This window comes from Halobacteriovorax sp. HFRX-2_2 (assembly GCF_043196705.1).
GTDB lineage: Bacteria > Bdellovibrionota > Bacteriovoracia > Bacteriovoracales > Bacteriovoracaceae > Halobacteriovorax_A.
On sequence record NZ_JBEBMT010000003.1, the window covers coordinates 271,735 to 319,604 of the forward strand.

At 38.6% G+C, this 47,870-nt stretch carries 32 protein-coding genes and 1 tRNA gene; 13 read left to right on the plus strand and 20 right to left on the minus strand.

Features of this window, described 5'->3' with window-relative positions; translation table 11 throughout:
* Positions 1 to 439: 439 nt before the first annotated feature.
* Positions 440 to 2,803: a Tex family protein gene (locus tag ABMA79_RS11800; RefSeq protein ID WP_393055582.1), complete on the minus strand. Its 2,364-nt coding sequence runs from the start codon at positions 2,801 to 2,803 to the stop codon at positions 440 to 442.
* A gap of 121 nt (positions 2,804 to 2,924) precedes the next feature.
* On the opposite strand from ABMA79_RS11800, the gene ABMA79_RS11805 reads away from it, so the two are divergent.
* Entirely contained in the window at positions 2,925 to 3,881 is a 957-nt protein-coding gene (locus ABMA79_RS11805) for an FAD-dependent oxidoreductase (RefSeq protein ID WP_393092779.1), read from the plus strand.
* Here ABMA79_RS11805 and ABMA79_RS11810 read toward each other — a convergent pair.
* Together ABMA79_RS11810 and ABMA79_RS11815 are read right to left on the minus strand one after the other, a co-directional pair.
* Positions 3,864 to 4,619: a DUF3050 domain-containing protein gene (locus ABMA79_RS11810; RefSeq protein WP_392860624.1), complete on the minus strand. Its 756-nt coding sequence runs from the start codon at positions 4,617 to 4,619 to the stop codon at positions 3,864 to 3,866. The two genes, ABMA79_RS11805 and ABMA79_RS11810, sit on opposite strands and share 18 nt — an antisense overlap.
* 47 nt (positions 4,620 to 4,666) lie before the next feature.
* Entirely contained in the window at positions 4,667 to 6,289 is a 1,623-nt protein-coding gene (locus ABMA79_RS11815) for a YiiX/YebB-like N1pC/P60 family cysteine hydrolase (RefSeq protein WP_392860625.1), read from the minus strand.
* A gap of 129 nt (positions 6,290 to 6,418) precedes the next feature.
* On the opposite strand from ABMA79_RS11815, the gene ABMA79_RS11820 reads away from it, so the two are divergent.
* Positions 6,419 to 6,934 (plus strand): TetR/AcrR family transcriptional regulator, encoded by a 516-nt coding sequence (locus ABMA79_RS11820; RefSeq protein ID WP_021266649.1) that lies wholly within the window; start codon positions 6,419 to 6,421, stop codon positions 6,932 to 6,934.
* Positions 6,935 to 6,976: 42 nt separating this feature from the next.
* On the opposite strand, the gene ABMA79_RS11825 is transcribed toward ABMA79_RS11820, so the two are convergent.
* The 3 genes from ABMA79_RS11825 to ABMA79_RS11835 all read right to left on the minus strand — a co-directional run bounded on the left by ABMA79_RS11825 (position 6,977) and on the right by ABMA79_RS11835 (position 11,325).
* On the minus strand, positions 6,977 to 9,841 hold the full coding sequence (locus tag ABMA79_RS11825) for a hypothetical protein (protein WP_392860626.1): 2,865 nt from the start codon (positions 9,839 to 9,841) through the stop codon (positions 6,977 to 6,979).
* A complete protein-coding gene (locus ABMA79_RS11830) occupies positions 9,828 to 11,018 on the minus strand; it encodes a hypothetical protein (RefSeq protein ID WP_393055593.1) in 1,191 nt (396 codons plus the stop codon). The genes ABMA79_RS11825 and ABMA79_RS11830 overlap by 14 nt, the downstream gene beginning before the upstream one ends.
* A gap of 230 nt (positions 11,019 to 11,248) precedes the next feature.
* A tRNA-Met gene (locus ABMA79_RS11835) sits at positions 11,249 to 11,325 on the minus strand.
* Between the two features lie 91 nt (positions 11,326 to 11,416).
* On the opposite strand from ABMA79_RS11835, the gene tilS reads away from it, so the two are divergent.
* The 6 genes from tilS to ABMA79_RS11865 all read left to right on the plus strand — a co-directional run bounded on the left by tilS (position 11,417) and on the right by ABMA79_RS11865 (position 18,505).
* Positions 11,417 to 12,574: a tRNA lysidine(34) synthetase TilS gene (gene tilS / locus ABMA79_RS11840; protein ID WP_393092781.1), complete on the plus strand. Its 1,158-nt coding sequence runs from the start codon at positions 11,417 to 11,419 to the stop codon at positions 12,572 to 12,574.
* A gap of 145 nt (positions 12,575 to 12,719) precedes the next feature.
* Positions 12,720 to 14,630, plus strand: a complete 1,911-nt coding sequence (gene ftsH / locus ABMA79_RS11845) for an ATP-dependent zinc metalloprotease FtsH (protein ID WP_392860634.1) — start codon at positions 12,720 to 12,722, stop codon at positions 14,628 to 14,630.
* A gap of 33 nt (positions 14,631 to 14,663) precedes the next feature.
* Positions 14,664 to 15,482: a dihydropteroate synthase gene (locus ABMA79_RS11850; RefSeq protein ID WP_392860635.1), complete on the plus strand. Its 819-nt coding sequence runs from the start codon at positions 14,664 to 14,666 to the stop codon at positions 15,480 to 15,482.
* 61 nt (positions 15,483 to 15,543) lie between these two features.
* The gene (locus tag ABMA79_RS11855; RefSeq protein WP_392860637.1) at positions 15,544 to 16,491 is read left to right on the plus strand and encodes a trypsin-like serine peptidase; all 948 of its coding nucleotides are present in this window, start codon (positions 15,544 to 15,546) and stop codon (positions 16,489 to 16,491) included.
* 3 nt (positions 16,492 to 16,494) lie between these two features.
* Positions 16,495 to 16,887, plus strand: coding sequence for a hypothetical protein (locus ABMA79_RS11860; protein ID WP_392860639.1), 393 nt, complete (start codon positions 16,495 to 16,497; stop codon positions 16,885 to 16,887).
* 220 nt (positions 16,888 to 17,107) lie between these two features.
* A complete protein-coding gene (locus ABMA79_RS11865) occupies positions 17,108 to 18,505 on the plus strand; it encodes a S8 family peptidase (protein WP_393092784.1) in 1,398 nt (465 codons plus the stop codon).
* Here the strand turns inward: ABMA79_RS11865 and ABMA79_RS11870 are convergent.
* The 3 genes from ABMA79_RS11870 to ABMA79_RS11880 form a co-directional block, all read right to left on the minus strand.
* The gene (locus ABMA79_RS11870) at positions 18,492 to 19,109 is read right to left on the minus strand and encodes a response regulator (protein WP_392860642.1); all 618 of its coding nucleotides are present in this window, start codon (positions 19,107 to 19,109) and stop codon (positions 18,492 to 18,494) included. The genes ABMA79_RS11865 and ABMA79_RS11870 overlap by 14 nt on opposite strands.
* Positions 19,110 to 19,217: 108 nt before the next feature.
* Positions 19,218 to 19,898, minus strand: a complete 681-nt coding sequence (locus ABMA79_RS11875; protein ID WP_392860644.1) for a response regulator transcription factor — start codon at positions 19,896 to 19,898, stop codon at positions 19,218 to 19,220.
* Between the two features lie 86 nt (positions 19,899 to 19,984).
* Positions 19,985 to 20,956 carry a 2-hydroxyacid dehydrogenase gene (locus ABMA79_RS11880; protein ID WP_393092787.1) on the minus strand — a complete coding sequence of 324 codons (972 nt, stop codon included), beginning with the start codon at positions 20,954 to 20,956 and terminating at the stop codon, positions 19,985 to 19,987.
* 145 nt (positions 20,957 to 21,101) lie between these two features.
* Here ABMA79_RS11880 and ABMA79_RS11885 point away from each other — a divergent pair, with 145 nt between their 5' ends.
* On the plus strand, positions 21,102 to 22,463 hold the full coding sequence (locus ABMA79_RS11885) for a S8 family serine peptidase (protein WP_392860647.1): 1,362 nt from the start codon (positions 21,102 to 21,104) through the stop codon (positions 22,461 to 22,463).
* A gap of 37 nt (positions 22,464 to 22,500) precedes the next feature.
* On the opposite strand, the gene ABMA79_RS11890 is transcribed toward ABMA79_RS11885, so the two are convergent.
* Positions 22,501 to 24,105: a hypothetical protein gene (locus tag ABMA79_RS11890; RefSeq protein ID WP_393092790.1), complete on the minus strand. Its 1,605-nt coding sequence runs from the start codon at positions 24,103 to 24,105 to the stop codon at positions 22,501 to 22,503.
* A 76-nt stretch (positions 24,106 to 24,181) separates the two neighbouring features.
* Entirely contained in the window at positions 24,182 to 26,383 is a 2,202-nt protein-coding gene (locus tag ABMA79_RS11895) for a penicillin acylase family protein (RefSeq protein WP_393092793.1), read from the minus strand.
* 83 nt (positions 26,384 to 26,466) lie between these two features.
* Between ABMA79_RS11895 and ABMA79_RS11900 the strand changes: the two genes are divergently transcribed.
* Both ABMA79_RS11900 and ABMA79_RS11905 read left to right on the plus strand, forming a co-directional pair.
* A complete protein-coding gene (locus ABMA79_RS11900; RefSeq protein WP_393092796.1) occupies positions 26,467 to 27,822 on the plus strand; it encodes a KamA family radical SAM protein in 1,356 nt (451 codons plus the stop codon).
* Between the two features lie 184 nt (positions 27,823 to 28,006).
* Positions 28,007 to 32,263, plus strand: a complete 4,257-nt coding sequence (locus ABMA79_RS11905; RefSeq protein ID WP_393092798.1) for a hypothetical protein — start codon at positions 28,007 to 28,009, stop codon at positions 32,261 to 32,263.
* Between the two features lie 144 nt (positions 32,264 to 32,407).
* On the opposite strand, the gene ABMA79_RS11910 is transcribed toward ABMA79_RS11905, so the two are convergent.
* The 3 genes from ABMA79_RS11910 to ABMA79_RS11920 form a co-directional block, all read right to left on the minus strand.
* Positions 32,408 to 33,760: a TldD/PmbA family protein gene (locus tag ABMA79_RS11910; protein WP_392860655.1), complete on the minus strand. Its 1,353-nt coding sequence runs from the start codon at positions 33,758 to 33,760 to the stop codon at positions 32,408 to 32,410.
* Positions 33,760 to 35,145: a TldD/PmbA family protein gene (locus tag ABMA79_RS11915; RefSeq protein ID WP_392861020.1), complete on the minus strand. Its 1,386-nt coding sequence runs from the start codon at positions 35,143 to 35,145 to the stop codon at positions 33,760 to 33,762. Before ABMA79_RS11915 ends, ABMA79_RS11910 begins: the two co-directional genes overlap by 1 nt.
* Positions 35,146 to 35,227: 82 nt before the next feature.
* The gene (locus ABMA79_RS11920; RefSeq protein ID WP_393092800.1) at positions 35,228 to 36,580 is read right to left on the minus strand and encodes a cyclic nucleotide-binding domain-containing protein; all 1,353 of its coding nucleotides are present in this window, start codon (positions 36,578 to 36,580) and stop codon (positions 35,228 to 35,230) included.
* 191 nt (positions 36,581 to 36,771) lie between these two features.
* On the opposite strand from ABMA79_RS11920, the gene htpX reads away from it, so the two are divergent.
* Entirely contained in the window at positions 36,772 to 37,656 is an 885-nt protein-coding gene (gene htpX / locus ABMA79_RS11925) for a protease HtpX (RefSeq protein ID WP_392860658.1), read from the plus strand.
* Positions 37,657 to 37,658: 2 nt separating this feature from the next.
* On the opposite strand, the gene ABMA79_RS11930 is transcribed toward htpX, so the two are convergent.
* Complete coding sequence (locus ABMA79_RS11930; protein WP_393092803.1) at positions 37,659 to 38,777, minus strand: succinylglutamate desuccinylase/aspartoacylase family protein; 1,119 nt, start codon at positions 38,775 to 38,777, stop codon at positions 37,659 to 37,661.
* A 154-nt stretch (positions 38,778 to 38,931) separates the two neighbouring features.
* On the opposite strand from ABMA79_RS11930, the gene ABMA79_RS11935 reads away from it, so the two are divergent.
* On the plus strand, positions 38,932 to 43,107 hold the full coding sequence (locus ABMA79_RS11935; RefSeq protein ID WP_393092806.1) for a hypothetical protein: 4,176 nt from the start codon (positions 38,932 to 38,934) through the stop codon (positions 43,105 to 43,107).
* Positions 43,108 to 43,123: 16 nt separating this feature from the next.
* Here ABMA79_RS11935 and ABMA79_RS11940 read toward each other — a convergent pair whose 3' ends face one another.
* From ABMA79_RS11940 to lysC, 5 genes are all read right to left on the minus strand, one after another.
* On the minus strand, positions 43,124 to 44,320 hold the full coding sequence (locus ABMA79_RS11940) for a PLP-dependent decarboxylase (RefSeq protein WP_393092809.1): 1,197 nt from the start codon (positions 44,318 to 44,320) through the stop codon (positions 43,124 to 43,126).
* Positions 44,321 to 44,332: 12 nt separating this feature from the next.
* Complete coding sequence (locus ABMA79_RS11945; RefSeq protein WP_392860664.1) at positions 44,333 to 45,088, minus strand: 2,3,4,5-tetrahydropyridine-2,6-dicarboxylate N-succinyltransferase; 756 nt, start codon at positions 45,086 to 45,088, stop codon at positions 44,333 to 44,335.
* Between the two features lie 2 nt (positions 45,089 to 45,090).
* The gene (gene dapA, locus ABMA79_RS11950) at positions 45,091 to 45,984 is read right to left on the minus strand and encodes a 4-hydroxy-tetrahydrodipicolinate synthase (RefSeq protein ID WP_393092811.1); all 894 of its coding nucleotides are present in this window, start codon (positions 45,982 to 45,984) and stop codon (positions 45,091 to 45,093) included.
* Between the two features lie 42 nt (positions 45,985 to 46,026).
* A complete protein-coding gene (locus ABMA79_RS11955; RefSeq protein WP_393092813.1) occupies positions 46,027 to 46,707 on the minus strand; it encodes a 4-hydroxy-tetrahydrodipicolinate reductase in 681 nt (226 codons plus the stop codon).
* Positions 46,707 to 47,870, minus strand: a 1,164-nt coding sequence (gene lysC / locus ABMA79_RS11960) for a lysine-sensitive aspartokinase 3 (protein WP_393092816.1), incomplete at its 5' end; no start/stop codon positions are given. The genes ABMA79_RS11955 and lysC, both read right to left, overlap by 1 nt.

A 47,870-nucleotide genomic window follows, 5' to 3' on the forward strand; every position in this document is an offset into this window, starting at 1 on the left:
TGTCATTAGGCCCTTTTTTTATTTCTTTATTTGAAGACCAACTCTTTAAAATCTCGATTGGTACCCGCGCTCCTTTATATATGAGTTAGTCAACTTGCTAATTTTAACTACGCTAAAATGTCGCTAATTTTGCGGTATCTTTCCCATTGCTCCTGAGGCACATCTTGCGTCAAAAGTGTCCCAAAGGACAGTTTTGAAGCATAGATGAATGTGAATTAAGAATCAAAGAGCGTAGCTCGCGTGATTCGGTTATATGAGTTAGTCAACTTGCTAATTTTAACTACGCTAAAATGTCGCTAATATTGCGGTATATTTCCCATTGCTCCTGAGGCAAGAAAACCGGGTATGAACCCGGCTTGTTGAATATGGTATATTAGCTAAAGTGTCTGGGAGCTATAGATGCGTCCAATAGTCTGCCTTTGGGCAGACAATGCCGCACCTATTTAACTTTAAACCCAGCAAGCGCCGCAAATGCATTATTCTTTAAAGGTGCATCGTTTTGCTTTGGCATCTTAGGTTTTCCACCACCGCGTGGTTTGCTCTGGCGTGGCCCACCTGAAGGACGCTCATAAGTTTTTGCTTCTTCAGCACCATCTGATTTTAGAGAGAGTGCAATACGTTTTCTGTCCATATCAACATCAAGAACAACAGCTGAAACCTCTTGTCCTACTTTGAGAACATCAAGAGCATTATCAACAAAGTGATCTGCCATTTGTGATACGTGGACTAGACCATTTTCTTTAATTCCAATATCGACGAAAGCACCAAATTGAGTGATGTTTTTTACGATACCTGGGTAGCGCTCACCAATTTTGATATCTTTAATTTCACGTGCATCTTTTCTAAATTCAGTTGTCTTAAATTCTGTACGTGGATCTTGAGAAGGTGCTGTTAGTGACTTATAAATGTCGTTTACAGTGAATTCTCCAAGTTCTGCGATTAGAGACTTATCTGACTTAAGTTGGTTTGCAACAGCGTTGTCAGTTGTTAGTTGCTCTAAAGTGAAGCCTTTTGATTGTGCCCAGTTCTCAAGCATGTCGTAGTTTTCTGGGTGAATAAATGTTGCATCTAGTGGGTTTGCACCATTGTAGACACGAAGGAAACCAGCAGCTTGTTGGAAGACCTTATCTGTGAAACGTGAAACTTTTAGGATATCGCTTCTATCCGAGAATAGTCCGTTCTTATCTCTATGCTTAACAATATTACCAGCTACCGTTGGCCCAATACCAGAGATAAATGAAAGGAGAGGAGCTGAGGCAGTGTTAATATCAACACCTACAAAGTTTACACAACTCTCAACAACACCATCTAGTGACTTCTTAAGTCTAACCTGGTTAACATCGTGTTGGTATTGACCAACACCAATTGATTTAGGATCAATTTTTACAAGCTCAGCAAGTGGGTCTTGGAAACGACGTCCAATTGAAATTGCACCTCTTACCGTTGCGTCTTTATCTGGGAATTCTTTCTTAGCAATTGGTGAAGCTGAATAGATTGAAGCACCATCTTCAGAGATCATTGTCGCTTTAACTTTTCCGTCTTTTACTGCTGTTACGTTATCTTCAACAAATTGAAGAGTCTCACGTCCAAAAGTTCCATTACCAATAGCGATATATTCAACATTGAATTGTTCAATCATTGCATTAAGGATTGTTGCCGACTCACGAACCTGATTTCTTGGTGGGTGAGGGTAAACAACAGTATCAACAACAAACTTACCTGTGTTATCAACAACAACAGTTTTACATCCTGTGACAACACCTGGGTCAAGAGCAAGTACTGTCTTAGAACCGAGGTATGGTTGAAGAAGGAGGTTTTTAAGGTTTACACCAAATACATCAATTGCTGATTCATCAGAAAGCTTCTTTAGCTCACCTTTGATTTCTAGATCAAGTGAAGAATGGATATAATTCTTATATGCTTTTGAAGCACAGTCGACGAGTGCCTTGTAGCTTGTCACACTTGTATCAGCAAAGTGCTTTGATAGGATCATATTATTTGCGTATTCTTCATCAAAGATGATTTCTACTTTAAGAATCTTTTCAGTTTGAGCACGACGGATTGCTAGGAATCTGTGGGCCGCTTTTGGATCACGAAGATCTGCTACTTTTTGCTCGTACTCAAAGTAGTCTTTATATTTTTGCCAATCTTTGATTTCTTCATAACCCTTTCTTGGAGATGATTTAATCATCGCCTGTGCCCAGTAGTCATTACGAAGAGTTTCTTTCAGTTCTGTATCGTGAGCGATTTCTTCAATAATGATATCGCATGCACCTTTTAAGACATCTTCAAAAGTTGCAATCTTCTTTTCTTTATTGATGAACTTAAGGGCCTCTTTTGCAAGCTCAGGCATTGGAAGCTTAGAAGTCTTCATAAGGATGGCAAACGGCTCAAGTCCTGCTTCTTTAGCGATCTGTGCTTTTGTTTTTCTCTTTGACTTAAATGGCGCGTAGATATCTTCAAGTTGGTTGATATTTGTTGCGGCCTTAATTTTCTTTTCAATCTCAGGAGTCATCATCTCTTGTTTAGTGATGGCCTCAAGGATGAAGGCACGGCGTTTTTCACGCTCAATATATTCGTCGTATTTTTCTTGGATTAGACGGATTTGTTCTTCATCTAAACCACCTGTTTTATCTTTACGGTAACGTGTGATGAATGGGACGGTACAGTCTTCTACAAGTAACATAGCCAGTACGGCCATGATTTGTTTAGCTGTGATATCTGTGTTGTCGACACAAAATAGGACGGCGTTTTGATCAATAACGTCCATTGGGTTCTTTGCTGCTGTTGTCGTCTCTGACATAATTCATACTCCATTAACTAAATTTGAATTAAAATTGTATAGTTATTGAATTTGGAATGACAATTAAAAACTTGAGTAAATTCGACTGGTTAACTTAAAAATATTGATGTAAGAAGTTATTATGATAAAGAATTACGATTATATTGTGGTTGGTGACGGTATTGCAGGCCGCGCCATTTTATATTTTTTAACGATGAAATACCCAAATGCTAAGATCGCCCAAGTGTTCGATGATGAAGGCTTTCCAGCATGTTCCACTCGAACGACAAGTGTTGTTTCCTTTGGCCTATTTGAAGAAGGGATCTCAAAGCTTGGGGACATCCTTTATCATGCTCATGAATTCTTAAATGACTTTGTTGAAAAAGAACAACCTCCAGGAGTCTATTCCTGTAAACAATATTATCTACCGCCTAATATTAAAGAAGACCCTTTAAAATTTAAGCAATTTGAGGCCCGTTATGGAACTGATTTTGTTGAATTTAAGAATCAAAGGATGGTTGTCAAGGATGCATTCGTTATTAATCCACATAATTTCCTCGATTTCTTTAAGACTGATGTTGATAAAATCAATGCGAGAGTAACTGCAGTTAATAAAGGTGTCGTTCAAACTAGTGCTACTGAGCTTAAAGCTGAAAAGATCATTCTTGCAACCAGCGCTTATACATCATTAATTTTCAAAGATAAGAGTCTTCCTGAAGGTAAGCCTGTTAAGGGAACTTATTTTACATGGGATATTGATTTAAATGAAGATTCATTTGTTCTTTCTCGTGGTCACTATAATTTAATTTACCGCGCTCAAGATAATCTTCTGCTTTTTGGGGCCAATTCTATAGAGGGACTTAGTCATCTTCATTCTCCTAAAGAGGTGTATGAAAAGCTAGAAATATTCCAAGACTTATTTCCAGAATTTTCAAAGCTTGAAAAACCAATGATTCATACTGGAATCCGTCATAAAGGAAAAAGACGCACTCCATTTTGTGGCGAGGTAAGTGAAGGGATCTACGCTCTAAACGCACTCTATAAGAATGGCTGGAGCGCTGGAGTTTCTCTTGCTAAAGATTTAGTGGATAGGCTCTAAGTTCTCGCAACGATTTGCTCTTATTTCTTCAAGAACATAATCCCACATTTGTGATCGTAGCTTAAGGGAATCAAGGGCAATTTGAGTTGCTTGATCTTCTTTTTCCTTAGAATCACAAAGTTGTGAAAGTAGCTTTCCTGCAAGGTCTCCGTGTTCGTCACCATCAAGTTCAATATGGCGAACTAGGTAGTGCTTAAAATACGGAGCATCGATATTTTTTTCTTCTAAAACATTAACAAATGGTTGAAACAGATCAGGGATCAGGTTTTCTCTTCCATAGAAGAATGCTGAAGCAACAGCACTTGGGTGCGCATTTGTTACTAGGTTTAAGTTAAATGCCGTAAATTTTGCGATCTCTTGTGGCAGCTCATCAAAAGAAAAATCCTTAAAGAAGTTTTCGATTGGAGCAGTGTCTGCACCAACTTCCTTCATGGCATTTAAGTACATTGTGAAGTGATCAATATGACCGCCGTTTAAGTCCTCGTCACTTTCTTCACCAAGAACGATTTCATTGATAAAGCGTACGCATTCTTTGTCGTACTTAGAAGGCATCCACGGAGTTGTTACACATGTAACTTCACGCTGTAGGCCTTTTAGAAGTGACATAAAATCCCACACAGCAAAGACATGCCATTTCATCAGAATTTTTACATCTTCAATATCGTTGATATTTGTATAAAGTGGGTGAGCACATAGCTCGTTATGGGCGTTTTGAATTGCTATATTGACCGTTTTCATATGCGGCCAATATAGCTTAAAATATCTCTTTCTTAAAGCTTAGATTCTTAATTGTGAAACAAGTGATGGAAATCAGGCCTAGTTAATGAGCGACGTCTACGTGGACCATTGCGTCGTCCGCCTTGCATCTGTAGCCTCTGATTATATTTCTTATCTTCAATATATTTTATGTACTTGGCTGCGTCTTCTTTGCGGTAAGCCTCAAGCTCGTAAAACATTTCATTAAATGACAGAATTCCACCGGCCTCTTTTTCTGCCTGAGCGATTCTCTCGTAGAGTTTTTCTCCAACTTGGTCTAGAACCACAAAGAGATCAATTTGCTTTGAACCTAGATTTAGAGGGAATTTTTCTTCAAGATTTACACCTGCTACAAATTTGATAATCCCGCGACTGATGACAGAACGACGAGCAAGCCAAGCAAAGTCATTTCCTAATTTTGTGCCAAAGCTTGGATCAAATTCATACTTTTCTTTTTCCATCCATTCAAAGATCTTTGATAGAATCGCGTCCTTATAACGTGTGTCTTTTAGCTTATCTGGGTTTCTCCATTCGGCCACTAGATCAAAACGTGAATCAAATTGAATCTCACCAGGTCCAAAAGTTTTAAATTTTGAGATATTTTCTTTTGTTACCTTTAGCCCAAAGTCTTGTAGGAAAGAGAGGAGGGCCGGATTAAATGTTGTTTTAAATTCTGGAATATCCATTTCAGTGCCACTTAGTTGCGAGCTTGCAACTTTATAACCATGGTAAATAACTTCAGAGCAAAAGATTTGAGAGTCATCTGTGTAATCCATGGCAAAATCATAAGGGATATTTTCTTCATTCTTCTTTGTGAATTTCGTGAATCGCTCGTGCATCTCTTTGGCCGCAAGGTGTGCTAGCTTGGCGTCTTTGTGACGAAAGACAACAGTTCTAGAATTTGCCTGATCAAGGTGAACTTGAAATGGAGCGGCGACATTTCCGACTTCAATATGGGCCTCTGACGTAAAAAGCTCTCCTGTCTTCTTATCTTTGTAAACTAATGTTAAGTGTGAGAATTGATGGTCATCATCTCCGATTCTTGCGATGGCAGCACTTGAATAGGCATTACCACGAGAAAGGATAATATCTCCTGACTTGAGATCGGTAGGGCCTGCAAAACTATATTCTGGGTTAACCATGAAATGAATAGGAGAGTCACCATCAAAGTTTAGGGTCGTAAATTGGCGAGGGACTTTCCCTTTTGGCCTTGATGCGTAGTACGACTCAATAAAGTAGTCCTCAAGATAACGAAGGGCCCTAAAGATATCCTTAACGCCTTTTAGACACTCTTTCTCGTCTTGATCAAGTTCATTTGAGCTATTGAGATCTTTGAGTTTCTCTTTGAGGTCCAGGCGAATATTGAAAGATGCGTTCACAAAATCCTGCATCTGATATTGGGAAAATTCTGAAAAGTCGATATCCGTTGATTTTATCGAAAAGAGCTTGTTGTAGTAATGCTTAGTCTTTGTTGCACACTCAGCAGGGGATTTTACGCCTTTTGAGACTTGGGCATGCATCTCGTGCATCAGGGAGTCAAAATTAGAGCTCTTTAGAGAGCTGGGCATTCGATAGGACTTTTGATTACAGGAAACTAGTAGTGTCGAGAAGAGAAATGCTCCTGCGATACCTGTAAGTTTCTGATTTTTCATACTTTTCCCCCATAAATCTGAAAATTCTAAAGAACTAAATAATCAAAATTGAACATGACTCAATAAATTTTTATCGGATTTTACCTTTTAAAACTTAAGTATTATTATCAAGTATAGAGAGATTTATTTATGACAAGCAATAAAAGTGAAGAAGTACATTATCGAATTTTAAACGCAGTAACCAAGTTAGAAGTTGCTAAGGGACACCTGAATTGGAAAATCGCCGAGGTGGCCAAAGAGGCCGACGTAACTCGCTCCCTCATCTATTATTATTTAGGTAAGGAGAAGGACGTTATTCTTAAAGAAGCTGTGAAGTATATGATTTCTCGTATCTTCAATCTTTCTCAGGAAAACTCAGTCGGAATTCGCGAGCGTATTAAGATTGTTCGTAAACAAATCATTCAAATGCCATATCTGCTTGCTCTTTATATGATCAATAAAGGTGCCGGCAATGAGTTATCTGATATTATCGTGGAAGCCGAGGCCGAGTTATTTGAACTTCTAAAAAAGAAGTATCCAAATGTTGATCCTCGTGAGCACTTAAAAATTTATCTAATGGAATTAGGGGTGTGTCTTTACCGCGATGTTGATGACGACACTCTTGATTATATCTTTTCGAAATACGATAGCTTTGAAGCAAAATAATTCATATAAAAAAGGCCGCTTAGATAAGCGGCCTTTATATTTCTAGCAAAAATCTACTGATGCATGATTATATTCATCTGGTGGAAGCTCACAATTATCTTCAGAGAAGTTGTGGTCTCCGCCGTTTTTGATAGGATCATACTTCTCAACCGTACCTGGAATAGCTTGGTCATCAATTAAGTCATGATTGCTATCAAATGCTTCTTTATAATTCTTGTATACATCTAGCATATATACATCTGGTGACTGAGTCTTTCTTTCTTTGATGTTAAACATCGAGCTTGAAGCTTTTGATAAGAAGTCAGTAAACTTATAAAGTGTCTTTCTTCCTCTAAACATCATCGTGTATTGGTTTTCAGTCATTCCAAGTCTATCTCTTAGGATTGAGTTGAATTGGAAACCTTCACCAGTAAAGTACCAAGTTTCTTCTAGCCTTTCTTTTCCGGCCTTTGGCTTACAAACTTTGTAACGAATTGGGTTGTTCTCTGCTACGTATTGTAGAGATCCACCAAGTCCGTGATTACCTGATCCATACATTTGTGAGCTTACCCATTCAGCTTTAAACTTAGAAGTCCCTTCAATCATAAAACACTGGTGTGTTCTTGCTTCAAAGTTAAGTGTAATTGCTTCAGCGTATAGATCAATTGATTGTCCGCTGTCACTTCTATTATTATCACCATTTGACTTATCTAGTGACCATGAAGTTGACCAGTCATACCCTGCTGATACACCAACTCCACCACCTACTGGTGAACTTTCACCAAAAGGGATTTTAAAGTCTAGTTTCGCACCAACACCTGTTTTGTATCCGTGTGAGAACCCAACTCTTCTGTTTTCAGTAAAGTAAGTTCCGCTTCCTGTTGATTTAGAAATTCTAATTGTATTAGAGTGGCTAACTCTTGGCTTAGATAGAATCTCTTGTACGTGACTTACTGGAGTAATCATCATGAATTCCCATGGAGACTCAATACATTTTCTCATATTGTAGTCTGAGTATGTCTTCCAGATTAGTCCTGTCTTTTCTTGGTTAAAGAAAGTCCCACATAGTTTTGCAAGTGTTGCAGCATCGTACTGGTCTTCATAAAGCTTAGAAATTTCTGTTGCAGTTAGCTTATTTTCTTCAATTAGTTTCTTATTAAGTCCATTGTGATCAACTTTGATTGTTTCATCATAAAGCTCGTGCTTCTTAAGTTCATCAGAGAAGATCGCTTCAGAGCTCTTGTTGTATCTAGGAGCAAGTTTTGCTGCAATGATATCTTTCTTAGTTACACCTTTAACATCGTTAGATAGTTTTTCAAGGTAGTTTTCTAGTTGTACCATCTCAGTCATTTTCTTCGAGATTTTTGTATTTGTGTAATCCTTCGCTTCAAACTCATCCGTCACTTGTAGTTGCGTGTGTAGGATTGAGTGAAATGTCTTTGATGAAGCGTGGAATGTACCTGCTGCCCATGCTGGACGAGGTGCAGTTCTTGGATCATCTCCTTCTCTTAAGATTGGTGATAGTTTAATTGCCGCATAAGTTCTTGTGTGGATATATGGCATGTCCACAAACTTGATTGGCATATCAATTCTTGCCTTAAGAAGGTTGTTTTCAACATCGACTTCACGTGAAGCTACAGAGATTAGCTTAAACTTGTGCTTGTTCTCATTTGTTAAATCAATATCACCTTGAAGTGGAGCTAGGAAGTAAACTTCAAGCTTAAGCTTTCCTTGGTAGAAAGGCTCAATTGGGTTCATGTGGTGTACGTAGTTTCCGTAGTTAACCTTTGGGTACATCTTAACAATGAATGACTTCTCAATTACTAGGTCAAGGTTCTTGTTAAGGTGGAAACCATTATTATTATCGTGTCCTAGGAAGCTATAGTTAACTTCATCGACAAATAGTCTTGCTCTTTGATTGTTATTATCTTTTTCACACTTTCCTGTTCTTGAAACTTCTGCAAAGATCCAACCATTGTTTGACCATGGGTATAGACATAGTCCACGTGTTACTTTTGCATTTTGAAGTGTTTCATTTTGTACTTCAATTTCAAGATTAAAAGGGATACGACGAGTATTTGTGTATCTTTCGTGCTCAAGGTAGAACTTGATTTCACCACATCCAGACTCATCAAGTTGTCCATCTGTGATGTCATACATTTCAGTTACTGCGTGCTCTTCACCATTTTCTTGTTTTTCAAGGTTAATAAGTCTTGCCTTAACAAATTCATTTGAAAGTGAACTTCCGTTGGCCTTAAGGTTAAGACAACCGTTAACAACTACTTTTTGATCGATAATTAAGTTGTCGTTTCTTGGATCAACTTGACCAAAACCTTTTGGAGTGATCTTAACATTCTTAACATTGATGATCTCGTTTGAACTTAGACGAGACTTGTTAAGTGAAGTTTTCATTACATAATTATTTCTGTGAATAATGCTATTTGTGTATTGGTTCATCGACAGTTTTAAGTCATATGAAATATTAGCACTTGTTCCAAGAGTAATAACTCGATCACCCATTGGAAGGTATGTATTAGGAAGAGAGTAGTCCATTGTGATTGGCTCATCCCAAAAGATACAGCTATTGTTATCAGCAGTTCTCTCTACAGTTTGAAAGTTTTCTCCTGAAACGTAGAATGTTTGATATTGAAGGCTTTTTCCAAGTTTTGAACTTAGACACGCTTTTACATGAAAAGTCTTACCGTAAGCGATTCTAGACTTCATTGATGTCTTATCTTCAGTAACACCTTCTACAGTGAAACGTGAAACAGACACAAGAGCACTTTCATTTGCAGAAGCTTTAAGCTGTCTTGCAAGTTGCTGTCTTTCGTCGTTGGAAGTGTCACTTCCACAACTAACAAGTGACGTTAGTGCAAGCATTGAAATGCTTAGGAGAGTGATGTTCTTCATGTTCTTACAAAATGTCATATTCTTTCCTTAGGGAGATTGTGTAAACTTGTTCGTCACTGTAACCATCAATTAAGTACGCTGAGTCAAGGTTTCCAAGTACAGTGCGATTAATATATGTAAATTCAGTACTAAAGCCTTTTTGAGTTTCTAGTTGAAATCCTGCTGCATAACCTTTGTAGTCATTTGAAAAGATTCCACCACGGTAAAATGCTGGAGCAGTATCTGCTTGATTTTCAAATGCTAGCGCCTTAAGAGTTAGCTTCTTGTCACCCATATTTGTTTTGAAATCGATTCTGTATGAGTAACCAGTGTTCTTATCATCAGGAATAACTGTTTCAGTGTTTTTAATATATGATCCAGAAAGCTTAAGAGTGTTATCTCCTAGAGCGATCTCTGCACTTGCGTTTGCAAAGATTCCTGTGAAGTCATAAAGGTAAAGACTTTGATCAATTGGTGTACCGATGCTAACCGAGTTACCCCAGTAGTAGTCTTTATTTGCAAGATCACCTGATAATTTCTTGTAACGATAAGTTCCAACAGCACCACCCATTCTTAAAGCTTTTGATAGGTAAGTGATGTCTGCAGATTCAGAGAAGAATTGTGGATCACCTGAATCATCAATATTAAAAGTTTCTCTTAAAATTGCATTCTGTGGCTTTGCTTGTGTTGCTTGAAGACGGAAGTAGAAATTTCCAACTTTCGTCGTAATAACTTCTCTGGCACCAATAAATGAAGTTCCACCGTTAATGAATGGTGAGATATATTGACGCTTAGTTGAGTTATCAAGAGCACCAGCACTAATTTTTACAAAGCTTAGTGGCCTAATATCAAAGTAACCATAGTCATAAGTAAACTTTGGCTTATAAGTTTTTACTCTCTCAGCTTCTTGTGAAGAAGAGTTACCTGACTGATAGCTAAAACCACCACTAAAGTTGAAGTCGACACTGTCTACTACTTCAGCTTCTAGCTCAAGATTCATCTTAGTCTGATAAACACTTCCCTTATCAGTTCTAGAATCAAGAGCACCATAATCAGCACCAAGCTCTAGTCCCACATTCTTAAATCCAGCACTTTTTAGAGAAGAACTAAGTCCTTCTGTAAAGATTTTTGCCGAATCATTCTGTGCGAAAGCATGGCCCTGGCTTATTAATGCCAGTAAAATTAAATGTTTAGTTACGTTTTTCGCTTTAATCATGTCATTCCTATTTGTTTTGATACTAAAATAGATGCAGGAATGATGCCATGTATCATGAAACAAGTTCATGGGTGTAAAAAGTTTAAACTGCTGAAATGTGGTGTAAGTATTGAAATTTAGTTTAGTGACTTAGTGTTGAAGAGCTGAACAGTGTATAAAACTTGAACAAACACAGGTTTTTAGTGTTTACTTAGTTGTTGTTAATTTATTGGAATTAGATAAGAGAAGAATGGTGCGAAAGGGCAGATTTGAACTGCCGACCTACGGGATATGAATCCGTCGCTCTAACCAACTGAGCTACATTCGCACATTTCGATTGATTAGGATATTAATAACTTGCGCCTCGTATGTCAATATTATAATTTATCAAAAAGTTAAATTTTGTGAAAAAAATAGTAATGAATCTAAAACCTAAACAAAATAAATCACATTCTCTCTTAACCAGAATGTTGTCCCACTTCAAAAAATTCAATCTTGAAATGGGCCTTGATTTTGATTCACCCATGGCCGTGGCCTGTAGTGGAGGTGTTGATTCCATGGTTTTGGCCCATTTATTGGTTCAGGCCGGGGCCAAGAAGCTAAGACTTTTACATATTGATCATGGCACAAGAAAAGAGATCGTCGAGGAAGTTAATCTAATCTCGAGTTTTGCTGCAAGATATGGCCTAGAGTTTCAAAGCTATAAAATTGAACACCTAAGCCTAAAGACAAAGAATTTTGAATCTGTTGCACGCGCAAAGAGGTATCAACTACTTTTATCGAATCTAAGAGGCAATGAAATCTTACTTACTGGCCATCATCTGGATGATTGTTTTGAGTGGTCACTTATGCAGCAATTTAAATCATCTGCTAAGCATATTGATCTAGGGATGCCATATCGTAATGGCATCATTTATAGGCCGCTATTTGCTTTTTCTAAAAATCATATCTTGAAGTATGCAAAGCTATCGAAAATAGCATGGCTTGAGGATAGTTCAAACGAAGATACTCGCTATGAGCGAAATTTCATCAGAGACTTAACTAAGACGTCAATTGCTACGCGCTTTCCAGGCTACCTTAAACACTACTGTAATCGCATGAATCGTCTAAAGGCGATTAAAGATGAACAGCTAGATGCACATAACTTCAAGGTGTTAAGACGAGAGTGGGGAATACTCATTAAATTTGACGGTGTTATCAATGAGGCACTAGAGCAGGTGATCTTATCTCAGTCTGACTCATCTAAAGGTAAAACCCATTCACAATTTGAGAAACTTCGCTCACTGATAAAGTCATCAAGTATTGGCCCGTTAAGTTTTAGTGGTGGGCTTCGAGTTTATAATTTCAAAAACCACTTGGCCGTCGTAAGAAAGGGCCAGCAGATGAGCTTTAGTTTGAAACATTCGCAGATTCCTGATGGCGTGCCATTTTTGTCAAATAACACAAGTGCGAAGCATTCACTTAAGAAATGTCCCATAGCTGATAGGGATGGTGATCTAAACAAGAGCTTTTCGCAAATTCTCCTGCCAGTTCATTATTCATGGCGTAAAAAGGGTAAAGTTTTAGTTTGGCTTTAAATTACTAGGCTTGACACCACCGAAAATGATACCATTTTAATAACTATAAGGTTACAATGTAGCTTTATATTTTATTAAGAATTGTAATTAGTTAGTGAATATTTGATTAAATAGTTAATGTGAAAATTAATTAAAAAGGATTTTAATGAAAGGACAAAACAAAACACTCCTCCTATGGATTATCTTAATCCTTATGTTTGCGGCCATCGCTAAAATTTCTTCTGAAAGCCGCCAGGTTTATAAGCCTGTGACATACCCGGACTTCGTAAGTGCAATTAAAGGTAAGCATGTTGATAAGGTTGTACTTAAGGGTAAGGACAAGATCTTAGGTAAATTTAAGGACGGCTATGAGAATGGTGCTTGGTTTGAAGCAACAGGAACGACAGGGGCCGAAACTTTTAAAATTTTAGAGTCGCACGGAATCTACCCAGAGTACGAAGCAGAAGAGAAACAAAATGTTATCACGACATTCTTGCTGCACTGGGGACCGATGATTTTCTTATTCCTCATTGTCATCTTCTTCCTTCGCCAACTGCAAGCTGGTGGTGGAAAGGCCATGAGTTTTGGAAAATCTAAGGCGCGTATGCTTTCACCACATGACAAGAAAGTAACTTTCTCAGATGTCTCTGGTGTTGAAGAAGCAAAAGAAGAACTAGAAGAAGTTGTCGACTTTCTTAAAGATCCAAAGAAATACACTAACCTAGGTGGTAAGATTCCTAAAGGTGTTATCCTTGTAGGTCCTCCAGGTACTGGTAAGACTCTTCTTGCAAGAGCTGTTGCTGGTGAAGCTGGTGTTCCTTTCTTTTCGATCTCTGGTTCAGACTTCGTTGAAATGTTCGTAGGTGTTGGTGCATCTCGTGTACGTGACCTATTTGAACAAGGTAAGAAGAACGCTCCTTGTATTATCTTTATCGATGAGATCGATGCTGTTGGTCGCCACCGTGGACACGGAATGGGTGGTGGACACGATGAGCGTGAACAAACTCTTAACCAACTTCTTGTTGAAATGGATGGTTTTGAATCAAATGAAGGTGTTATCCTTATTGCGGCAACAAACAGAATTGACGTACTTGATAAGGCCCTTCTAAGACCAGGTCGTTTTGATAGACGTGTAACGGTTGGACCTCCAGATGTTCGTGGACGTCTTGGAATCCTAAAAGTTCATACTAAGAAAACTCCACTTGATACAGCTGTTGATCTTGAAGTTATTGCAAAGGGAACTCCTGGTTTCACTGGTGCAGACCTTGCAAACTTAGTTAACGAAGCTGCGCTATTTGCTGCTCGTTACGGTAAGAAAGTTCTTCAAATGATTGACTTTGAACAAGCTAAAGATAAGGTTCTTATGGGGCCTGAGAGAAAGTCGATGGTACTTTCAGATCTTGAGAAGAAAGTAACTGCATATCATGAAGCTGGTCACACTCTTGTTGGGATGAATCTTCCAAAGACAGATCCTATTCACAAGGTATCAATCATGCCTCGTGGTGGAGCTTTAGGTGTAACTCAAACTCTTCCTAATGAAGATATGCACAACCTAACTCTTGAAAAAGCAGAAAACTTCATTGCTTTCCTAATGGGTGGTCGTGTTGCTGAAGAGATCGTATTTAACGAAATCTCAAATGGTGCTTCAAACGATATTGAACGTGCAACTCAGCTTGCTTCAAGCATGGTTTGTTCATGGGGAATGAGTTCTAAAATGGGACCTCGTAACTTCCATCAGCCAGGTAGCTCTCCATTTGGATCAACTGCTCCAAGTGAAGGTGTTGGCTACTCTGAGGAAACAGCTCGTGAAATCGACACTGAAATCACTCGCTTCCTTGATGAGAACTACAAGCTTGCTAAGAAGATTTTAACTGATCATCGTGATGCTCTTGATAGAATTGCTGAAGGCCTAATTGTTTGGGAAACTCTTGATTCTAAGCAAATTCAAGCATTAATTGCAGGTGAAGATATTGGTGTACCTCTTGTTGAAGAAGTAAGTACTCAACAATCAGCGGCCCAAAAGCCAGCAGGTGAGGCCAACGTTTCAAAGCCGATTGATGACCCAAAATTAGCATAATCAAAAATGACTAAAATATCTTTTTTAGGGGTAGTGAACGCTACCCCTAATTCTTTCTCTGATGGCCATTTAAATCTCAATCAAGACTATCAGGACAAGCAATTACAAAAATTTAAAACGGCCAATTATTCATTGGATATTGGCGCAGAAAGTAGTGCTCCTTTCAATGATCCAATTTCTTTTAATGAAGAATGGCAGAGACTAGATCATTACTTCAAAGAACACATTGAACGCCTTAGAAGTTTTAGAACAATCTCTATCGATACTTATAAACCTCAAACGATGAAGGCATTCTTGGAAAAGTATGCGCATCAATTTGAACATATTATTTGGAATGATGTTTCAGGTGTTATTGATGATGAGTGTCTTAAGCTCTTACTCGATTTTCCATCAGTGGATTATGTCCTGTGCCATACGCTCGTTCCAAGTCGCGATAAGACTCTAGATCATATGAAGTATCTTGATCCTGGATTAGGTGTTGAATCTTTAAAGCTCTTTTTTGAACAAGGGCTTAAAAAGTTTGAGAAAGCGGGAATTAATCAAGGGCGCATTTTTTTGGATCCATGTTTTGGCTTTTCTAAAACCACTGAACAAAACTTAGAACTTCTGGAGAGTCTGCATAAGATTGCGCAGATTTCTAAGCGGTGGCTTATTGGAATTTCGAAGAAGTCATTTCTAAGACACCTTGTTCTACAAGAGTCGCCTGAGATGGATGGTGATAAACAAGCCCTTTTGGCCGCCAGTGAAGTACCTCACTGGAAGTTTCTGAATCAGTTTGCACGTGATTTTAATAAGGTAGAGGAGTTGATCTTTCGCGTTCATGAGGTTGGAAATATTACAAAAATCACCTAAAGACTCGTGTTTATTAGCATTTTGGCCTATATATATGAACATTGTTTTATCAAGGGCCAAAATGAACAGATTAAGATTTCTTCTTTCACTTACTACTCTTTTCATCTCACTTAATGTGTCTGCTTATTTTTCGCCGACCTTAGGTCAAATGTCTGAATTCATCAATAACTTGGACAAGGCCATCTATGGAGAGCTTGATATTGTGGATGTTGCCTCGGGCACACTTGTTCACAATCCTGGCGCTAAGGTTAATTCACATTCAAGTGCTATTATAGTAAATCGCTGGAGTTTAGAAGAGGTTATAGATGACCGCTTATTTTCTGTCACTGGTGTTGATTTTAAGAAGACAGCTAGACTTTGTGAGGGCGAAGAAAAGTTCTTAAGTCAAAAGGCATACGGAAAGTGTAGTGCAGTATTAGTTGGGCCTAAGCAGGTTTTAACGGCCGCTCACTGTATTCAAAACGCTCAGTTAGCATGTGATCGCAAAAGTTTTATCTTTGATGCAAGATCTGATTTAGGAAGTGATGGAGCGACTCAGTACTTTGTTAAGTCTCAAGTTTATAATTGTAAGAATATCCTAGCTTATCATCAAAGCCGTGATAAGACCTTTGATTATGCCCTTATTGAGCTTGATCGCCCTGTTGAGGGTGGAAGAAGGCCTGTCGAGGTTCAGCAAGAAGAGCTAAAGGTTTCTGATGAAGTTTATATGATCGGGCATCCAAATGGCTTCTTATCAAAGTATTCATATAATGGTTTTGTTAGAGATATTGATCCTCTATTTTATATAACTAATCTTGATGCCTTTGGTGGCAATAGTGGTGGCCCAGTTTACTCAAAAGAGAGTAATCAGATGGTGGGGCTTCTTATTCGTGGCCATGATGATTTTGAATGGGATACTGAGCAAAGCTGCAATCGTGTTGTTCACTGCCAAGATGATAAATGTGATGGGGAATATGTCCTAAAAATCGGTGCTATCATTGACGATATCGAAAAGGCCCGCGATAATTAAGAGATGAAATTAGGTCATATCGTTTTATTTAGCTCAAATGCTCATTTAACTTCCACTTTTTTAAGTGAGGTTTTTGATCTTGAAGTTGAAGGTGCGTCTGACTCAGTAGTTGTCTTTAATGATGATCTTCGTTTCCTTGTCGTTGAACGTCCAAAACTTGCGCAAGTTGGAAATAATATTGTCTTTGATTTTGTCGTTGATAATTACGATGAATTGATCGAGCTTCAAAAGAAGGTCGAATTCGTAAACTACCGACTAGAAAGCTCTGGCGAGAATCTCAATATTCTTTCAAATGAAAAAATTCCTGAAATACTTGTGCACGAAGGTGTGCAATTCTTCTTTATAACTGATCCTGACAATCGTCGTTGGAAAGTTACCTTAATTGAATCCAATTAAATTTAAGCTAATTTAAATTTTATTTAAGTCACAATTCTGACACCTAAATCTTCGCAAATTGGCCCTAGTGTGTGTCATTTTGACAGGTGAATCGTGGGATGTAGCTGATATCCTAACATGAACAATTGGCACGGTTTGTGCTTATTATATGGCAGATGCCTCAGGCAGGATGCCAAGGGCCTATCTTTATAAACAAGATAAAAGAACTCAAGGATTGAGTATGCGACTTTTAGTACTTGCTTTGGCCGCCTTCAGTGCGGCCAATATTTCGGCCAACTTCATCATCAAATACAAAGACGGCAGTGTCGAAAAATCAAAAATTAATCCAAGCTCACAATTTACTTCTTACGCTCTTAGCGACGATGTTGAATACGTCGAAGAAGACTTAAGACTCTTTGCTAATGGTGGAGAGTACAACGACACCTACTATCCGAGTCAGTGGCATTTCTCTAATTATCTAGACAATACTTTCTATCATGCTCGCGAGTATGCAACTTCTGAAAGTGATGCAAGAGTTAATGTCGCAGTCATTGATACTGGAATTACAGATCACTTTGATCTCAATTCAAATGTGGTTGGGGGTTATGACTTTATCTCTGATCCTGATAATTCAAGAGATGGTGGCGGGCGTGACAGTAACCCAAATGACGAAGGGGATTATGGCTCTCCTTCGACAGCTTGTAACTCTGGTACAAGTCCTTCAACTTGGCACGGAACTCACGTGGCCGGAATTATTGGAGCTCGTGCCAATAATAGCTACGGTGTTGTCGGAGCTGCTAAGAATATTAATCTAGTACCTGTGCGAGTTCTTGGAGCTTGTGGTGGACTAACTTCAGATATTGCAGATGCTCTAAGGTGGGCCGCTGGAGGAAGTGTTTCAGGTGTTCCTGCAAATCCAAATCCTGCTCGTGTTGTTAATATGTCACTTGGCGCACGAGGAAGCTGTAGTCGCTATATGCAAGAGTCAATTGACTTTGCTCGCTCTAAGGGTGTTGTGGTTGTTGTGGCAACTGGAAACTCAAACGCTGATGCCTCATTCTACACACCATCTAATTGTCGAGGTGTTCTAAGAGTTGGTGCCGTTGGTACAACTCGTGCTCGTTCATCGTATTCAAATTATGGACGAATTGTCGATATCGCCGCACCTGGAGATAGTATTCTATCGACAGTTAATAGTGGACAGGCAACACAGGGGACAGCAGTCTTTTCTCGTATGAATGGAACATCGATGGCCGCAGGATTTATTTCAGCAACTGCTGCCATGATCTTTCAAGCAAATCCTTCTCTCTATCCAGATCAAGTTAGAGATATCATCACAAAAACAGCAGTGAGTTTCTATTGTGATCGCAGCTCTTGTGCTAAGGGTGCTGTTGATGCCTATGAAGCTGTATCTCTGGCCTTCTCAACAACTGCAAATGCCAATTTTCGCTATAGTGATCCTGTCTTAGTTGGTGGTACGGCCGCTCTTAATGACAGCTATAGTAGTGGTAAAAGTAGTGGTGGAGCTTGTGGGACAATTGAAGATGTTAATAATGGAAGTGGCGGCAACATGCTTGCAGGCCTTTTCTTAATTATTGCGATTGTCATTGGCCACAGAGTGAGACTTATGAGGCCTTAACGGGGCTGCATTCAACTTCGATATTATTTTCAACGATTTTACAACTATCGACTTTATAGATTTGGGCACGAGAAGAGTGCCCTTCTAGTTTTATGATGGCATTCTTTGGAATTTCTTCCTTAGTTAAAAGCTTTAAGTGTTTATGATCCTTTTCAATGACCCGATACCCCTGGACAATATCACTTACCTCAAAGACCTCAATGATGTCACGGCCTAGTCTATTTTCATCATTAATAATTTTATTAATTTGATTAATAACGACATCAAATCCTTGTTGTTTTAAAATAAAAAGATCGATTCCTTTACGTGCGGCCTCTTCGATAACTTGGCTATCATTTTCGTTTGTTATTAGAATAAAACTCATTTCCTTATCAAGTAGTGAGATTTCGTCGTAGAGCTCGATACCATCCATTTGTGGCATCATATAGTCACAGATTATATAGAGCTTTTCTCCACGATTAAGCTTAATTGTTTGTATATCTTCAATGGCCTTAAAAGGATTTGTATGAAAGCGAACATGTGAATTAAATGTATTCTCGAGGCTAGTGGCAAGGAGCTTGGCAGTTTCGTAGCAGTCGTCAATAACCATGATATGCTTTTTCATAATGACAGTATAGTTGACTTAAGTACTTGCATAGGGACAAGTCGTCTAAATTTTACTTAATTTCAATTAAGTAAGATGTTATTTGAGGAGCCTGTAAGTCGATGCGACTTACAGTGATACCTCTTGAATTTTATAGCCTTCACCGTAGACGCTCCTAATAATGAAATTAGAATTCTTAATCTTCTTTCTAATGGAGCTAATATAAGTGTCTATCATACGATCGTTAACCTTGTGATTATCAGGTGCGATATGATTAAGTATCTTTTCTCGTGCAAGAACACTTTGTTCATTCTTCAAAAGAAGATGAATGATTTTAAATTCAGAAGAAGTGAAATGAATTCTTTCTCCACGAATCTTTACTTCTTGCGATGGGATATTTAATGCAATATCCCGGTAATTGATCACCTCAAGAGCATTCTCATTGTTAACAGATTTAAGTGTTGTGCTAATAATACTTTTCACTTCTGAAGGTTCAAATGGTTTGCTAATAAAATTTATTCCACCTAGTTGGTAACCAGTAACTCTAGTATTGACATTATTCTTTGATGAAATGAAAACAATTGGTGTATCTTTAAGCTCATCATTCATTTTTAATTGCGAGCAAATTTCAAAGCCGGATTCATTTTGTAAAAGAATATCTAAGAGAATAAGATCTGGTTTTTCTTGCCAGGCCGTTGCGATGGCCTCATCCTGATTACTCGCTTCAACGATATTGTAATTGCTTTCTAATAAGGCCCTTAGAAGGTCTCTGATTTCTTGATCGTCGTCGATTATTAATATTTTTTTCATGAATAACTCCTTTATATTCATGAATATAATGTATAAATATATCAAAAAATCTTCAGCTTAATTTAGGTAAACCTTATATAAAATTCTTAAACACTTGTTCTTAAATCTTTGCCATTTGCATAGTTTTGAATATTATCAAAAATGAGCTGGGCCATATCAGAACGAGCAACATCATTGGCCGAACCAATATGCGGTAAGATAAAGATATTATCGAGTTCACGTAGGGGAGAGTTATCACTTAAGGGCTCATTGCAAACGACATCGAGCCCCGCACTTGCTTGTTTATTCGATTTAAAGAAATGATACATGGCCTCTTCATCAATGATTTCACCTCTGGCCGTGTTAACTAATAGAATATCTTCTTTCATCAAATTAAAAGCGTCTTGATTGATAAGTTGATGGGTCGCTTCGCTATATGGACAGTGAATTGAAATGATATCGCTTTCTTTGAGAAGCGTTTGTAAGTTGACGTACTTTGCTTCACACGTCTCTTCGATTTCTGATTTTTTGTTTGGCCCAGTGTAGATGATTTCTTGATTAAAGGCACCTTTACACATTTTTGCAAATTGAGTTCCAATCCTTCCTGCGCCAATTACTCCGTGTTTTATGTTAAATAGTGACTTACCAATGAAGCCTGCTGGCTCCCAAGTTTCCCATTTTTTATCGATGACATTTTGTCTTGCTGCTTCAATTTTTCTTGCACTACAGAGCATAAGGGCCATGGCCAACTCTGCTGTGGCATTGGTTAGAACATTTGGTGTGTTTGTTACACTAATGCCATTTTCATGACAGAAGTTAATATCAATATTATTAAAGCCGACAGCGTATTGAGAAATTAATTTTAACTTCGGAAGTTGCGTTAAAGTTTTTGCACTCAATTTATTACTAAGCATCGAGATAAGAACATCACAATCTTTTGCGCCACTTACAATATCAGCTTCTGAAATTGTGCCATTTTGCGTGCGATCCCAAACTGTGACTTGGTGGCCTTCTTTTTTAAGATCTTCAAATAGGGGACCTTTTATGACATCTGTGGCGAAAATTGTTAAATGACGCATGTTTTCCTCTGCTGTAAGTCAGTGTTTTCTTCTATTCGTTCTATGTAAGACGTTGTAAGCTAACTTCATTTTACATATGCAATCTAAATTTTAAAATAGATAATAGTCTTAAATTAAATTCAAATATATTTCATTGGAGGAAATTTTGAAAATATTAGCAAATATATTAGCAGTGGCACTTCTATCAAGTGCAACAAGTGCTGCAACAATCGCAATTATTGATTCTGGTACTGATATGATGCACGAGCAAATTGCTCCTAAAGCATGGATCAATCAACTAGAGATTCCTGGAAATGACCGTGATGAAGATCGCAATGGTTACCAAGATGATGTTTATGGATGGAACTTTGCTGAAAGCAATAACCAAGTTATCGACTATAAGTATCTAGGTACATTAAATGACGATATGGTTAAGTTCTTTGAGCTACAAGAAAAGTCGATGCGTGGAACGGTTACACAAGAAGAATTAACTTGGATGAGAGAAATTATTCAAGACCAAGACTTTATTAAAAGAATGACTGTCTACGGAAACTTTATGCACGGAACTCACGTTGCTGGTATTTCAGCGCAAAAGTCTGACGATGCAAAGATTCTTGCTGTTAAACTTATCCCAACAGAAGTTAAGCTTCCTGGACAAAAAGTTGCCATTAATTCTTTCTTAGGTGGTTTTGTTGAAAAACTAATTAAGGCGGGGATTGATCAATTAGCAAAGGCACAAACTTCGACGTTTAATGAAATTGCTTACTATGTAGCTGACCATGGAGCACGTGTTGCTAACGGATCATTTGGTACTGGTTATCCACAAGCGAAGATGATTGTTGAAACAGTGATGAAAACTTTTTCGAAGAAAGAACCAAATCCTGAAACAGTTGATATGTATGCAAAGTACTTTCTAAGTGCTCTTGTTAAGAACTCTCAATCGATGCTTGAGGCAGCTCCAAATACTCTTTTCGTATTTGCTGCAGGTAATGATGGCCTAAATAATGATATTTTTCCAACATCGCCAACAAATATCCAAGGTAATAACGAAATCTCAGTTGCTGCAACAATTGACTATGATCAATTAGCTCCATTCTCTAACTACGGTGAAAAGATGGTTGACGTTGCTGCTCCAGGTGTAGGGATTCTTTCAAGTGCTCCAGGCAATAAGTACATTAAAGTTTCTGGTACTTCACAAGCTGCTCCGTATGTAGCTGGTGTTGCTGGTAAGGTATTTGATATTAACCCTGAACTAACTCCATTTGAAGTTAAGAGAATTATCATGGAAACTGTTGATGTGAAATCGTTCCTAGCTGGAAAGGTAAAGACATCTGGTGTTGTTAACTCTGAGCGTGCCCATAGAGCTGCGATTCTATCTCTTTCAGCTTCTGTTGATCATGCAATTGCTGCTGCTAAGAGTGAGGTACTTGACATGGAATCTCCTCGTTTAGAGAAGGGATCTAAGAGACCTATCTATATTAAAGGATCTGTACTTCCACTACCTTCAAACTTTGTTATCTCAAAGTAATCAATAAAAAGGCCGCTAATTTAGCGGCCTTCTTTTTTTATAATGTATCTTTTAATTCTTGAATTGATCCTCTTTTAGCCGTGCCAAATTCTGGCCTTTTATTTTTTTCATTTAACTCTTTCTTATTAAGTCCTTTCATATAAACCACAAGACTTAATTGTTTCTCACGTTGCGGATCTTCTTCTTGGTTGATAAAGGTTTGGACAAGATCAAATCCATACATGGCAGGTTTTCCCATAACAAGATTAACATCCCAGTCGATTCCGCTCTTATCTTCATTTGGATTTGTTTCATATGAATATTGGATTAGCTCTGTACACACAAATCGTGAGTATGAGTTACCATTAAATGAGTAATCATACTTTTTACCAATACTTTTAAAAGTACGCTCTAGGGCAAGTGCCTTGTCTTTTTTTGAGAGGTTAGGGCGTAGAATAACAAGATTATCCCATGCCATTGATGGGCCAAGCTCCATAAAGACAACACCTGGTTTTAGCCCTTCAAGTGTTACGTAAGGCCTACCCTCTTTTTCACTCTTTTCGTATTCATCCATTGACTCAGGATATTTTTCCCTTAGATATGACATATAGTCATGACACTTCATCAGTTCGACAGCACAACGTTTTGCAAAGACTTCGTTTGTTTCAACGTCATCTTTGAAGTAATTATTAAACTTTGAATACTTGCCAATAAACATAAGGCCATGGGTCCAATTACCTTTGAAGACAAGATTAGATAACTTTCCATAACGTTGGATCGCACCAATGTCTCCAGGCTCAAACTCTCTTTCAGATACCTTCTTAAGTTCATCTACTTTGATAGCATGCTTGATTGGAAGGGCAACATAGCTAAAGCTCTTTAGTATAAATTCTTTGATATTATAGAGAATATTGTAGCGGCCAGCATTCCAACTTGTTTCTTTTAGTAAGCTTTTAAAAGACGTTAGCTCTTGGCGTGATTCATCAATATCATCTTTAATATCTTCCACAAGTGCCTTTAGGGCCTTATCGCTTCCTGCAAGCTTAGTAATTTCACTGTCAAGATTATAGAAGTCTGTAATTGTCGGGGCCTTAATAAAGCGCAGGTTATAGCGATTATACGGAGGGTCCATATGATCACGGCCACCTTGATTATGAGAACGATTTGAATCGTTTAATTGGCGCTTTGTTTCTTTAAAGTCTTTTTCAAAGTGTTTTGAATAATAATCAATGTCTTCAAAGTCATCAGAGAAGACAGAAATAAAATTCTCCCCAGACATCATCATATAATTCATGAGAGATAGCATTGCTTTATATTTGGCCGTACGAATTCGTATTAACTCTAGGGCCTTGGCATTATTCTTCTTTCTTATATGATAAGTTATCTTCTCCAGTGCCTCATCATGTGAGTGAAGAAGGTAATCAAGTTTTTCGAATTCATTTATTAGCTCTACTCTTTCGTGATAACGAACAATATAACGTGGAGTAAATGTTGTTTGATAAGATATGTCTTTAGTTGCGAAAACAAAATTCATAAGGGCATCTTGTAATTGTTTATCAAATGAGGCCGCAGACCTTTGAAAGTCTGAGCTTTGATATTCCTTGGCCATGATAGATAAAGGCAAAGACGTGGCAATTAGAATTGATACAAATAGAGTTTTCATCCTCTCTTTATAGCAAATTTATTGGGACAGGAGGGCCTGGCCTGTAAAGCTTACAGGCCTAGTATCAATAGGTTAGTCACTTACCATTAGTGATGACATTGTGGCGATAACGGTTATTAATCCAGTTACTTACATCACTTTTGTAGTTCTTTGAAAACCTGCGGTCACTAAGTCCTCCAGGTAATACGGTATAGACATCTGGAGATGAGTGATTTGTCACCATCTTCCACGAAGGGACAAATGATGTTGTTCTTCCGTGGGCCTCGTAGACTGCTCCTTGAGTGATTGTCGAGCGATTGCCTGGAATTTCGACATTATCAATATCAAAACCTAGAAATAGTGGGAGTTTACCATCAAAAAGAATATGCTTCATTTTATAACGATTCTTATCTCCCCAGCGCATATTCTTTGGGGCATCTGCAAGGCACTTATTTAGGGCAGCTTCAATATACTGTTCTTTTTCCTTGCTATCTTTAAACCAGATATGGTCAATATCATTCGTTAGAAAGATTCGATCAAATAGACCGTAGAAGTCAGCAATGATTGAGGTTTCATCCATACAATATGTTGTCACTTGCTCACCGAGTAAGTGATCACTAAAGAAGTCTTTTAGTAAGGTACGATAGAAATTTTCGAAGATTGTGGCTTCACAATTATCGACATCATAATTTCTCTTCCACGCTAGAAGTCGTTTTCCAATTTCATTCTTTTCAAAAACACTATGAAAGACATTAATATAGAGATCAGCTTGTCTTGAGAAGGTATCTGATTGCATCGTTTTAAACATCTCAACACTGTGGTCTTTGTTACCAATTAAAAGCTCCTCAATCCTATCCTTACGATATGATGCCATTGGCGCATTGATTGCAGTTGGGAACTGCTCGTTTTGAATACGGTTATTGGCCGTCGCAATAATTTTGATATCAGGATTTTTGAAATGATAGAGTTGGTGACCTTCGTAATAGCCTTGCCAAATATTTTGTTTAAAGAAACCTTCAACAGGATATAGGCCTGAGTGGGCCCTCTTTGGTAGAACCCCTGATTGGTGGTAGGCGATATTTCCACTTGAGTCCGACAGGAGCCAATTACAGCTGATGGCAACGTTAGAAACACAACCGAAAAGATCATCGACATTCTTAGCATACAGAAGGTCCATGATGGCCTTTAGAGTTTTTGCTCCACCTCTTTTTCGACATGACCATGCCATCGAGAGGTAGTGGCCATCGATGATATTTTTATTTTCACTATCGACTTCAAGAAAACCTGCATGAGTTTCTCGAATGTAGAGTTCGACATCTTCTTTCTTCTTTCTTTTGATGAGGTCTCGTCTTACTTTGAAATCAAAGAGATTCGATTCAAAGCGATACTTATTATCACGGACTTCTTCAATAAAGTGGTCCACCATATCCATGAAACCATAGGTGAATGAGAAAGCTGTGTCATCACTTCTACCCATAACAAAGCCCGGAACACCTGGCATCGAGATACCAAAGAAATTTCCAACATTTTTGATATTGGCCTTCATCTCATACCAAATGGCCGGTAGGCGATTACACTCTAAGTGTGGATCGCAGGCGTGAATGGCCTCTCCCTTCATATTTGACACCCAATTATTTGAGGCCTGAATCTTTGGGATATTCTTTAAAAATTTATAGCTTTCAGGAATTAGAGGATTATAAACTTTGACCTTGCTGATAAGATTAATTTCACTATCTGTTATCGTATCAAGTGCACCCTTTGCAAGTGATTTAATACGCTCTACTTGAGTGTCTTGATCAACTTTGTCATTTAGTTTTTGAGCATTCTGTAGCAACTGAATGATTAGCTTTTCTAGGTCCTGCTGCCCTTGAGCGAGTCCTAGAAAGCTCATGGCCTTAATTGTTAGAATCGTATCACTGATACGCCACTCGCTAGGCCTGTGACCTAGAATCTTAAATTCAAATGGGTGGCCTTCACCGATGGCCTTATTAATTCCATCTACGTAGTGTGTTAATAACGTATTTGTCTCTTCATCGATATTTTGAATTTCTTCTTTTGCAAAGTGGTTAATTCCCAGCTCACGCATATATTTATCAATGGCGAAAGTCTCTTCACTGTCCTTTATGCACTCACACAGGCGTCCTTGAGCGATAAGACGCAACATCTCCATTTGCATCAAACGGTCCTTGCCGTGGTAATATCCTTGTGCGAAGAGAAAAGATTTGACGTTCTCGCATGAAATATGTCGAGTGACATTATCTAAAACATCTGAGGTATAATCTAAATTAGGTTTTTCCATATCTTAATAATGACACGTTTAGCGTTTCCTAAAAAGGAATATTTTGGGATATAATATGTAAAATTACATTCAAGGATTATTTTATGACGACGACTGATCTATCAACTGATCACTCTCAAGATCACATGAAGATACCAGATCTTGAGCACAGAAATTTTAGAAATGATGACTTTTGGAAACAGATCCCAGCATGGGCAAATGTAACAAGAGGTGAGTTCTCAGATCACCTATGGCAACTGAAGAATTCCATTCGAAAAATTGACCAAGTTAAAAAAGTTCTTGGTGATAAAATCTCAAAAGAGTTCTTTGAAGACCTACAACAAGGTCAACATATTACTCCAATGAATATCAGAATCACTCCATATGTTTTTGCACTAATTAATTGGGATGATCCTGTTAACTGTCCACTACGTAAGCAATTCTTACCAATTGGCTCTCAGTTCTTAGAAGATCACCCTATGCATATGGCCGACTCTCTTAGTGAAGATGTTGATTCACCAGTGCCAATGCTTACTCACCGCTATCCTGATAAAGTTCTTTTTCTTCCACTAACAATTTGTCCAGTTTACTGTGCTTACTGTACACGCTCTCGTGTTATTGGTGGTTCAACTGAAACAGTTGAAAAAGAATCTTATGGTGCAAATCAAAAGCATTGGGATAATGTTTTTGCTTACCTTGCAGCTCACCCAAAAGTTGAAGATGTTGTTATCTCTGGTGGGGATGCATTCATGCTTAACCCTAAGCAGATTCAATATATTGGTGAAAACCTTTTAAAGATCCCTCATATTCGTCGTATCCGTTACGCGACAAAAGGGATTGCAATCTTTCCACAAAAGATTCTTACAGATGATGCGTGGATGGATGCCCTTATTAAAGTTAATAATCTTGCCAAAGGTTTTGGAAAGCAGATGGTGATTCATACTCACTTTTCTTCTCCACTTGAAATTACGAAATGGTCACAAATGGCCATGGATCGTCTTTTCAGTGAAGGAATTCTTGTACGTAACCAAGCGGTACTTCAAGAAGGTGTAAATAACCACGTCGATACAATGGTTCTTCTAACTCGTAAGCTTGGGTATATGAATATTCAACCTTACTATGTTTATATGCACGATATGGTTCCAGGCTGTGAACACTTTAGAACGACACTTGCTGAAGGTGAGGAGCTTGAAAAGGCCGTTCGTGGAACGACTGCAGGATTTAACACACCTACATTTGTATGTGACCTTCCTGGCGGTGGTGGTAAGCGCCACGTAGCTTCTTACGAATACTATGATCAAGAAAATGGAATCTCTGTTTGGCGAGCTCCATATGTGAAGCCAGATAAGTTATTCACTTACTTTGATCCTATTCATAAATTAGCACCTGATGCTCAGGAGCGCTGGAGAGATGCGGCAACTCGCAAGGCCATGATCGATGAAGCAATCGCTAAGGCCTAATAAATCACTAGTACGATAAGTATCTAATATTACACTTATGTGTGGCATTAAGTTGGCACACATAAGTGATTGATTTCTCATTTATTCAACCTAAAATTAAATGTTTATATTCTGCTTGAGTAATTTACTCATTCTTCCGATAAAATATATATAAATTTAATCTTAAGAAAATTAAGAGGGAAATATGTTTCGTCTCATAATATTAATCACTTTTACCACTCTGTTCAATATGCACTCTTATGCTGCAAATGAAACTGATGCGTTCATTAAATCAGAGGCCAAGAATCTTGAAGCGGTTGTTGGGAAATCATCAAAAGTAGATGCCAAGGCCGTTGATGCCTATATCAAGAAAAATCTTGAGGCCTCAAGCGATGAGTATGTAAAAGTAATTATAAATAAACTCAATAAGACTTCAGTTAACTCTAGGCCACAAATGATGGCCCAACTCCTATATTCTGATAAGAAATATTTAAAAAGGGGACAAGCCTGTTACTCAGCAACAAACCAATGCCATAAAGGACTGATCTGTGGACTGCCACTATATTCAAAAGATAAGAATTATTATGAGAAATGCTTAGTTGCAAAAAAAGCTAATCAAGCATGTTCTCCAGAAACTGATATGTGTGAAGCTGGCTCTTGTAAGAAAATGAGACGCCTAACTAATATCAATACTTGTAGTATTGAAAAGGATTCTTGTTCAAAGGATAGCGAATGTTGTTCAAACTCTTGTGATAAAAGAAGAAAAATTTGTCGTGCAAATTATAAGTGTTCAAGCTGTTTTGGTATGGGACAGAGACCTGATAAAGGTGGAGAGTGTTGTGAGTCACTTTTTAAAAACTCTAATGGTGTTTGTGCCCCAATTCTTCCAACTTTTTCATCACTGCTTGAATTTATCATTCCAAGTGCACATGCTTTTACACGCGCAGGTGACTCATCTGAAATTCAGTCAAAGGTTTCAACTCTTAAGTCAAAGCTTGAGGCGCTCTTATCAAATAATCAAGTATCCGCAAGTAAAACGGCCACGTATATGTCAAGTCTAGATAGTCAGGTTAACTCTTGTCTTTCAAAGCCTGAAAGAGATCATGATCGTGACGCTTCAACTCGCTACCCACGAAAAGCATGTCTGGAAGAAGTTTATGCAGGTATCTCTACCGAGTATACTCACCAACAAGCTGTTGGTAGTAAAATGAATGAGGCCACAAAACTAATTGATAATTTTAAGAAAGAAACGCAGGCCAACCCAAAACACCCACAGCATTCAAGTGATGCTTTTGATAAATTTGCGGCCCCTTATCGAAATGCTATTACTTCATGTGCCAATAAAGGTTCTGCCTTAGGCACTGATCACAGCACTCGTATGAGATTAGTTAAGCAATGTGTGGATAATGCTAAAATTACAATTAATGATGGTGTTGTTGAGGCCAATTATATTTCAATGATGACAGGGAAAGAAACGACAGACCCTGACTATACTCTTTATAATGGACACCAAGACGCTTCTCCTTTATTTGAAGATGTTTATATCTCTGATATGAAGTCTTGTCGCGTAAACCTATTTGGTGACTTTCTATCGGCACAATCAAATGACTACTTCGAAGTTATGATGATGATGTATGCAATGGACTATACAACAGGTGGAAAGGATGAAGGTGACTTCTTTCACATCAAGTCGCAATATAATACATATAAAGCGGCAAGTGGTTCTTATACTGGGACAGATAATCAACCTTATAATTGGAACGTCCAAACAAACTCAATGCGTGGCTTTAACTTCTCTCGCTTCGATCCTTCTATTGTTGGCCGTGGAAGACCGCTATGGGATGAATTTGATTACTCTGTAGGTGAGGAAGCACTAAAAGAAATTACTAATTATATAGAAGACCTTCCAAGAAACGAAAAGAAGATCTTTCTACACCTTTTCTACAACGGAAAGCTTACTCCTAAGGATCGCAATAATATCGTAAATTACTATATGAAAGACGATGACAAATTCCTTGAGGGATTTGATGGACACGATCCTAAGTCAGGTGCTGGACGCTACAATATTCGTGACGTTGTCCGCTTTGAGGCCATCAAGTATAAACACTCACAATTTAAACTCTATTCAGTTCTAAAGAAGAGATCTCTTGAGATGATGTGTCGTTGTGTTGATACTGTGGGGCCAATGAGTCCTGAAGATTGGCTACAACCAGACGTCGAGGCAAATTATATCGCAAATTGTAATGGCCTTGGTAAGTATGACACTTATGTTCTTAATAATGAAAAAGAAGTCTGTGATGAAACTGGTGGTAATTGTAAAAAAGTTTCTGATAAAGACTATATGAAGACCATTACAGATAAAGAAAAGCAAGGTGTTGAGGCCCTTGGTGGCGATTCTGCAATTGAGGAAAATTCTCTAGGAAATGCAGTTGTTAAAAATGATGGTTATTCATTAAAAGATCGTGAACAAGACTACTTTGTTCAAACTCTCGATCAAGTTACTGCCTGTATCGGAAGCGGAGAGTGTACAAAATCATCTCGTTACGGCGAGTTTGTTCAAGATGGAAAAGTTAAATTTACTGATGCAAGAAAAGAGACGGCAAAGGGCCATGGTATGGACTTTACGCTCTTTCTACGTGATATGGCACTTATGAAGATTAAGGCCATTGAAGATGCTACTCTACAAAATATCAGCGCTGGTACGGCCCTTTTTGAATATACTGTCCAGTGGCTTAAGGAATATAATTGGAATTATATTAAATACAATGGAAAGAGATACACTCTTGGTAAGAAGTGTCTGTATCCAGTTTGTTGGATTATGAAGTTAATGAAATTCTTTGGACTTCATAAGAATAGCCTTATTGGAAATCTCGTCAATATTACAACTGGAGGAATTCTCTTTGGTAGTGACTACGACGTCGACCTGGACCCTGAAAGAGGGCCAGAAAATATTTGTGGGCCAAGGACAAGCTCGACTTGGAAGATTGCTCGTGTACCTGTTGGGCGAAAATACAAAATTAAATGTATGAGCTTCCACTCCCAGAATAATGACGTCTGTAATAAGGAATTGGCGGCCGGTGTTTGTACGCGAAATACATATGCTAAGAAAGAGGGAAGTGTTGCTCTAAAGCTTCTTGATCCTTTCCTACCAGATATGTCGAGTCTATATTCAACGAATTACTCTTCTCGTACGAAGATTCCATTTAATGCTGGAAAACACGATATTCATAATTACTATGTATTCAATGATCGAATCACAAATTTTTACCGTGACCATGCTAGAGGATACTTCTTATCGACTCTTGTTTCAGAAGATAATGGTGACGAGAAGGAAACTGAAGATAGAAAAAGAATGGCCGACGAGTTTGCCCAATATGCTTATCGTTACCACTTCTATGCGCCAAAAGTGAGTCGCTTAGACTACTATATTACACCAGGGCTTATCCCTTATTTTGAAATGCTAATTGCTAAGCTTAATAATTTCATGGGGCAAACTCTAGCAAACTTATCTGGAACGGCAGCCTATGCGCTAAAAATGCATAATTTCTACCACACTGTAAATGATGGGATTAATGCTTCCACAAATGTCGAGCGTAAGCAGACTCACCGTGGGATACCAGATGTTCAACTAAGTAATGGCTTTGGTCAGTTTACAAATTGGTTAAGTGGTTTCAGTACTGCTGGGGCCAATTTCCAAGATGCCTTAAATGGGAAGAAGACCCTTAATTCAACAGTGAGTGGTAAGTTAAAAACAGGGGGAAGTTCAACGAACTCTGCTATTTCACGTCTAAGTAAAGGAATTAGAAAGCAACTAGACCGTAATGCGAAAAGACGCACGGACACACAGCTTATGAAAGATACTCTTGCAAAACGTGGAAAGAGTGGCGAATTTGCTTCCCTTCAACGTATTGCCGATGACAGAAGCGCTGAGCATAGTGCAAACCTTTCATCACTTACGGATTCTTTCCTAAACTCAACTCTTGGAAGCTCGGCCGCTTCTCGTATTAGAAATCGTATGGCCAATGGTGGGCAAAATGGGGACGGAAGTCTTTCAGGTGAAGGCTACTCACAAGGTGAGATTAACCCTGATGCTCTTTCTGCAAGCTCTAAAAGAGGACGCGGTGGAAATGGTATTGGTGATGGAGTTGGCGGTGATGGACTTAATGGTGGTGCCGGTGGCGATGGCCTAGGTGCTGATGGTGCAATCCCAGCGATATCTTTTGATAACCTAGAAGATACTGATGGACTATTTGATATGGATGATGGAGCCATGGTTATGCTTGGAGATCAGAAGATGACTGCAGGTCAGCTTAAGAATTATATTTCAAATATTAAAGATAAGCGTGCAAGACAAAATCTCTTCCAGAAACAAGATAAGGAATGGGAACGTGATGGAGTGACTTTATTTGAGCTCATCTCTCAGCGCTATCAGCAAACAGCTTTTCCTAAAATGCTTAAGTAGGGTGCCATGCACTTTTGGTTTCGCACTTGCTAAATAATGTGGAAGCTTCGACATTATCACGCATTTAATAAATGGAATAAGAGTAAAAAAAAGAGGTGCAGCACTTTTGATTTAGCAGTTGCGAAACCAAAAGTGCATGGCACCTTATGAACCAGCAATCATTAGGTCTTTAAAGAGAATCTTTGGTGTAAAGAGTGAGTGATCACTTGAAGATTCAATTTTATCTCCAATTAACTCAATTTCACTTAGCATTTTAAAGAAGTTTCCACTTACTGTTACATCTTTAAAATAACCTTCAATTTCACCATTATTCCAAACACGTCCACTAACACCTAGTGAGAATTCACCACTAATTGGCCTAATCCCACTATGAAGTCCTTGAGCTGTTAGAATTTCCACATAACGACGAGAATTGAATTCGTCTTGCGTATTTGTACCGGCCTCAATAATGAAATTTGAAGTCGTTGCACCTAGTGCAGATTTTGCTCCACGAGTTGCGCAGAAATTATTTTCAAGCCCTAGCTCTTTTGCCGTGGCGCTGTTGTGTAGAAATTGTGCAAGCTTACCATTTTCTAAAAGAGTGTTAACCTGCTTTTTCTTACCTTCGCCGTCAAATGGACAAACACTATAGCCGCCAGCAAAGAAAGGATCATCCTTAAATGTTAGGCGAGAGTCTGCAACCATTTCTCCTAATTTATCACGCCACGGATTTGACTTATCAATGGCCGCACGTGCACTAAAGAGAAGCATAAAGCTTGATAGGATATTATCAAATAAATCGATTTCAAAATTTACATCGTAGTCACCAGTTTTAATCTGGGAAGCATCGATGAAATTATTGGCAACTTCTAATGAAGTATTAATAACCTTATCGTAATCAAGCTCTCTAAAATCTCTTTTAGTATCAGCGAAGTAGTGCATAGCATTTTTATCGCCTTTTTTAACAAGAGCAGATGTGTATGCAGTATATGCCTTTGACTGGTGCGTACAAAGAACGCCTCTTGAGTTACCAATGGCAAAATTTGAAACACCTTCAGCAATTCCATTATAAGGAGCACTTTGGCAGTTTTCGTCACGACGTCTAACTTCAGATTCAAGATAAAGTGATTTTTCAATCATTTCATTTGCATCTGGAGCATGTTCGATATTTGCCGCAGGGTTAGCATCATCAAGAGTGATACCTTCTTGAATCGTTTGGTACTCATCAACCTTAGAAAATTTTGAGTTTTGAGAAGCATTGTAAAGTGTCGTTCGAATCGCTTCATCACTTAAGTCTTCTGTGAAACTTAGGCCGACTCTCTGATCCTTAATGACACGTACACCTAGTGCACCAGTATTAGACTTCTTGTATTCACTTAATTCACCTTGTTCGGCCTTAAGTGAAAATGATTCAGAACCAGAAATGATAACATCAACATTATCAATTCCCATGTCCTTGGCCATATCAAGGGTACGGTTAATATAATCTTTTTGTAATTGTGTTTTTGTCTTACTCATTACTTACCTCCACCCACAAGAATTTCATCTACTTTTAGGGCAGGTTGTCCTACAGTTGTGTTAACGCCACCTGATACTGAACCACAGACACCGGCCGCAAAATCAAGATTATCTGAAACCATTGAAATTTGCTTAAGTGTTTCTGGGCCTGTTCCAATTAGAGTTGCACCTTTTACTGCATCACCAATCTTTCCATCTTTAATTTCATAGCCTTCGATAACTGAAAAGTTAAATTCACCAGTTCCTGGACTTACTGAACCACCACCCATTTGCGCACAGTAAATACCGTGGTCAATTGAAGCGATCATCTCTTCAAATTTATCTTTTCCGGCCTCAATATATGTATTTCTCATACGAGATGTCGGGGCGTACTTGTAAGATTCACGACGGGCAGAACCTGTTCTTTCATAACCAGTTTTCATTGAACCTAGTTTATCAACCATAAAGCTCGTAAGCTTTCCGTCTTTAATAAGTTGAGTTTTTTGTGACTTCATCCCTTCATCATCGATATTGATTGAACCCCAGTAGTTTTGGTTTGTTCCATCATCAACGGCACTAACAGCGCTTGAAGCAATCATTTGATCCATCTTGTCCCAGAAAACTGAAGCTTTCTTAGCAACAGAAGTTGTCTCAAGAAGGTGACCACAAGCTTCGTGGAAGATAACTCCACCAAAACCATTATCAATAACAACAGGCATTTTACCGGCCGGACAAGGCTTGGCCTTAAGCTTTGTTAAAACTTCTTTTGCAAGCTTTTCAGAGATATACTTAGGGTCTTGGCCTTGAATAAATTCCCAACCAAGCATCGCTCCTGGAGAATATCCTGCACTATCTTGAATCGTACCATCACTCGCAATACAGCTTGCTCTTAGACGAACATAATTTCTTTCATCAGTTACGTGTAGGCCCTCAGAGTTGAAAATCTCAATCTCTTGAAAACGTTGACTTGTGCCAATTGGAACTTGTGTGATCTTATCTGTTGTCCCACGAGTTAGGCGATCAATTTCTAGAAGTAGAGGGATTTTCTGATCGAGAGAGATATTATTCTTTAGCCCTGTTTGCACAAAGTGATTTTGTAGCGGCTTTTCATAATTAAAATTCGTTGCAGTTACAATCGGATCTCTTAGGTCTTTTGCACTCAAAGAAGAAACAATGTCGAGTAATTCTTCTTTCTTTGTTGAGTTTGTATAACCATAGAGAACTTTTGTTCCATAAAAAAGACGGATACCAATTCCGAAGTTAATTCCGTTTTCAATATTTTCAACATTAGAACTTTTAATGCTGATTGATTCAAACGTTTGGCGATCGACAAAAATTTCTGCAAAGTCAGCGCCGCGAAGAAGTGCGTAGTCGATAACTTCCTTTGCAATTGTACTATCTAACATCATTGTGTTTCCTCCAAAATATTAGGATATGTTAACAAAGAATGAGGGTGATTAAAAGGCAACAAGCGTTCTAGGGCCGAGTTTATGCCGCTTCTGGCTCGTTTTTTTCCTGTTCCTTAAGCTTTTGCTGAACTCGTTTCACGCTTGGGCTGTGACGCTCTGAGCGATCTGTGGAGCGACGAGTTGTAAGACTTGTGATACTTACTAGAAGGTCATTATGTCGCGATGAGATCTCATCGAATTGCTCTTTATCAAGCTTATAAAGTTCACAATAACCAAGGGCGCGGACATTTGCGTTTCGCTTAGTATCGTGTAGAAGGGCATTTTCACCGAAGAATTGTCCTTCATGAAGGGTTGCGACAACATTTCCATCACTGAGGATAACTTCAACACTACCGTGACCAATAAGATACATTTCGTGACCTGTTTCACCAATATTAATAATGGTTTGTCCTGGCCCGTAATATTTTTGTTCAAGGGCACCAGCTACTTCTTTTAAGCAACTTGATGTAAGCGTCTTAAAGATTGGAAGGTTTCTGATGAGCTTAATATTCATATAAACTGTCAGCTCTCCCTGCAGGGCCTGAGGCAGTTCATTAATGATCTTATTATCATTTTCTGTAAGTCTCTTTGTCACGAGGTGATTATAGTAACTATAAACATTTTGCTGCAGACGCTCTGGAACATTATAGTGCTTCATAAAGCTTACGAGATCATGCATCTTCTCTCTATTTTGCTGCTTGTAGCGCTCGCCATCTTGTACCATCTTGTTAACTGTACCAATAACGAAACCGTAAACACCAACCCCTAAGATCATGATGACCATCGTAAAGAGGCGGCCTTCATTTGTTGTCGGGGTAATATCACCATAACCAATTGTCGTAAGTGTTGTTACCGTCCAGTACATGGCCGTAATATAGTGAGTGGCACGATCTTGAATCAGTGATTGATCAATAGGTGTGATCATAATCCAGCAAAGACTAATCCAGTGTACGGCAACCATAAAGAGGGTTAGAACAGCTGTGAATTTAATCATCTTAGGCACAAAGGCAAGATTTGAAACCATTTCAAAGAGACGAGCAATTCTTACAAGACGAAATAATCTAAAGTATGTGAAGGCATGGAATCCTAGCGCATAACTTAGAATGTCGTACGGTACAGATGCAATGAGGTCGATACCAATTAAGGCATACCACTTATTCTTATGGGCCTTTGAAGTAAAGCTCATATTTTGTGCTCTCTTTTTTCGGATTCTTAGAAAGAGGTCACTAAGAAAGAGTGAAGAGACAATAAAGTCGCAAATTAGTTGCCATCCTTGAATCTTCGTTTGAAAAATAAAAGAGAAAGGGGCCTCAATGGCCGTAAAGATAACTGCTGCAAAAATGATCGCATTCCATAAAATCTCTTTCTTTGTAATGTGCTTATTGTTGATCATTTTGCTCTTTTTAAATGAAAATCGTTAACAGTTTCTTATTAAATACTCGGTTATTTATTAAAATTCTTTAAACTTTCTTAAATCCTGAGAAGAATTGTTAATTTTTTGTAAACAATAATTCATCTTATTGACCAAATTTAGAATTAATCTCTATCATATTGGGAATATTATTTTTTAGGAGTTAATCTAAAATGCTAAGAATTGGTTTATTTTTACTTACAAATATCTTGGTTGTTGCAACGATCGGTATTGTGCTTAATCTACTTGGAATCCGTGGCTATATGACGGAAGCGGGAATGAATTATAATTCCCTTATCATCATCTGTGCTGTTTGGGGACTTGGTGGATCATTTATTTCTTTGGCCCTATCTAAATTTATGGCGAAAATGGCCTATCGTATGACAGAGATTTCTCCAAACGATCCAAATTATGGATGGGTTGCTCAATCGGTTCATCAATATGCTCGTGCTAGTGGAATCAAAAACCCTGATGTTTATATTTACAACTCAAATGAAGTCAATGCCTTTGCTACAGGTCCTAGTCGAAATAATTCAATGGTTGCCGTTTCAGCGGGACTTCTTCATACGATGAGTCGTGATGAAGCCGAGGGTGTAATCGGTCACGAAGTCGCTCACATTGCTAATGGTGATATGGTAACGATGGCACTCGTTCAAGGTGTCGTTAACGCTTTTGTTATGATCCTATCTCGTATTGGAGCGATGGTTATTTCAAATGCACTACGTTCAGATGATGAGGAAGGACCAGGGCTTGGACCTTTTGCTCATATGGCACTTGTGTTTGTCTTAGATATTATTTTTGGCCTACTTGCTATGCCTATTACAATGTGGTTTTCACGCTTTCGTGAATATCGAGCAGACGCTGGAAGTGCGAAACTTGCAGGGCGTGACAAGATGATTGCGGCCCTTCAAAAATTACAACAAAGTACAAAAATGGTTGATAACTCAGATCCTAATCTCACAGCATTTAAGATCTCTAGTGGGCCATCTTTTGCTGAACTTTTTAGTTCTCACCCAAGCCTTGATAAGCGTATTCGTGCGCTTCAGTCAGGCCTATAAGATTACTTTGACGTAAATTGCGTAAAAGCTTCTAATACATTCATGCCCCTTTTCACATTTGAACTTGGGGCATGATTAATCACAATTCCATCACAAGGTGCTATGATGGGTGAGATCACTTCCTCTAGGCTTTCAAGTTTATCGAAATGATAAACACTCATGATCTTTTCACCTTTTTTAAATTTCTCTCCAGGGGCCTTGTGGTACTCAATAAAGCCTGCACTTGGAGAAAAGAATCCCTTATAGTTTTTCAATTCACAAAAATACTGTGTGTTCTTCTTTGTGTTGATCTCGTCTGCATCGATGACACCTCTTTTAACAAGGTAATTAAAGATATTGATGGCATCTATTTGGCCGGCCTTTGAGTCGATGACTTCTTCACTTCCTAATTCAAGAGTGTAGGCCTCAAAAGAATTCTCACTCTTATGAACTTCATGAAACTTTACCCACGGATAGAAACTTGCTTCATCCATTGCACCACCAAACTCTGGTGGAATGACTAAGTGGAATGGAAAGTTTAGCTCTGCCATTTTCTCTTCTAAGAAATCTGGGCCATAGATGTAGCGACAGCCAACACCAGCAGTATGAAGGTCTAAGACAATATCGGCATCACTTGCTAGCTCTTGCAGGGTTATAAAGAGATTCTTATTTTCATCAATACCATAGGCCTTGTGAAAGTTTCTATATTCAGTAATCTTTGCTTTTAATAGTTCTTTGTAAGCTTTTTTATCTTCACACGCCTTAATTTCTTCTTCACTAATTAGGCCTTGTCCTTCTTTTTGATCAAAGAAGTTTAGGTACATGCGATTCCAATTGTCTCCGGTAATAGGGTTAAAGCGCCCGTAAGTATAGGTTCCCATTTTGACAGAGGTTGCATATGGGTTTGCATTTGGAATCATTCTAATTCTTGCGTTTATATGTTCATCTTCTAATAAATTTAGAAGTTTAAAAATGGCCATATTTCCTTGCAGTTCAGCGCCGTGAACATTTGCTTGGATATAGATTGTCGGAGCATTCTCATCAATTTTATCAGGAACTAAGTCATAGATATTAAGCTGGTACTTGCCGTGATTTGTTTCATCGATATTGATAATTTTCTTTTCTAGGTTCCAATTAGACATGATCAACTCCACAGTGCCTCTTTTATAAGTCACTAAATATTCGAATTTTGACAGATAACCTCCTAATTATACATTAAAACCTGTAAGTTGTTTGAATTAATCAAAATTTAAATAATAATTAAGTAATTCTAGGTGGCCAGACGATAAGGTAGCGATGGTAAAAATAAGTCGACTTTTATATTCAGCTTTTCTTGTTCTAGCAGTAGTTCTATCGACAACTGTGAATGCGAAATCGAGTCAAAGAGTTTATACTCTTGATTTAGCTAAACCTGAGTATAAGAATCTTCTTACTCTACAGTACTATCATAATTCAATTGTCGACTTTCACGAAAATATTGAAAATGCTCGTAAGTATAAGAACCGCTATACTTTTCAATTCTTAATTGAAGAAGCCTATGCGGCCTCAAGTGACTGCTTTCTTGCTGGACATAAGTCAACTTTAGTTAGTGGAAAGTGTCAGATCCCAAGAAAGATCTCATGTGAAAAAAGTTTCTTTGGTAATCGAATCCTTAAAGTGAGATGTAATCCTTTACTATTTGGCCCTGGTCAAGATGGACGAGGTGCATGTGTGAATGCACGCCAAAAGGGAAGTAATAGCTCTAATTTTGGAACGAGTGCATGTAAGAACTCAGCAAGTGAATACACGACACCGCAAATTGTTAAGGATCTCTTATCAGATGATAAGAAGATGCAGGCCTTTGATAAATTAGCTTCTGAAGTAGAAGAGTTTTGTCGTCATAATGTTGCCGATGCAGCATGTATCGCACAAAAAGAAAGAATTGCTAAGATTAAGGATTCAGTAGCTAAGGCAAAGGAAAATCAAGAAGGTGTTGAAAAAGGTGTAAGTCTAGGGCTTTCAAAGGGTGTCGGAATTCTTTCACGTTGTGAAAAAGACTACCGTGCAGAAGCTGAAGATAATATGCTTGGAACATTCTTTATGAGTTCACGTAATATTGGTGACACTCTTGTTCAAGTAGCTTGTAGTAATGACCAAGTTGTTCAAAGTGTAAGTAGTTCTGAACTTGACACTCTTTCAAAGGATTTTGATCGTATTAAGAGACATTCATCAATTAAGTCTCTTTTAGATGATGGGCTAAAAATCGGTAGCGAGCTTTCAATGAAGAATTATATTCTTCATAAGCTAAAGTCTAACGGTGTGAGTGAGGCCAATCTTGATCGTGCAATCGATGACATTCTTAAAGAGACTCAAGACTTTGGTCAAGAACCATTCTTAGGTATTCTTAATAATGCAAAGGAAGAATTTAAGAAGGCAATTGCTGAAGGTAAAATTAAAAAGACAAATAAAGGAGAGTTAAGAACTAAGGTTAACGACCTCCTTGATGGCATTAATAATCAATGTGATAAAATTAGAAAAAAGTTTCCATGTGTGACATCTTCACAAGTTGGTAACTACTATATGGGTGAGATTCCATATTGTACGGTTGTAAGACGCTCTAAGGATTATAAAGATTTTATTGCAAGTGAACAGAATAGCTATATTTCTAATATGATGAATTTTTCGAATGAGAATCCTGATTTTAGAAAGTATTACGCAACAAATGAATTTCGTTCAAAATTTCATGCACCATCAAATGACTTTGCAAAAGACTGTGCGGAGAAAACTCCTTTATTTGGGACAAGTAAGCCAGCAAGTGCAATTTCGACAAGTGATTTTGAAGATCTTGAAAAGACAGTAAGTGAGAATATGCTTGAGGATTTAGAAGATCTAGAAGACAAGATTCCTTCTTCTTCAAAAGATATTGACGATATGGATGATGACCTAAAAGATCTTCTTAAATATAGGCCATATCTTATTGCACAAGCTTTTAAAAATAATCGAGTTATTCCTGGGCTTCAAGATATGCAGGCATCATTCTTATGTAGCCAAATGCGCGATATTTATTCAAACGATGAAACATGGAAGCTTGCAAATGTTACGATGGCCGGAGCAGGTATGGCCTTATCTGGTGCTCTTGTTATGACAGGAATCGGAAGCCCGGTGGGAATTGCACTTGCTTCAGCAAGTTCAGCACTAATTGTTGGTGAGGCCGCTGTAGGTGTAAGAGAAATTAATGATGCTAATAAGCAGCTTGATACAACTGATTCGAAGCACTCACTTGGCCTTTCCTCAACTGAAGAAAATATTGAGGCCATTGCAGCTGCTGAGTCTCAAAAACTTAGTGGTCAGATTGCCGTTGGTTTATCACTTGTTAGTGTTGCAACCGATAGTGTAGCTGTTGCAAGATATGGTGCTGAGGCCCTGAGCGCAACAAGAGCTGGCCGAAGTGCAGGTTCGACGACTGGTGCAGCTGTCGCTAAAACAGCTAAAGGTACACAGGTCGCGACAACAACGACAAATGTATCTCCTTCACCAATTGGAATCTTAAATACTAGAACATCGCTGAACGCACCAAAGCCTCAATCAGTTATAGCGCTACCACCACCTAAGGTTCTTGGACTTCCGGCACCAACGACGACGAGTAAGGCCGTTGCTATTGTTGATGATCAGTCACAAGTTCCAGCGATGCTAAGAAGACTGGAAAACCAATCTGGTGGTAAATTAACTAATGCAAGATTCTTATCTGATAAGGTTATTCCAGAGGTGAGAAGCTATATTAATGGATTTGATGAAGCCGCTAACCCAAATGTTGTTTTCTATACGCGTTTAGGAAAGCGTATGGAAACATTAAAAGAAGGAAAACTACTTGAGGATGGAAGTGGCCTAATTATCAATAAAGGTTCTGATAATTATCAGGCCATCATTGATTCAGGACTAGGAACAGTAACTGATAAAGGTGTTGTCCTTAAGTTTGGTATTGATATTGATAATATTAAAATTCTTTCTGATGCTAAGACTGCTCAAGGCCAGGCCATGAGAGCAGAGAGACACTTTGTTTTTAAAGAAACTCAGCTTCCGCAAATGAATGGAGCTGTACGTAGTCTTGATGATGTTAAGGATAGAATCTATGATTTTTCTGGTTTAAGTGACCTTCAAAAGGCAACGACTTACCAAAATATTGAAAGTAAGATTACTCGCGGTGAGCGCCTAAGTGATATGGACTTACTTGCTTTGGCCTATCGTAAGGATGTTGCTAAAGGCGGTGAGCAAAGAGCTCAGGGGATTCTTGATCTTGTTACCTCAAGAGATCCTTCTTTCGTTGATAAATTAATTAGTGGCTCAAGTGCTGCCTCAACTGCACGTCGTGAAGTCCTAAGACAGGCCGTAAGTTCAGGTAAGCCTACGACGCCGCAAATTGCATCAACGACAACTTCAAATGCTCTAATTACGAGACCAGCTCGTGCACCGCATGGGACTCCGCAAGGAGCAATTGCTGGTGAGAAAACCGTTGGACTACCTGCTCCGACTCAAGCAAATCTTCCTGCTCCAACAAATGCGGCAAGCCTTATTAAGGCAACTGGACAACGTATTGTTGATAAGGCCAGACAGCTTGCTCATACTGTTGCTAGAACAGATGATAAGGTCGAACTCATTAAGGCCGCTAATAAGAAAGCAAGTGATGCAAAGACAGCTAGTGATACTAAGACAGCTGTTAATGATGGAATTACAATTGAAGGTGAGTATACAGATATTACGAATCAGGTAAATGCTCCAAAGTTAAGTGGAGCTCGCCTTACTTCGAATGAGACTGGATCGACAACACCTGCCATCTTAAGAAATCCTGGTGCTACACAAGCTGTGGTTCACACATCAAATGCCTCAGCGGCCATAACTGAAGTGGTTAATACTGTTGTGGATGAAATTAGAACTGAAGAGGTTGTCGTCCATGATCCTAATGTTACTGAGCCTACACCGCCAGGAAACCCTGAGCCTGGGAATACGCAAGAGCCGGGTGATGAAACAGAAGCTGATCTGGCCATTGATTTCAATGGTTCAAAACCGGCCATTACTGTCACTTTCGTAAAAGAAAAGGTAAAGGCCTGTAAGATTAAAAAGACATACTTTGAAGAAGATGAAGATGGAAACCGTAAAGAAAAGGTAAGCACTCTTAACTCATCACTTGAAAGTGCAAAAGAGTATGAGCTATCTTCATATGATTATGATTACATTGTCTCAGTTGAGTGTAAGGTTGCTGATGGTGAATTTAAATTAGTTGAGACTGGTAGCTTTTCAGACTCTGGAATTAGTATTTCTGGATTAAGTGACGGTAAGGCCGAGTACGTTGTAGGTAAGTGTGATGGTGATAATTGTGCTTCAGAAGACTCAACAGGTCCTGGCCGTGGAGTTCCAAGACTTACTCCTGCGCAACTAAGACAAATGGCACCGCCAAATATTCAGCTAGAGAATATACCAATTCTAAACACGCTCTAAGAGTCTAAGAGTGGAATTACTCCACCCAATCAGCACTTGTTTTAATCGTTCGAGGAATCATAACGTCTCCTTTGTATGAGACGACTTCAGCTGGCAGGTTATGACATAAGAAAAATGGCATACTTTCTGTAAAGCCATAAGCGCCACATTGAGTGAAGACTAACCAGTCTCCATAATCACAATCTTTAGGAAGTTCAAAAACGCCTAGCTTATCTAGCGATGTGCATAAAGGCCCATGAACATGAAATTCTCTTGTCTGTGTTGATTTCTTTTCTTGGTTTAAAACACGACAAGGAAAGGCCTGATCAGTAAGTGCCGGACGAGCAATATGATTGATACCACCGTCAAGAACAAGGATTTCTTGGCCTCGCACATTCTTGCGATCAATAACTTGGCTTAAATAGAGCCCGCATTCTCCAACTGCAAAACGTCCTAGCTCCATCCAAATCTTTTTTAAACCATGCTTGGCCTTTAAGCGCATAAGGGCCGCATTGATGTCTTTAAAGTCGATTCTTTCATCTTGATTTTGGTAGGGAATACCAAGGCCTCCGCCAAGGTCAATGACTTCTGGTGTGATACTCATCGTCTCTGCTAGCGTATTAATGCGCTCACAGGTCTTATCCCAGACTTCTTCAAGTCTTTTAGGATCAAGAATATTTCCCCACTGAAAAACATGAAAGCCGATGGCCTCAATATTTTCATACTCTGAAAGATTAATCGTCGACCATGTGGCCTCATCTAGGCCAAAGGCCGTAACTTCATCGCCACCAAGAACTGACTTTTCTTGTGAATCCCACTCTAGTTGTACCCTTAAAAGTGCACGTGCCTTAATCCCAAGCTCTTTGGCCTGTTCGTTTAACCACTTTAGTTGATAGATACTTTCCACAACCACACAATTAATTTCATGCTCTAGTAACGTACGAATATAGCCACGTGACTTACTTGGGCCAGTTGAAATGATGTCACATGACTTCACACCACTGGCCACAACTTGGGTAAGTTCTCCCTTGGAAGCAACGTCGACGCCGATTCCAAGGTTTCTAATAAGTTTTAAAATCGAAGACAAAGGGTTTGCCTTACAAGCATAGTAAAGCTTAATGCTTTCATCCTTATTATTTGTGATATAGCGAAGATGCTCTTCTAGGGCATCTAGATCATAAAAGTAAAATGATGAATCCAATCTCTTTGTTAACTTCGTTAAAACTTTTTCCATTAAAATTTTGCCTTATCTTAAAAATGCTTCTAGCTCAAGTGAGGCATCTGATTTTTCATCACGGTACTTTACAATCATGGCACAATTCATTGATAGTCCCATATCCCTTGCCCATGAAAGCTTCTCATTAACAGGACGAGTTCCTGGAACAACGATAGCACCTTCTGGAATAGGCTCACCCGGTTCTAATCTTCTTTCATTAACACAGTCATATACTGGAACGCCTTTAGAAAGAATCACTCCTGGAGCAATAACAGCGCGTTTAAGAACTTGGATTCCTTCAACGATAACGGCACCAGCACCAATAAAAGCGTCATCTTCAATGATTACTGGAGCAAGTCCAATAGGCTCTAAAACACCACCAATTTGTACACCGGCACTTAGGTGAACATTCTTACCAATTTGTGCACATGAGCCTACAAGTGCGTGAGAGTCGACCATAGTCCCTTCATCAACGTATGCACCAATATTGATATAGGCAGGAGGCATAATAATCACACCACTTGAAACATAGGCACCACGACGAACACTTGATCCACCTGGAACCATGCGAACACCGCGATCTTCGCTAAACTTTTGAGCAGGGATATTGTGTTTGTCGACAAATCCTGGCCAACCAAATTCTGATTGCTCAACATTTTTTCCGGCCTTAAAAACCTCAAGGATCATTTGTTTTACTTCAGTGTTAGCAACCCATTTGCCATCAACTTTAGATGCTGATCTTAAAGTTCCACTTTCAAGTCCTGCTAAAATTTCGTCTACAGTCATTATTACTTTCTCCAACTTTGAATATTTTTATTTGCGTTTAAAACATTAGTTTCTAATTTCATGTCTTTGATTGAAAGTGGTGGGCGAAGACTTGCGTCTTTGATTTGTCCATTTTCTTTCATTAACCATTTAGCAGGTACTGGATTTGAAGCAACAAACATAGCGTTGCTTGATTCGACCCACATTTTAGTTTCTTCTTCACTTAATTCGCCGCCTAAGCAAGCAACCGTATATGCATGTGTTTGGGCAGGCCATGGATTTGAAGCGACAGAAACTAGTCCTTTGGCCCCTAGAGGTGCAAATTCAGGTAACATTCCATCATCACCACTATAAACTCGCCCTAGCTCACCAGCTGCTTCAACATACTTTGCAAATTTCTCTGGGCTTCCACTCGCTTCTTTAATGGCCCAGAATTGCTTGTGTTTATTTAGGCGTTTGACGGCCTCAAATGATAATTCAATCCCTGCGCGAGAAGGAACATTATAAAGCATTACTGGTTTATTTGAGACGTCCATGAGGGTTTTAAACCACTCATACTGGCCTTCTGCTCCAGGCTTAGCATAAAGAGGAGTCACCATAAGATAGGCGTCAATATTAAGTCCATCTAAGTATGAAACCCACTCACATGTTTCAGTAAGATTGATACCACCAACACCGCACATTAATGGAACCTTAAGATCAAGATCGATAACGAAGTTTAAGATATTCTTTCTTTCTTCAAGATTGAGGTTTAAGGCCTCTCCTGTTGATCCAAGAATTAGGATCCCATTTCTTGCAGCTTCTTGTTCCCTTAAAATCGACTCTAAAGAGTCTAGATCAATTGTAAGATCTGAGTTTAGGGGAGTGATGACCGCTGTCCACAGAGGTGTTGAATTAATATAGTCATGATTTGCCATTAAAATAGCTCCTTAATTTCGTTTTCTTTTTAACTTTTTCTATTAACTCTTTCTAATTACTTGTAGTGCAATGTCACTAAAGTCGTGTAGTCCTGGACTAAGATTTTTTACGCGCTCACAGGCCCAAAGAGCTCCTGCTGCAAAAATTTTACGATCCTTAGCTTCGTGTTTAATTGTAATATATTCATTTGGAGTATCAATCTTTAATTCGTGAATTCCAATAATATCTCCAGTTCTTTCACTGGTAATAGTTGAGTCTTTTTCTAACCATTCTTGCCATGAAAGGGCAGTGCCACTAGGAGCATCTAATTTCTTAGTATGATGAACTTCATGGATTTCATATTTGAGATCACTAGCAGGAAAGAGAGCTTGTGCCTTGGCCGCAATACGAATCATCTCTTTTGCTAAATTCATGCCTAGGCTAAAGTTTGTCGCCTTAATCCAAGGAGCTTTTATCTTGCTAACTAACTCAGGAGTCCATGCAAAACCAGTAGAACCAGTTACTACGCAGATTCCTGACTCGCTTAATAATTTGAAATAGTGCTCTAAAAATACATCACCATTCAAAAAAGAGAGAACCATATCAAATCTATTAAGATCTTCATTCCTTAAGGGATTTTTTGAGTCAAAAACTTCTAATTCAATATGCGAATATTCTGGTGATTTACATAGTTCAATAACTTTTGAGCCAGTTTTTCCTTTTCCTAAAAGTGCAATTTTCATTAAATGAATTCCTTGTGTAATCTTTGAATTGTTTCGTCAGCATCATTCTTACCTACTAAGAAACAAAAATTATGCTTACTGGCACCTAAGCAAATCATACGAACATTAATTCCATCAATTGCGTTAAAAATTCGTGCTGCAATATTTGGTGTGTGATTGATTTCATTTCCAATAAGACTTACTAATGTTAAGTCCTTTTCTACTTTTACGCTACAAAGCTGGGATAAACGATCAATAATCTTCTTATTTAATAAAGCACTATCATCTAAAGTAAGTGCAACTGAAATTTCTGAAGTTGTGATTGAATCAATACTGACTTTAAACTCGTTAAAGATCTTAAAAATTTCAAATAAGAAGCCATGTGCTTGAAGCATTTTTGGCGTTGATAATGTGACCAGGCTTTGCTCACGCCTTAAGGCCATGGCACGAATTAACGGCGCAGACTGAGTCTGAGCTTTAATCCATGTACCTGGTTCATTAGGTTCATAGCTCGATCCAACAAAGACCTTAATCCCAGCACGTAAGGCCGGAGTTAAGGTCGTTGGATGAAGTATTTTTGCACCAAAAGTTGCCAGCTCGGCCGCTTCAGAAAATGTTATTTCGTTTAAAAGTTTTGCTTCTTTAACAATTCGGGGATCTGTTGTTGCAATACCTGCAACATCTGTCCAAATTTGAAGAGTGTCAGCACTCATGGCCTCTGCAACGAGGGCCGCTGAATAATCGGAACCACCACGTCCTAATGTTGTTGTTAGACCTTCACTAGTTGCGCCAATGAACCCCTGTGAAACATAGACAATATCGCCATATTTTGCGTTTACCAATAACTGGTCTGCACGGGCCCTTGTCGCCTCAATATCAGGAGAGGCCTTTGTAAAGCTATCATCCGTTACAAGGACTTGGCGAATATCAAATAATTCAACTTTCTTATTTGAAGCTGACTGTTCATTTATACGAGCGAGAACTTCGCTGAAGACAAGGGAAGAAAGTCGCTCACCAAGACTAACAAGTGAGTCATAAGCGCGATCTGAGCATTCTCTTAGAAGAAGCATTCCCTTGGCGATCATATTCACTTCTGAAAGAAGTTGGGTAACGTCATCTCTTAGGCCCTCTGAAGCTTGCATTTCTTGGAGGATATCACGATGCTTATTTTCAATTTCGTGAGT

Bases quoted from the DNA above. Each gene is read 5' to 3' on its own strand.
- ABMA79_RS11800 (WP_393055582.1), bottom strand. From the start codon at position 2,803: ATGTCAGAGACGACAACAGCAGCAAAGAACCCAATGGACGTTATTGAT.
- ABMA79_RS11805 (WP_393092779.1), top strand. From the start codon at position 2,925: ATGATAAAGAATTACGATTATATTGTGGTTGGTGACGGTATTGCAGGC.
- ABMA79_RS11810 (WP_392860624.1), bottom strand. From the start codon at position 4,619: ATGAAAACGGTCAATATAGCAATTCAAAACGCCCATAACGAGCTATGT.
- ABMA79_RS11815 (WP_392860625.1), bottom strand. From the start codon at position 6,289: ATGAAAAATCAGAAACTTACAGGTATCGCAGGAGCATTTCTCTTCTCG.
- ABMA79_RS11820 (WP_021266649.1), top strand. From the start codon at position 6,419: ATGACAAGCAATAAAAGTGAAGAAGTACATTATCGAATTTTAAACGCA.
- ABMA79_RS11825 (WP_392860626.1), bottom strand. From the start codon at position 9,841: ATGACATTTTGTAAGAACATGAAGAACATCACTCTCCTAAGCATTTCA.
- ABMA79_RS11830 (WP_393055593.1), bottom strand. From the start codon at position 11,018: ATGATTAAAGCGAAAAACGTAACTAAACATTTAATTTTACTGGCATTA.
- tilS (WP_393092781.1), top strand. From the start codon at position 11,417: ATGAATCTAAAACCTAAACAAAATAAATCACATTCTCTCTTAACCAGA.
- ftsH (WP_392860634.1), top strand. From the start codon at position 12,720: ATGAAAGGACAAAACAAAACACTCCTCCTATGGATTATCTTAATCCTT.
- ABMA79_RS11855 (WP_392860637.1), top strand. From the start codon at position 15,544: ATGAACAGATTAAGATTTCTTCTTTCACTTACTACTCTTTTCATCTCA.
- ABMA79_RS11860 (WP_392860639.1), top strand. From the start codon at position 16,495: ATGAAATTAGGTCATATCGTTTTATTTAGCTCAAATGCTCATTTAACT.
- ABMA79_RS11865 (WP_393092784.1), top strand. From the start codon at position 17,108: ATGCGACTTTTAGTACTTGCTTTGGCCGCCTTCAGTGCGGCCAATATT.
- ABMA79_RS11870 (WP_392860642.1), bottom strand. From the start codon at position 19,109: ATGAAAAAGCATATCATGGTTATTGACGACTGCTACGAAACTGCCAAG.
- ABMA79_RS11875 (WP_392860644.1), bottom strand. From the start codon at position 19,898: ATGAAAAAAATATTAATAATCGACGACGATCAAGAAATCAGAGACCTT.
- ABMA79_RS11880 (WP_393092787.1), bottom strand. From the start codon at position 20,956: ATGCGTCATTTAACAATTTTCGCCACAGATGTCATAAAAGGTCCCCTA.
- ABMA79_RS11890 (WP_393092790.1), bottom strand. From the start codon at position 24,105: ATGAAAACTCTATTTGTATCAATTCTAATTGCCACGTCTTTGCCTTTA.
- ABMA79_RS11895 (WP_393092793.1), bottom strand. From the start codon at position 26,383: ATGGAAAAACCTAATTTAGATTATACCTCAGATGTTTTAGATAATGTC.
- ABMA79_RS11900 (WP_393092796.1), top strand. From the start codon at position 26,467: ATGACGACGACTGATCTATCAACTGATCACTCTCAAGATCACATGAAG.
- ABMA79_RS11905 (WP_393092798.1), top strand. From the start codon at position 28,007: ATGTTTCGTCTCATAATATTAATCACTTTTACCACTCTGTTCAATATG.
- ABMA79_RS11910 (WP_392860655.1), bottom strand. From the start codon at position 33,760: ATGAGTAAGACAAAAACACAATTACAAAAAGATTATATTAACCGTACC.
- ABMA79_RS11915 (WP_392861020.1), bottom strand. From the start codon at position 35,145: ATGTTAGATAGTACAATTGCAAAGGAAGTTATCGACTACGCACTTCTT.
- ABMA79_RS11920 (WP_393092800.1), bottom strand. From the start codon at position 36,580: ATGATCAACAATAAGCACATTACAAAGAAAGAGATTTTATGGAATGCG.
- htpX (WP_392860658.1), top strand. From the start codon at position 36,772: ATGCTAAGAATTGGTTTATTTTTACTTACAAATATCTTGGTTGTTGCA.
- ABMA79_RS11930 (WP_393092803.1), bottom strand. From the start codon at position 38,777: ATGTCTAATTGGAACCTAGAAAAGAAAATTATCAATATCGATGAAACA.
- ABMA79_RS11935 (WP_393092806.1), top strand. From the start codon at position 38,932: ATGGTAAAAATAAGTCGACTTTTATATTCAGCTTTTCTTGTTCTAGCA.
- ABMA79_RS11940 (WP_393092809.1), bottom strand. From the start codon at position 44,320: ATGGAAAAAGTTTTAACGAAGTTAACAAAGAGATTGGATTCATCATTT.
- ABMA79_RS11945 (WP_392860664.1), bottom strand. From the start codon at position 45,088: ATGACTGTAGACGAAATTTTAGCAGGACTTGAAAGTGGAACTTTAAGA.
- dapA (WP_393092811.1), bottom strand. From the start codon at position 45,984: ATGGCAAATCATGACTATATTAATTCAACACCTCTGTGGACAGCGGTC.
- ABMA79_RS11955 (WP_393092813.1), bottom strand. From the start codon at position 46,707: ATGAAAATTGCACTTTTAGGAAAAGGAAAAACTGGCTCAAAAGTTATT.